The organism is Micromonospora carbonacea, from assembly GCF_014205165.1.
GTDB classification, from domain to species: domain Bacteria; phylum Actinomycetota; class Actinomycetes; order Mycobacteriales; family Micromonosporaceae; genus Micromonospora; species Micromonospora carbonacea.
In genome coordinates this window covers 5,454,312-5,511,982 of sequence record NZ_JACHMZ010000001.1, presented here as the reverse complement: position 1 = coordinate 5,511,982, position 57,671 = coordinate 5,454,312, and the positions used below count along the sequence as shown (strand labels likewise).

Below are 57,671 nucleotides of genomic sequence, written 5' to 3'. Positions count from 1 at the left end.
GGCGGCGTGGACGTCGCCGCCTCGCTCGGGCCGGTGATCCCGGCGAGCGTCGTCTGCCGGATCCTCGGCGTGCCGGCCGACGACCGCGACATGCTCATCGAACTGACCAATCACGCCTTCGGCGGCGCGGACGACACCTTCGACCGGATGTCGCCGGAGGCGGCCCACTCGGAGATGATCCTCTACCTCGCCGACCTGGTGGCCGACCGGCGGCGCAGCCCGGGCGACGACCTGATCAGCGCGCTGGCCGCCGACAGCCGCTTCGACCTGCGCGAGGTGCTCCTCAACTGCGACAACGTCCTCGTCGGCGGCAACGAGACCACCCGCCACGCGATCGCCGGCTGCTTCCACGCGCTCGCCACGTCGCCGGGGACCCTCGCCGGCCTGCGGGCCGACCCCGGCCTCGTCGGGCCGGTCGTCGAGGAGGTCATCCGGTGGACGTCGCCCGCGATGCACGTGCTGCGGGTCGCCACCGCCGACGTCGACCTGCCCGGCCAGCGGGTGTCGACCGGCGAGGCGGTCGTCGCGTGGCTGCCGGCGGCCAACCGCGACCCCCGCCACTTCGTCGCCCCCGACGAGTTCCGCCCCGGCCGCACCGCCAACCACCTGGGCTTCGGGTACGGCCCGCACCACTGCCTCGGCGCGGCACTGGCCCGGCTCGAACTGCGGGCGCTGCTGCTCGCCCTGGCCGAGTTCGCGGGGGCCGTGGCCGTGCTCGGGGAGCCCGTGCCGCTGCGCTCCAACCTGGTGCACGGCTATCGCCACCTTCAGGTGCGGCTGGAACCCGTCGGCCGTCCCGCCAACCACCGAGAGGCGCTGAGTTGAGTGACCGCGTTCAGGGACGGCCGGTTTCGGCGGCTGTACATCGGCGATGCCCTGTCGGGCTTCGGGGACACCGCGCTGCTGCTGGCCCTCGGCATCTGGGTCAAGGACCTCACCGGCAGCAACTCGGCGGCCGGCGTGGTCTTCCTGGCCATGGGCCTGCCGGTGCTGTTCGCCCCGCTGGCCGGGCGGCAGATCGACCGGGTACGCCGCAAGACGCTGCTGATGGTCACCAACGGCATCGCCGGGCTGGTGGTGCTGGCGCTGCTCGGGGTGCGCAGCGCCGAGGACACCTGGATCATCTACGCCGTCGCCATCGTGCACGGCTGTGTCGCCACGGTGCTCACGGCGGGGCGCAACGCCCTGCTCAAGGACCTGCTGCCCGACCGTGACCTGCCGTCGGCCAACGCGGCGTTCGGCACGCTGTTCGGGTTCACCCGCATCCTCGCGCCGCTGGTCGGCTCCGGCATCTACGCCGCGTTCGGCGGTCACCTGCTGGCGCTCATCGACGCGTTGACCTTCCTCGCCGCCATCACCGCGCTCGCGTCCGTACGCGTCGCCGAGTCGCCGCCGGAACCCACCGGCGAACGGTTCGGCACGGAGCTGCTCGCCGGCCTGCGGCACATCCGGTCGGTCCCGCTGCTGTCCCAGGTCACCCTGGTCAGCGCCGTCGCGTTCGGGTCGGTGGGATTCCTGGAGCCGATCATCTTCGTGGTGGTCGAGGACGGGCTGCACCGGCCGGCCGCGTTCTTCGGGGTGATCGTCAGCGTCCAGGGCATCGGCTCGATCGCCGCCGGCTTCACCGGCGCGTGGCTGCTGCGCCGCGTCGGCGAGGCCCGGGCCATCGGCGGGGCGCTGGTCGGCCTGGGGCTCGGCTGCGCCGCCCTGGCCGTCGGCGCGACCCCCGTCGTGCTGGGCGGGGCGATCGGGATCGGGCTCGCGGTCACCTGGTTCTCGATCGGCTGGAACACCCTGCTCCAGCGGCACACCCCCTCGCGGCTGCTGGGCCGGGTCTTCACCACGGCGGGCATGCTGGTGACGGTCCCGCAGACGGCGTGCATCGGGGTGGCCGCCGTCCTCATCGGCGTCGTGGACTACCGCGTCCTGCTGGCCGTCCTGTCGCTGGTGATCCTGCTGTCCGGGCTGCGGCTGCTGACCCGCCCGAAGCCGACGCCCGGGCCCGCCGACGCCCGGGCCGACCAGACCGAGCTGGAGGTCGCGCCGTGACCGCCGTCGAGACCTCGACCGCCCATCGGACGGTGCGGGTGCCCTTCGTGGGGCACCGCGCGGGCCGCTGGCCGATGCCCCACGGGCAGAGCAACGTCTTCGACTGGATGCCGCACGAGGGCACCGGCGCGGTGTTCGTCGTCCACGCCGACCTGCCCGCCGGCCACACCGTCGACGACGTGCTCGCAGCCGTCGGCGCGCTGGTGTCCCGCCACGAGGGGCTGCGGACGGTCTACGAGGTCGGCCCGGGCGTCGAGCGGGCCCAGGTGGTGTGCCGGTCCGGCGCGGTCGAGGTGACGCTGCTCGAACTCGGGCCGCAGGCGCGCGGGCGCACCTGGATCACCGATCCGCCCCGCCCGTTCGACCACGGCGTCGACTTCCCCGTCCGGATGGCGGTCGCCACCGACGCCGGGGTGCCCGTGCGGGCCGTCTTCGAGTTCTCCCACACGGCCGCGGACCTGGTGGGGGCGAACATCGTGCTGGACGAGCTCGTCGGTCTGGTCGCGTCGCCCGCCGACGCTGCGGCGGCCCCGCCGGCCTGGCAGCCTGCCGACCAGGCCGAGCACGAGCGGACCCCCGAGGCCCGGCGGCGGATGACGAGGACGCTCGACTACTGGCGCAGGCAGCTGGAGACCATGCCGCCCTGTCTCGTCTCCACCCCGGCCCGCCGGCAGGGGGAGCCGGAGCACCGGCTCGCGACGCTGCGCTCCACCCCCCTCGCCGCCGCGCTCGCCGAGATCGCCAGGCGGGCCCGGGTCACCCCGGCCAGCGTCCTCGTGGCCACCACGGCGACGCTGCTGTGCTGGTGGACCGACACCGACCGGGCGATGCTGGAGGCCCTCTACAGCAACCGGGCGCTGCCCCGCATGCAGAGCTTCGTCGGCAGCATCGCGCAGAGCGCGCTGGTCCCGTTCGCGCCGGCCCCCTCGTTCCACGAGACGCTGCGGCAGACGCACCTCAACATCTTCAACGCCTACCAGTACGCCTACTTCGACGCGACCGCCGTGGAGGAGCTGGTCCAGTCCATCGGCTCCCAGCGGGGCTGCCAACGGCACCGGGACCTCGTGATCAACGACATGAGCACCACCCGGGGCGGCGTCTTCGACGGGCGGGCCGGGGCGCCGGTGCGGGGCACCGAGGTGGAGAGCGGCCTGGCGACGCAGACCACCGGCCCGGTGCAGCTCGTCATCCTGCGTACCCGGCCCACCGTCGTGGTCGGCCTCACCCACGACGTACGGCACGTCACCACCGACGAGGCGGCGGAGCTGCTGTGGTCGATGGAGCGGATCCTGCTGACCGCCGCCGAGGGGGACATCGACTACGACCGGTTCGGCGACCTCGTCGGGCTCGACCGGGTCGAGCGCGGTGACACCTGGGTGGAGATCGACTCCGCCTGGATCGACCTCGCCCTCAGCGAGCGGGTGCTCCGGGAGGCGACCGGCGACCCGACCGCCAGGGTCGTGCTGCGGGACGGGCCCGTCGGCACCCGTTCGCTCGTCGGGTACGCCGCCCCGGCCGACCCGCGCGTCGACCCGCGCGACGTGCACCGGGCGATCATGGCGACGCTCGGCGGCCGGCACGGCGCGACCGCCCCCGACTCGTACGTCCTCTGCGCCCACCCGCCCCGCCGGCCCGAGGACCCGGCCGCCTGGCAGGCCCAGCCGTTCCGCGCGGCGGGCACGGGCAGGTAAGACCGGGCCGCCCGTCGAACCTTTGCCGCCCCGCGTCCGTACCACTGTGCGGGAGGTCGACACCATGGCCGTACGCCGCATGTTCGCCGCCGCCGCGGTCGCCGCCGCGACCGTGGCGCTCGCCGCGCCCCCGGCGTACGCCCACGGGGCCCCCACCGACCCGCTGAGCCGCGCCGCCGCGTGCCGGCCCGGCGGCCCCCACGCCGCGACCCCCGCCTGCCGGGCGGCCGTGTCGGCGGGCGCGGCGGTCCGCGAGTGGGACAACATCCGGGTGGCCCGCATCGACGGGCGGGACCGGCAGCGCATCCCCGACGGGGAGCTGTGCAGCGGCGGGCTGTCCGCCTACCGGGGGCTGGACCTGGCGCGCTCCGACTGGCCGGCGACCGAGCTGGCGGCGGGCGCGAAGTTCACCTTCCGCTACCGCACGACGATCCCGCACCGGGGCACGTTCCGGCTCTACTCGACCGTCAACGACTACGACCCGAAGCGGCGGCTGACCTGGGTCGACCTGGAGACGGAGCCGTTCCTCACGGCGACCGACCCGCCGATCCGCGACGGGTCGTACCAGATGACGGGCCGGCTGCCCGCGGGCCGCAGCGGGCGGCACCTCATCTACACGATCTGGCAGAACTCCGACACCCAGGACACCTACTACTCCTGCTCCGACGTCAGCTACCGCGAAGCTGCGGCCCCTCGCGGCGGCCCGGCGGCGGAGAAGCCGGCGACCACCGCCGCCGCGGGGGAGTCGGGGCCGGCCGACGCGCCCGAGGTGCTGGCCGCCGACGCGGGCACGCTGGGCGAGACCGTCGGGGGCGCGCCCGGGGTGCCGGTCGCGTCGGTGAGCCGGCTCGGCCCGGGCGGGTGGCCGGTCGCGGCCGGTGCGGCGGTCACGCTGGTCGTGCTGCTGGCCGCCCTGGTCGTACGCCTGCGCCGGCCCGCCGCCCCGCCACCCGGCCGCCCCTGCGGGGTACGCAACCACCGCGCCGGCCGCCGCCGCGTCTGGTGAGCCGCCTCACCCGGTCTCCGTTGCGCATCGGGTGGGGTCGAAGACCGGCTTGGCGATGGCATCCATCAGCCGCCTTGCCGGCGCGTAGGTCGGATCGACGTGTCGGCCGAGAACGATTGCGGCGACGCTGGCGGCACCCGTCACCTTCAGGGCGTAGGCCAACGACTGCACGCGCGCACCGGTCGTCCAGGTGTCCTCAAGGATCAGTGCGTGTATCGGCGAGGAGGACGGGGGAATGGCCGCGGTGAACCAGTCGGCGTGGAAGTCGTGGTCGTCCGGCCCGTAGCTCGGGTTGACCGTGCTCTCGATCCAGGGCAGGTGGAGCCGGCTGCCGACGAGGTCGGTGAGCGGGTGCACGCCCGGGCGGCGGGTGCTGGGGACGGTGATCACATGAGTTGGCGGTGCGCCGGTGCGGGCCGCCACACAGCCAAGATGGTCGCGCAGGAAGAGCAGCAGGACGGCGAGCAGGCTTCGTCGAGCCTGCTCGGAACGGGCCGTTCCCTTGTACGTCCTGAGGTTGTGATGGTGTTGCCAGGTGCGTGGCGAGTAGGAGATCGGTAGCACGAGGTCCGCGAGGATGCCGGCCGAGCGGCTCAGGTGGGACTGGCAGCGGAAGCAGAGCGGGTAACCCTCGCCTCGCACCCCACGGCAGGTGGGACAGATCCAGGGGTACGCCGGCAGTGGATTGCGCAGGTAGCCGCGCTGGACTTCGACGTACCGGTGAATGGTGCTCCAGCGCTGGTCAGCGGAGGGCGAAGTCAGGGAAGTTCTCCAGACCGGCTTCGGTGGGCTGATAGCTGAGGATGTCGTCGATGGCTTCCAGCAGCTGCGTGGTGCCGTGGACGACGTAGACGCCGGGATTCTCGGCAAACGCCCTGGCCCAGTCGCACCGCATGACCTGACTGGTCAGGACGACGGGGCGGCCGTGCTGGAGGGCGAGCCGGGCCTGGATCCGTGCTCCACTGGTCTCGCCCGCCTCGACGACGACAGTCGCGACCGCGTAGCCGCTCATCACGGCATTGCGCATGGGAAAGCTCTGCCGGCTGGGCGGGGCATCGGGCCAGAACTGGGAGATCAGCAGCCCGACGTCGGCGATGTGGTCCTGTAGGCGCCGATTGTCTGGCGGGTAGTACCGACGGATGCCGGTGCCGATGACGGCGACGGTGCGCCCCCCTGCCTCCAGCGCGGCGGAGTGAGCGGCCGTGTCGATGCCGCTGGCGAGCCCACTGACCACGGTCACCCCGCGCCCGGCGAGGGTGGTGGCGACGGCACGGGCGATCCGTAGCCCGTCCGCGCTTGCCCTGCGGCTGCCGACAACGGCCACCGCCCGGTCATGGAGGCGCAGGTCACCTCGACTGAACAGGAGCGGTGGCATCTCCCGGATGCCGAGCAGTTGGGCCGGGTAGGCGGCGTCGAAGAAGGCGTGGACGCCAATCCCGTCCGCCTGCCAGCCGGCGATTTCGGCGGCGGCGGCGTCGATCAGGTCGGCGGTCGAATCCGCGTCCGGAAAGAGGGTGTCGGAGTGGCCGACCGTGCGGTCGAGGACGGCTCTGGCGCTCCCGTTCTCCTGGATGTCCAGGGCCGTCTCCGACCAGTTCACCCGGGGGCGGCGAAGTAGGGCGACCAGTGCAGCCCGCTCGACCATCGCCGTGTCCATGCGGACGATCGTAGGCCCTGGCCTGCCCTCCTGGCTCGGCCCTCCCGACCGTTGTCGCTGGTGAGAATTCCCGACGGAGATCATCGACCGAACATATGTTCGAGCAGTGCTGAGGGTCAAGGCCGGGCTGCCGCACGCCACGTTGGCGTGGGTCATGAGTTGGACCGCTGCTCGGCGGGGACCAGGACGCCGCTGCCGGACCAGTTGATGTCCTCGCTGGCGAGGGACTTGTCCGGCTCGCCGTCCTCGTCCAGCGTGGAGTATCCGGCGTGGTAGCGGCCGAAGCCGTACTCGCCGGCCGCCAGGGTGGCCAGGGCCCAGGGCGGCAGCCCGGCGCGCAGCTTGTCCGGCGCGTGCAGGTCGACGGGCACCCGGACGACTCCGAGCAGGTCGTACCACTCGTCGGGCGTGCCCGCTTCGCGCACCCGGCAGAGCGAGAACGCGTGCCGCACCTCCGGCTCCGGAGCAAACCACCTGGCCTCGTTCAGCATGCAGCCTCCTCTTGCTCATCCATGCTCAGTGATCGTAGGTGAGGTTGCACTAGATTCTTCTTGCTATCAAGGGTGGTGATGAGAATACTGAGGGTGTTCTTCGAGGGAGAGGCAGAAGAAATGCCCGTCACGTCATCGAGTGCAACGCGACCGCGCGGATCGTCGGCCCCTGTGGAGCCGTCGCCGGTCGTGCAAGCCTGGGAACTGGGACTGCGGCTGCGTCAGCGCCGCGAGGAGATCGGCTTGACCGCAGCGGCAGCCGGTCGCGCCATCGGCATCATCCAGACGTACGTCTCGGGAGTGGAGGCGGGCAGGGTGAAACTCCCCGCTGCCCGGCTGGCCCGAATCATCGAGGTCTACGAGCTGGAGCCGGAGGAGGCGGCAGAGCTGGAGGAGTTGCGCATCGGCGCGACCCGGCGCGGTTGGTGGCACGAGTATTCCCAGCTCTTCCCGGCCGAGTTCATCCGCTTCCTCGGCTACGAGGCCGGGGCCGAGGAGATCCGCTTCTACGACAGCGAGCTGGTGCCCGGTCTGTTGCAGACCGAGGGGTACGCCCGAGCGGTCATCGCGGGCGGGACCACCACCATTCGACTCACCGAGGTGCAGCGGCGGGTGGCAGCCCGGATGGCCAGGCAGGCGCGACTACACACCGAGCCCCCCATCCGAGTGGCGGCGCTGCTCGGCGAGGGCGCGTTGCGCCAGCAGGTGGGCGGCCCGGCTGTGATGAGGGCACAGCTTGAGCACCTGGTCGAGATGGCGACCGAGCGGCCCGGGCAGATCGACATCCGCGTGCTGCCCTTCGCCGCCGGGGCGCACCCTGCGCTGGGTGGCTCCTTCCAGATCCTCTCGTTCCCGTCGCCCAGGCTGCCTGACCTGGTCTGGCAGGAGGTGCTTACGTCCATCGACATCATTGATCAATCCACGCTGGTGAACGACTACCAGGTGACCCTCGAGGAAGCCTGCGAGCGGGCGTTACGCTCCGAGGACTCGATTGAGCTGGTCCGCCAGATTGCCAAGGAGATGACGTGAGTCCGTCGTACAACTCCGGGGAGGGCTGGTTCAAGTCCTCCCGTAGCTCCAACAACGCCAACTGCGTCGAGGTGCGGTTCGTCGGCGGCGCGGTCGACGTCCGCGACACCAAGGACCGCACCGGCCCGACGCTCGCCTTCGACAGCCGCTCCTGGGCGAGCTTTGTCGCCGGGTTCAAGGCTGGCCCGGCGAGCTGACGAATCACCTTCTGCCCGCACCCTGAGCCGCCCTCCCTCCAGCCCTGGCACTCGTGTCCAGGTGTGGGAGAAGGGCAGGTGATTCCCAGGGCCCGCGAGCGCGCCTGCCGACGAGCAGCGAACCGCAGGGTGAATCTTGGAAGAATCCGGCCCCCAGAGGGGCCCTTTGCTTCCAAGATCTCCCCATTTCCGACCGCACCCCGCCCTCTCGGCTCGGGTGGTGACGCTCAGCCGAGGTGGCCGTCGATCTCGGCCAGCTCCTCGGCGGTGAAGTCCAGGTTGTCCAGGGCGGCGACGTTCGCCTCCAGTTGGGCGACGCTGCTCGCGCCGATGATCAGGCTGGTCATGCGCGGGTCGCGCAGCGCCCAGGCGAGCGCGAGCTGGGCCAGGGACTGCCCGCGCCGCTCCGCCACCCCGCCGAGCGCCCGGATGGTGGCCATCCTCTGCTCGTCGAGGTCGCTCTCGTTGAGGAAGACGCTGGTGCGCACCCGCGAGTCCTCGGGGATGCCGCCCAGGTAGCGGTCGGTGAGCAGCCCCTGGGCGAGCGGGCTGAACGCGATGCAGCCGGCCCCCACCCGCTCCAGCGTGTCCAGCAGGCCGTCGCGCTCGGTCCAGCGGTCGAGCATCGAGTACGACGGCTGGTTGATCAGCAGCGGCGTGCCGAGGTCCCGCAGGATCGCGGCGGCCCGCTCGGTCTTCTCCGAGTCGTAGTTGGAGATGCCGACGTAGAGGGCCTTGCCGGAGCGGACGATAGCGTCGAGCGCGCCCATCGTCTCCTCCAGCGGGGTGTCCGGGTCGAACCGGTGCGAGTAGAAGATGTCGACGTAGTCCAGCCCCATCCGGCGCAGCGACTGGTCCAGCGAGGCGATCAGGTACTTGCGGGAGCCCCACTCGCCGTACGGGCCGGGCCACATGTCGTAGCCGGCCTTGCTGGAGATCACCAGCTCGTCCCGGTAGGGCTTCAGGTCCGTGGCGAGCATCCGGCCGAAGTTCTCCTCCGCCGATCCGGGCGGGGGGCCGTAGTTGTTGGCCAGGTCGAAGTGGGTGATGCCGAGGTCGAAGGCGCGCCGGACGATGTCCCGCTGCCGCTCGTACGGCCGGTCCGGCCCGAAGTTGTGCCACAGCCCGAGCGACACGGCCGGCAGCCGCAGCCCGCTCCGCCCGCTGCGCCGGTAGGTCATCGTCTGGTAGCGCTCGTCCGAGGCAAGGTAGGTCACGTTCCCGACCCTATCGCCGCGCCGGCGGCCGGGACAGCGACAGCTCGTCGCCGCTGCCCCGGCCGTCGTGCGGCCGTCAGACGGCGATGCAGCTCAGGGCGGGTGCGGTGGCGGGGCCCGTGCCGATCAGCCCGAAGGTGGTGCTGGCCCCCGGGGCGATCCGGCCGTTCCAGTCGGCGTTGCCGATGGTGACCACGTTGTCGATGGTCGAGGAGATCGTGGCGCTCCAGATGTCGCGTACCCCCTGGCCGTCGGCGAGCGGCAGGCGCACCGCCCAGCGGGCCACCGGCGCGGTGCCGGTGCTGTGCACCGTCACCTCGGCGTGGAAGGCCCCCGGCCAGTCGCTGACCAGCCGCCACGTCGCCGCGCAGCGGATAGCGGTCGTCGGCGTGGGGCTCGGCGGATCGGTCGGGTGCGTCGGCGTGGGAGTCGGGGAGTCGGTCGGGTACGGCGGGCCCGTGGTCGGCGTGGGGGTCGGGTAGTCCGTCGGGTGCGGTGCGCCCGTGGTCGGCGTCGGCGTCGGCGTCGGGCGCGGGCTCGGCGTCGCGGGTGGTGTCGGGGCCGGCGTCCAGAGCGGCGCCGGGATGCCCAGGGCGGCGGCTCCGGGGGCGCCGGCCGTTTCCGCCGCCTCGGCGGCCGAGGCGAGGCCGGCGACGGGCACGAGCAGCAGCGCGCCGGCCAGCGCCAGCAGGCCGGTGCGGAGTCTGGGACGCGGACGGTTCATGGCAGCCTCCGGGACGGGAGCGGCAGGTGGTGGGTTGGGAGCGCTCCAACCATCGATGTGCGCCTATTGCCTTGTCAATCGGCGATCCGTCTCGTCACGCCGCACCCGACGTCCACCGCGCCCCGGGGGCAGGCCCGCCGTCGCCCCGGAGCCTCCGCCGTCGGTTAGGAAGGGGCCCTTCCCATACAGAATGCGTTAACAGGGGGCCCCTCCTTGCAACGAGGGCGCGCTAGCGTGGGTCGGGTGACTGAGCCCAACCAGGTTCTCCCGGTCCCGCCCGCCGACCTGCCCGCCACCCTCGGCGCGCTGCGGGAGGCCGGGCACCACTACCGCACGGTCAAGCAGGAACTCCGCGACAACCTCCTCGCCCGGCTGCGTGCCGGCGGGGACCGCTTCCCCGGCATCGTCGGCTACGACGACACGGTGCTGCCCGAGGTCGAGCGGGCGCTGCTCGCCGGACACGACATGGTGCTGCTCGGCGAGCGCGGCCAGGGCAAGACCCGGCTGATCCGCTCCCTGGTGGCGTTGCTCGACGAGTGGACCCCGGTCATCGCCGGCTCGGTGCTCAACGAGCACCCGATGCACCCGCTCACCCCCGCGTCCCGCGCCCTGGCCGCCGAGGCCGGCGACGACCTGCCGGTCGCCTGGCTGCACCGCAGCATGCGGTACGGCGAGAAGCTGGCCACCCCCGACACCAGCGTCGGCGACCTCATCGGCGACGTCGACCCGATCCGGATCGCCCAGGGGCGCACCCTCGGCGACCCGGAGACCATCCACTTCGGGTTGGTGCCGCGCACCAACCGGGGCATCTTCGCCGTCAACGAGCTGCCCGACCTGGCCGAGCGCATCCAGGTGGCGCTGCTCAACGTGCTGGAGGAGCGCGACATCCAGGTGCGCGGCTACCAGCTGCGGCTGCCGCTGGACCTGTTGCTGGTGGCCAGCGCCAACCCGGAGGACTACACCAACCGGGGCCGGATCATCACCCCGCTCAAGGACCGCTTCGGCGCGGAGATCCACACCCACTACCCGCTCGGCCTGGAGCTGGAGCTGGCCCTCATCCGGCAGGAGGCCGACCTGGTCGCCGAGGTGCCGCAGCACGTGCTGGAGGTGCTGGCCCGGTTCGCCCGCGCGGTGCGCGAGTCCCCGTCGGTCGACCAGCGCTCCGGCGTCTCGGCCCGGTTCGCGATCGCCGCCGCCGAGACCGTCGCCGCCGCCGCGCTGCGCCGCTCGGGCCTGCTCGCGGCCGGTGCCACCACCGACGGGGCACGCGAGGAGACGCCCGTCGCCCGGGTCGGCGACGCGGTGTCGGTGACCTCCACGCTGCGCGGCAAGGTCGAGTTCGAGAGCGGTGAGGACGGGCGGGAGGTCGAGATCCTCGCCCACCTGCTGCGTACCGCGACCGCCGACACGTTCCGGGCCCGGCTCGCCGGGCTGGACCTGTCCGGCTTCACCGCGCTGGTGGACGACGGCCGGGTCGTGGAGACCGGCGAACTGGTCGCCTCGGCCGAGCTGCTGCGCCAGGTCGGCACCGTGCCGGGGCTCGCCAAGGCCCTCGACCGGCTCGGGCTGGGCGACGCGCCGACGCCCGAGCAGGCGGCGGCCGGCGTCGAGTTCGTGCTGGAGGGGCTGCACCTGACCCGCCGGCTGGGCAAGGACGTCACCGATTCCGGGCGCACCGTCTACGGCGGCCGGGGCTGAGGTGGCCGGCAACCGGTTCCGGTACGGCCAGTGGCGCGGCGGCCCCGACCCGCTCGCCCCGCCGTACGACGTGCGGGCCGCCGTCGACTCGGTCGGCGCGGAGGTGCTGGCCGGCGGCAGCCTCCGCGAGGCGCTGCGCGACCTGCTGCGGCGCGGCCCGCAGGGGCGCGGCGGCCTCGACGACCTCGCCGCCCGGGCCCGGCGGCTGCGCCGCGAGGCGCTGCGCCGGGGCGACCTCGACGGGGCGGTGACCCGCGCCCGGGCGCTGCTCGACCAGGCCCTCGCCGCCGAACGGGACGAGCTGCGCGGGCGCGACGACGAGGCGGCCCGCTTCGCCGAGGCGGTGCTCGACAACCTGCCCCGGTCCACCGCCCGCGCCGTGCGGGAGCTGGCGGGCTACGAGTGGGCGAGCGACGAGGCCCGGCAGGCGTACCGGCGGATCCTCGACGGGCTGCGTGGCGACGTGCTGGAGCAGCGCTTCGCCGGCCTGCGCGACGCGGCGCGGGCCGCCGGCGACCCGCAGGTCCAGCGGCAGCTCGCGGAGATGATGCGCGACCTCAACGAGCTGCTGGCCCGGCACGCCCGGTCGGAGGACACCACCGACGCGTTCGCCGAGTTCATGCGCCGCCACGGCGAGTTCTTCCCGGAGCAGCCGAGGGACGTCGACGAGCTGGTCGACGTGCTGGCCCGGCGGGCGGCGGCCGGGGAGCGGCTGATGCGGTCGCTGTCGGACCGGCAGCGCGAGGAGCTGGCCGGGCTGATGCGCGAGTCCCTCGGCGAACGGCTGGCCGGCGAGCTGGCCGCGCTCGACGCGAACCTGCGGGCGCTGCGCCCCGACCTGCACCGGGGCGGCGGCGAGCGGGTGCGCGGCGACCAGCCGCTCGGCTACGGCGAGGCGGCCGGGGCGCTCGCCGAGATCGCCGAGCTGGACGAGTTGCTCGACGCCCTGGACCAGGAGCACCCCGGCGCGACCCTGGACGACGTGGACGTCGAGGCGGTGGCCCGCACGCTGGGCCGCGACGCCGCCGACGACGTGCGCCGGCTGCGGGAGCTGGAGCGGGAGCTGCGCCGGCAGGGCTGGGTGACCCGGGACGCCGACGGCTTGACGCTCAGCCCGAAGGCGCTGCGCCGGCTCGCCGGCACCGCGCTGCGCCAGGTCTTCGCCGACCTGACGGCCGGGCCGCGTGGCCAGCACGACCTGCGTACGGCGGGCGCGGCCGGCGAGGTCAGCGGGGCGTCACGGCAGTGGGAGTACGGCGACGAGCAGCCGATCGACGTGGTGCGCACCCTGCACCGGGCGGTCCGCCGGGCGGGGCCGTCGGTGCCGGTCCAGCTCGCCGCCGAGGACTTCGAGGTGGCGGAGACCGAACGCCGGGCCTCGGCGGCGGTGGCGCTGTGCGTGGACCTGTCGTACTCGATGATCTCGCAGGGGCGGTGGGGGCCGATGAAGCAGACGGCCCTGGCCCTGTCCCACCTGATGGCGACCAGGTTCCCCCAGGACGCCCTCCAGATCATCGGGTTCGGCCGGCAGGCCGCGCCGCTGACCCAGGCGGAGCTGGCGGCCGTCGAACCGGACCTGGAGCAGGGCACCAACCTCCAGCACGCGCTGCGGCTGGCGGGGCGGCACCTGCGCCGGCACCCGGGCGCGGAGCCGGTGGTCCTCGTGGTCACCGACGGCGAGCCCACCGCCCACCTCGACCCCGAGGACGGCGAGGCGTACTTCCACTGGCCGCCGCTGCCGGAGACGGTCGCGGCGACGATCCGGGAGGTGGACCGGCTGACCCGGGCCGGCGCGATGCTCAACCTGTTCATGCTCGGCGAGGATCCCGGCCTGCGCCGCTTCGTCGACGCGGTGGCCCGCCGGTCCCGGGGCCGGATGTTCACCCCCGACCTCGGCGACCTCGGCGAGTACGTGGTCAGCGACTACCTGCGCGCCCGCCGGGGCCGCCGCTGAACGCCCGCCGGCGGCCCGGTCCCGTCCGGGTGACCCGGGCGCGGTAGCGCCGCCCGGCCGGGCCGGCGCCGGGGTTGACTGGGACGGTGGGCAGCGAGGTTCTGCGGCGGGCGTACGACGAGGTGCTCGCCGAGGTGGCGGCCGGCGGATTCGGGCCGCCCGGCGACGGGGAGCTGAGCGCCGAGCAGATCGTGGCGCACCTGGTGGCCAGCGACGAGCTGATGATCGAGGCGACCGAGGCGGTGCTCGCCGGCTCCCCGGTCGCGTACTACGACCTGGACGCCATCCACCGCCCGCAGCTCGACGCCCTCGTCGCCGAGTACGCCGGCCCCGAGGCGCCCGGCCCCGGCCCGCCGACGTCGGGCGGCTCGGCGGTGCCGGGCGGGTCGGCGGCGCTGGGCGGGCTGGCCGGCCGGCTGCGGGAGACCAGCCGGCGGCTCTGCGCGCTCGTCGACCGGCTGGGTCCGGCGGCGCAGACGCCGGTCGAGACCAGGCTGCACGAGGACGTCGACCTGCGGGTCGACGAGACGCTGCCCTGGGCCCGCACCCTCGACCTGCACGCCCGGGTCCACCTGCCGAAGCACCTGGCCCAGCTGCGGGCCCTACGCCCGCAGTTCCACGCCCACCGCGCCTGACCCGGCGACGGCGACGGTGGCCAGGCCGCCGGTGGTGCGGTGGCCAGGTGGGCCGGCGGGCGGGGCCGAGAGGGAACCAGAGGGCCGGTCAGGCGCGGGCCCGGAAGGCCCTGCGGTACGCCGACGGGGAGACGCCGACCCGTCCGTGCAGTCGCTGCCGCAGCGCGGTGGCGGTGCCGAAGCCGGACCGGCGGGCCACCTGCTCGACGCTGAGGTCCGTCGTCTCCAGCAGCAGCCGGGCGTGGTCGGTGCGCTGCTGGAGCAGCCACTGGGCCGGGCTGAGCCCGGTCTCCGAGCGGAAGTGCCGGGTGAAGGTGCGCACGCTCATCCGGGCGTGCCCGGCCAGGTCGCGCAGGGCCACCGGCTCGTGCAGCCGCTGCCGGGCCCACTCTCGGGTGGCGGCGGTGCCGTGGGCCGGGTCCCGGGGCACCGGGCGCTCGATGTACTGGGCCTGCCCGCCGTCGCGCCACGGCGGCACCACGCAGCGCCGGGCCGCCCGGTTCGCCACGTCGCTGCCGTGGTCGGTGCGTACGACGTGCAGGCAGAGGTCGATCCCGGCGGCTACCCCGGCGGAGGTGAGCACGTCTCCGGAGTCGATGAAGAGCACCTCCGGGTCCAGTTCGATCGCGGGGTGCAGCCGGCGGAACAGGCCCGCGTACGCCCAGTGGGTGGTGGCCCGCCGGCCGTGGAGCAGGCCGGCGGCGGCGAGCACGAACGCGCCCGTGCAGATCGACATGACGCGGGCGCCCCGGGCGTGGGCGTCGCGCAGCGCCGCCGCGACGGCCGGCTCCACCGTGCCCTCGGTCATCGGCCCGCCGCCGTGCACCCCGGGCACGACCACCGTGTCGGCGGCGGCGACCAGCTCCAACCCGTGGTCGGGCAGCACCTGGAAGCCGGCGGTGCTGCGGACCGGGCGACCACCGGCCGTGCAGGTGTCCACCGCGTAGAGGGGGCCGCCGTCGGGGGTGCGGGCCGCGCCGAGGACCTGGGCGGGGGTGCCGAGGTCGAGGCCGACCACCCGGTCCACGGCGAGCACCGCGACCCGGTGCGGGACGAACGTCATGGCCCGATTATTGCGCACCATGGCGTTCCGGCCACTCGTCGCGGGGCGGCGGCGGCCCGAGACTCGGTGCGTGACCCGCATCCGTCGTCTCCACCCTGCCTGGGCCGTGGCGGCCGTCGCCTTCGTCGCGCTGGTCGGCGCGGCCGGCTTCCGCGCCACCCCGTCGGTGCTGCTGCACCCGCTGCACGCCGAGTTCGGCTGGCCGCTGGCCACCGTCTCCGCCGCCGTCTCGGTCAACCTGCTGCTCTACGGGCTCACCGCACCCTTCGCCGCCGCCCTGATGGACCGTTTCGGCATCCGTCGGGTGGTGACCGCCGCCCTGGTGCTGGTCGCCCTCGGCAGCGGGCTGACGGTCTTCATGACGGCGAGCTGGCAGCTCGTCCTCTGCTGGGGCGTGCTGGTCGGGCTGGGCACCGGGTCGATGGCGCTGGCCTTCGTGGCGACCGTCACCGGGCGCTGGTTCGTGGCGCGGCGGGGCCTGGTGACCGGGGTGCTGACCGCCGGCGGGGCCGCCGGCCAGCTCGTCTTCCTCCCGCTGGTCGCGGTGCTCGTGCGCGACCACGGCTGGCGCGCGGCGGCGCTCGTCGTGGCCGGGGCCGCGCTGGCGGTCGTACCCCTGGTGGGATGGCTGCTGCGGGAGCACCCGGCGGATCTCGGCGTGCCCGCCTACGGCGCGACGGAGGTGGTCGCGCCCGCGCCGCCGGCCGGCGGGGCCGGGGCGCGGGCCGTGTCCGTGCTGGCCGCCGCCGCGCGGACCCGGCCGTTCTGGCTGCTGGCCGGCGGCTTCGCGATCTGCGGCGCGACCACCAACGGGCTGGTCGGCACCCACTTCGTGCCGGCGGCGCACGACCACGGCATGGCCGAGACCACCGCCGCCGGGCTGCTCGCCCTGGTCGGGCTCTTCGACATCGTCGGCACGATCGCCTCCGGCTGGCTCACCGACCGGTTCGACGCGCGGCTGCTCCTCGGGGCGTACTACGCGCTGCGCGGCGCGTCGCTGCTGGTGCTGCCGAGCCTCTTCGCGGGCACCGCCGAACCGAGCATGCTGGTCTTCGTCGTGTTCTACGGCCTGGACTGGGTGGCCACCGTGCCGCCGACCGTGGCCCTGTGCCGGGAGTGGTTCGGCGCGTCCGGCGCGGTGGTCTTCGGCTGGGTCTTCGCCGCCCACCAGTTCGGCGCGGCGCTCGCCGCGACCGGGGCGGGGCTGGTCCGCGACCGGCTCGGCGACTACGCCGTCGCCTGGTACGTCGCGGGCGCGCTGTCGATCGGCGCGGCCGGGCTCTCCCTGCTGCTGGGTCGGCGTGGGGCGGCTCAGTCGACGACCGAGACGTCCTTCCAGAAGGCCACCCGGTCGCGGACCATCTCGGCGGCCGGCAGCGGATCCGGGTAGTACCAGACGGCGTCGGCGCTGGTCTGCCCGTCGTGCTCCAGGGAGTAGTAGGAGGCGGTGCCCTTCCACGGGCAGAACGTGTGCGTCCCCGAGTCGCGGAGCACGTCGTCGCGCAGGGCGGCGCGCGGGAAGTAGTGGTTGCCCTCGACCACCACCGTGTCGTCGCTGTCGGCGATCACCAGGTCGTTCCAGACGGCTTTCGGCATACGCCCCACGCTAGCGCGGGCGGACGCGGACCGGGTGCCCGCGCGGGCCTGTGACGTGGTAAAGGCCACCGTGGACGTCCCACCGGAACGATCGTTCGCGCGTACAGTGATCTCATGCGCGCGGGTCGTGTGGATCATGGTGTTGACCACGACGGAGCGGTGGACCTGCTGCGGCGGTCCTACGCCGCGGTGCCTGCCGGCGAGACCGTCCGACTGGCCAAACGCACCTCCAACCTGTTCCGCCCGAGATCCGCCCCGAGCGCCCCCGGCCTGGACGTCAGCGGCCTCGGCGGGGTGATCGACGTCGACCCGGTCACCCGCACCGCCGAGGTGCAGGGCATGTGCACCTACGAGCGGCTGGTCGCCGCGACCCTGCCGCACGGGCTGATGCCGCTGGTGGTGCCGCAGCTGCGCACCATCACCCTGGGCGGCGCGGTCACCGGGCTCGGCATCGAGTCCACCTCGTTCCGCCACGGCCTGCCGCACGAGTCCGTCTTGGAGCTGGACGTCCTCACCGGCGCGGGCGAGATCGTCACCGCCCGGCCCGACGGGGAGCACGCCGACCTCTTCGCGGCCTTCCCCAACTCGCTGGGCAGCCTCGGCTACGCCACCCGGCTGCGCATCGAGCTCGCCCCGGTCCGCACGTACGTGGCCCTGCGCAACGTCCGCTTCACCGACCTCGACGCGCTGACCGCGGCGATCGGCGAGGTGACCGCCACCGGCTCCTGGGCCGGCGAGCCGGTCGACGCGATGGACGGGGTGATGTTCAGCCCCGGCGAGGCGTACCTCGTGCTGGCGACCTTCACCGACGACGCGCCGCAGGTGAGCGACTACACCGGCCAGGGCATCTACTATCGTTCGCTGCCCCGGCGCACCCGCGACTGGCTGACCACCCACGACTACCTGTGGCGCTGGGACACCGACTGGTTCTGGTGCTCGGCGGCGTTCGGCGCGCAGCACCCGGTCGTGCGGAGGCTCTGGCCGGCACGGTTGCGGCGCAGCGACGTCTACCACCGGCTCGTCCGGCTGGAACACCGGCACCAGGTGGCGGCCCGCATCGACCGGCTGCGCGGCCAGCCGGCCCGCGAGCGGGTGGTGCAGGACGTGGAGATCCCCCTGGAGGGCACCGCCGGCTTCCTGCGCTGGTTCGCCCGCGAGGTGCGGATGTCCCCGGTCTGGCTCTGCCCGCTGCGGCTGCGCGAGCCCGCCGGCCCCGGCTCCGCGCGGGCCTGGCCGCTATATCCGCTGCGGCCCGGCCAGAACTACGTCAACATCGGCTTCTGGGGGACCGTGCCGATCACCGGGGGCGCCGCCGACGGCGACGTCAACCGGCTGGTCGAGCGCGCGGTGTCCGACGCGGGCGGCCACAAGTCGCTCTACTCGGACGCGTACTACGACCGCGAGGCGTTCGACCGGCTCTACGGCGGGGACACCTGGCGCGCGGTGAAGGACCGTTACGACCCGGACCACCGGCTCACCGGACTTTACGAGAAGGCGGTAGCGCGAAAATGAGCCTGATTGACCGAGAACAGGGGGCGGCCGACGTCCCGTCCGTCCCGCCGGCCGGGGGCCGGCGCGCGACCCCGACCGTGGCCGACGTGGTCCGTGCCGTCACGGCCGGGGCCCTGCCGGTCCGGATCACGGGGTACGACGGCAGCGCCGTCGGCCCGGCCGACGCCGACATCACCCTGGCCGTCCGCTCCGAGCGGGGCCTGTCCTACCTGCTGACCGCCCCGGGCGACCTGGGCATGGCGCGGGCCTACGTCAGCGGCGACCTGGAGCTGGGCGGCGTGCACCCCGGCGACCCGTACGAGGCGCTGCGGGTGCTCAAGGACGAGCTGAAGTTGCGCGCGCCGTCGCTGGCCGAGGGGCTGGCCCTGGTGCGCGGGCTGGGCTGGGAGCGGCTGCTGCCCCCGCCGCCCCCGCCGCAGGAGGCCGCGCCGCGCTGGAAGCGGGTGGTCAACGGGCTGCGGCACTCCCGCGTCCGGGACAGCACCGCCATCTCCCACCACTACGACGTGTCGAACGCCTTCTACGAGCTGGTGCTCGGGCCCTCGATGACGTACACGTGCGCGGTGTACCGCAGCCCCGACGACACGCTGGAGCAGGCCCAGGCGGCGAAGTACGACCTGGTCGCCGGCAAGCTCGGGCTGAAGCCGGGGATGCGGCTGCTCGACGTCGGCTGCGGCTGGGGCGGCATGGTCCGGCACGCGGCCCGGGAATACGGCGTGAAGGCGCTGGGCGTGACCCTGTCCCGGGCGCAGGCGCAGTGGGCGCAGGCGGCCATCGAGCGGGAGGGGCTGTCGGAGCTGGCCGAGGTGCGGCACCTGGACTACCGGGACGCCCCGCGCGAGCAGTTCGACGTGATCTCCTCGATCGGCCTGACCGAGCACATCGGGGTGCGCAACTACCCGGCCTACTTCCGGGCGCTCGGCGGCCGGCTGCGCCCCGGCGGGCGGCTGCTCAACCACTGCATCACCCGGGCCGACAACCGGGCCCCGCACCGCTCCGGCGCGTTCATCGACAGGTACGTCTTCCCCGACGGGGAGCTGGCCGGTCCGGGCCGGCTGATCAGCGAGATCCACGACGCGGGGCTGGAGGTGCACCACGAGGAGAACCTGCGCCAGCACTACGCGCTGACCCTCGCCGGCTGGTGCCGCAACCTGGTCGAGCACTGGGACGAGTGCGTGGCCGAGGTCGGCCAGGGCACCGCCCGGGTGTGGGGGCTCTACATGGCGGGGTCGCGGCTGGCGTTCGAGCGCAACGAGATCCAGCTCCACCAGGTGCTGGCCACCCGCAACGGCCCGCGCGGGGTCAACGGCTACCCGCTGCGGCCGGACTGGTCGGCCTGACCGGCGAGCGCCGACGAGAGGGGACGGCCGCGCGGCCGTCCCCCCTCGTGGATCTGCCGCGCGTGGACGGATCCTGAGGTATCGGCAGGTGCAGAAGCGGGCGAGAGTGGGTACTGCGGGGCGATGTTCTTCATATTCGGGCTCCGCACCAAGGTCGACCGGTCGGGCGTGACGCAGCAGGTGTGCCGAAACTGCGGCAACCACGCCGCCCAGGTGATCAGTCGCCGGTCGACGAAGTTCACCCTCTTCTTCGTCCCGCTGATCCCGATCCGCACCCGCCACGTCCAGCAGTGCACCTTCTGCGGCGCCCAGTACGACATCTCCGCCGCCGAGGCCGCGCGCCTCCCGGTCGGCTGATCCGCCGATGGCCCGTTTCCTCTGCTGGCTGATCGGCTGCCGTCCCCTGACCGGCGGCCACCCCGTGACCGAGCCGGGGCTCGTGACCGACCTCCGGCCCGGGACCGTGCCCGGGGCCCCCGTGCCGGAGGTGCCCGCTCCCACCGCCTCCCGTCCGCCCTGCACCCCGGGTCGCCGGCCCCGCCGCCGCGCCCGCCGCCCGCTGGCCGGCACCGCCCTGCCCCGCTCGCCCTGGAACCGCTCCGCCGACCGCTGACCCCTGACCGGGCCGCCGACCGCTGATCCGACCGGCAACCGCCGCCGGTTGACCGCTGGCCGCCGCCTGCCCGACGACGGCCCGGGCAGCCCTCGCCCGCCCGCCCGCGTACCGCCCAGCCCGACCGCCTCCGGCCTGCGGCGATGCGCTGTGATCTCCGCCCCGAACCCGGTGCCGCCCCGCCCGCGCCACCTAGGCTGGGGCCGCCGCGAAGAACGGGGAGAAGCGTGCGCAACCATCCGGCCGTCGTGCTGGTCGCCGTCCTGCTGTCCACCATGTCGTTGCCGATCTCGCTGACCGGCGCGTCGGTCGCGTTGCCCGACATCGGCCGCGACCTCGACGCCGGGCTGGCCGGCGTGCAGTGGGTGGTGAACGGCTACAACGCCACCTTCGCCAGCTTCATGCTCGCCACCGGCGCGCTCGCCGACCTGCTCGGCCGCCGCCGCGTCTACGCCACCGGCCTGGCGGTCTTCGCCGTCGCCGGGCTGGCCGGCGCGTTCGTCGACGACATCGTGCTGCTCAACGCGGCCCGGGTGCTCGCCGGCATCGGCGCGGCCGCCGCCGCGACCAGCGCCGCCGCCCTGCTGGCCGGCGCGTTCCAGGGGGCGGGGCAGGCCCGCGCGTTCAGCCTGTTCGGCACGGCCATCGGCGCGGGCCTCGCGTTCGGCCCGTCGATCGCGGGGCTGCTGATCGAGGCGTTCGGCTGGCGGGCCGTGTTCGTCGTCCCCGCGCTTGTCGCCTGCGCGGTCCTCGGCCTCGTGCCGCTGCTGCCGGAGTCCCGCCAGCCGCACGCCGGGCGGGTCGACTGGCCCGGCACCGTGTCGTTCACGGCCGCGCTGCTGCTGCTCATCTTCGGCTTCGTGCAGGGCCCCGAGTTCGGCTGGTCCGCCCCGGTGATCGTGGCGGCCTTCGGCGCGGCGGTCGCCCTGCTGGTGCTCTTCGTGCGGGTGGAGCGCCGCCGCGCCGCGCCGATGTTCGACCTGGCCCTGCTGGCGAACCCCCGCTTCGTCGGCGTCTGCCTGGCGGCGGCCACGATCGTCGCGGTGCTGGTGCCGCTGCTGGTCTACCTGCCGTCCTACCTGACCACCGTCGTCGGGCTGAGCCCCGGGGCGGCCGGCGGCACGCTGATCCTGCTCACCGCGCCGACCCTGGCGCTGCCCCTGCTCAGCGGCGCGCTGACCCGGCTGGTGCCGGCCCCGGCGGTCATCGTGTGCTCCGTGGCGCTGGTCGCGGTCGGGGCGGCCTGGGCCACCGTCATCGCCCCGGGCAGCGGCACCGCGTCGCTGGCCGGGCCGCTGCTGACGATCGGCGTGGGCATCGGCCTGTCGATCGGGCTGCTGGACGCGATCGCGATCGGCAGCGTCGAGCCGGGGCGGGCGGCCACCGGCGCCGGAATGATCAACACCGCCCGGCTGGCCAGCGAGACGATCGCCATCGCGGTGGTCGGGGCGGTGCTGGCCAGCACCACCGCCGGCCGGCTCGCCGACCCGGGCTTCACCTCGGGGCTGCGTACGGTGCTCTGGGCGATGGCCGGGGCGGCGCTGGCCGCCACGGTCGCGGTGGCCGTGCTGGTCCGTCGCGGCGCGGCCCGCGCCGAACGCGCGCGGACCGCCTAAGGTGGCGTGTCGTGACGAGCACCGCGCGGCGACTGGCCGAGATCCGGGGCGGCGGGCCGCCGCGCCGGCACAACGCCCGGACGATCGCCGCGCTGACCGGCAACCCCGGCTGTGACCGCCGGGCCGTGCTGGACAGCGCGGGGGCCGACAAGCCGGGGCTGGCGGAGCGGGTCGGGTTCCCGGCCCGGTTCGGGCAGTCCCGCTTCGCGATCACCCGGGGCAACGCGTTCGAGGCGCAGGTCAAGGCCGACGGCGGGGCCGAGCTGCTGCGGCTGGTCGCCGAGCGGCTCGGCGTGGACCCGACCGGCCCGGCCACCTGGACCGACCTGGGCGCGGAGGACCACGGCGAGCGGCCCGACGCCGCCGGCCAGCCCGGCCGGGCCGCGCGGTCCCGCGCCGCGCTGGCCGCCGCCGCGCCGGCCGGCGTCGACGACCCGGCGGCCCTGTTCGACCACCCGCTGCTCGGCCTCGACGTCGCCGGCCAGCGGGTGCACCTGGAACCGGACCTGGTGGCGGCCCGTCTCGCCGGCCGGTTCCACGTCGTGGAGATCAAGTCGTTTCCGGTGATCGACGGGCAGGCCGACCCGGGCAAGGTGGCCGCCGCCGCGATCCAGTCCGCCGTCTACGTGCTCGCGCTGCGCGAGCTGCTCGCCGCCGAGGGGCACGACGCGGGGCTGGTCTCCTCCGACGTGGTGCTCGTCTGCCCGCGCGACTTCGCCAACCGGCCCGTCGCCAGCCTGGTCGACGTGCGCAAGCAACTGCTGGTGCTGCGCCGCCAGCTCGACCGGATGGCCCGCGTCGACGACCTGTTGGCCCGGCTGCCCGCCGACTTCACCGCCGACCCGTCGACCGACCCGGAGCGGCTGCGCCGGTCGCTGGCGTCGGTGCCGGCCCGCTACGCCCCCGACTGCCTCGCGGCCTGCGAGCTGGCGTACTTCTGCCGCGCCGAGACCCGCGCCGAGACGGCCGCGCTGGGCCGGCCCGTCCGCGAGGCGCTCGGCGGGGTCGCGACGGTGGCCGAGGTCCTCGCGCTGGCCGCCGGCTCCGACCCCGGCGCGCCCGAGCAGGCGGAGGCCGCCGCGCTGCTGCGGGCCGCGGCCCGGCTGCGCGCCGACGCCCTGGCCGGTCAGCCCGCATGAGTACGCTGCGCGCGCTCGCGAAGGCCCAGGCGCTCGCGGCCGGGGTGGCGCAGCCGGTGGCCACCGTCCGGCACCTGCACCTGTCGGACCGGCCGCTGGTGCTGGTGCCGCTGACGATGGCGGGCGAGGCGAACGCCCCCCTCGCGGCGCTGGTCGGCGACGCCCCCGACGCGGCGCGGCTGCTGATCGTGCCGCAGCCGCGCAACCGCGACCAGCGGTTCGCGTTCGCCGCCGAGCTGGCCGGGATCGTGCTGCCCTACCTGGACTCGTTCCGGGGCGACACGGAGGCGGTCGCGGTCGACCGGGGGCGGGACGTGCGGCACCGGTACGTCGACGCGCCGCAGCTCGTCGTGCCGAACCCGGCCGGGGTGACGTTCCTGCGGCTGTTCGGCCGTTCCACCCGGTTCCGCCGCACCGACGGCGACTATCCGGTGCACCCCGCCGTGCCGCTGCTCGGGCGCTGGCTGACGTTCTTCGCCGAGCGCGCCGAGCACCCCGGCTCGTCGGCGCTGCTGGCGCTGACCGACGCGCTGACCCTGCACTGGGCCACCGGGCAGAGCGCGGTGGAGGACCAGCACCTGCCGGCGGTGCTGGGCTGGCTCGACCCGCCGCCGGGGCTCACCGGCGCGCAGGCGGCGGCCCGCGCCGAGGACCCGGCGCGCTGCCCGCCCGCCGGCCCGGCCACCGACCCGGAGTTCGACAACCGGGTGCTCGCCCCGGCCATCGCCGCCTACGCCGACGCGGCCGACGACGAGGCGGCGCGGCGGGCCGCGTACGCGGAGCTGGAGCTGGCGTTGCGCGGCCAGCTCGCGCCCACCTGGGAGCTGGTGTGGCGCGGCCTGGGGCTGCTCGCCGCCCTGCCGCCGGGGGCGCGGGTGGCGGGGCGCTGGGCCGGCGACCGGGACGCCTTCACCGGCCACGCGGAGCACGTCGACGCCGGCGGCGGGCCGCAGCCGCGCCGCGACGGTGCGGTGGCGGCGGCCGTGCGGCTGCACCGGCTGGAGCGGGCCGCGGCCTCGTACGCGGTGCAGCGCGCCTACGACGACCCGCTGGTGATGGCCGAGCACCGGCTCACCGGGGAGGCGTTCGTCGGGGACGTGACGCTCGCCGACCCGGCGCGGGTCGACGACACCGGCAAGCGCCCGGTGCTGCGCCCCCGCATCCAGGTGGTCACCACCGAGCCGGTGGCGGTGCCGGTCGGCGCGACGCTCCACTCGCCGGCCCGGCCCGGACAGAAGGCGCGGGTGGTCTTCCTGACCCCGGCGGCCGACGGCAAGACCGAGGTGGTGCTGGAGCTCTCCGGCGGGATGGGCCGGGGGCTGACCGCCCCGCCGGGCTCGGTGCCGGAGGTGGGGGAGCGGCTCTGCCTCACCACCCTGTCGGACGGCTTCCTGCCGGCGGGGTCGTTCCCCGCCCCGGAGGAGACCCCGTGGACGCACGGCGGCCCGCCGGCCGCCCCCGTCGTCTCCGCTCCCGCCCCCGGCCCGCTGGCCGGGCCGGCGGACGGCGACCCGGCGGAGGAGTGGGCCTGAGCCGTCGCTCCGATCCGGGGCACGCCACCGTCCTCTGTGCACCGGCCTGGCGGCCCGCCCGGCGGCTGGCTACGCTTTCGTGGTTCGCCGTCAATCACCGGTCCTCGCCGTCGAGGGTGCGCGCAGGAGAGAGAGCCGGACGACACTGTGCTGCCCCACGACGCACGTCCCGCCTGCGCGGCTCCCGCCCGGGCGGTTCGGCCCGGCCGGGTCGGCCTCGCCGTGGCCGCGGCGATCCTGCTCGTCGAGCTGACCTGGCTGATCGCCGCCCTGCCCGGCGCGGCCCTGGCCAGCGACCTCACCGCGATCGCCGTGGCGGGCTGGGCCGCGCACGCCTGCGTCCGGGCCGCCCGCCGGCACCCGGCGTCGCTGCGCCGCTTCTGGCTGCTGCTCGCGGTCACCATGGGCCTCGCCGCCCTCGGCCGCACGGTGTGGACGGTGCAGCGGCTCGGCGACGACGCCCTGCCCCACACGATGCTCATCGGCGTGCTGTTCACCCTCGGCATCGGCACCGGCACCGCCGCGCTGCTCTGCTGCGCCGCCGCGCCCCGCAACGCCGTCGGCCGGGCCCGCACCGTGCTCGACGGCGTGATCGTCGGGCTCGCCCTCATCCCGATCGGCTGGGTGGTGGTGTTCCGGGACGTCGCCGACGCCGACCTGGCCGACCCGCTGCGCACCTTCGGGCTGCTCTATCCGATGCTCGACCTGATGCAGCTCACCGTCCTCGTCGCGGTGGCCGGCACGACCCGCCCGATGTGGCGGCCGCTCGCCGCGATCGGGGCGAGCCTGGGCACCCGGGCGCTCGCCGACGCCGCGTACGTCTCCCTGTTCGCCCACGGCAGCTACGCCCCCGGCCATCCGATCGACGTGTGCTGGCCGCTGAGCTACCTGCTGATCGGCGTCGCCGCCCACTACCCGCCGCCGCCGGCCTGGGACCCCTCCGAGGAGGCCGCCGAGCAGCCGCTGCCGCCGTGGTGGCGCGTCGCCCTGCCGTACCTGCCGGTGGGTGGCGCGATCGTGGCGGTGGTGCTGGCCCGCCAGCCCACCGGGCAGACCCCGCACCTGGTCTTCGTCGGCATGATGGCCCTGCTCGGGGTGCTCGCGCTGCGGCAGGGGCTGGCCGCCAACGAGAACCTGCGGCTCGTCGCCCGGCTGCGCCGGCTCGCCTACACCGACCAGCTCACCGGCCTGCCGAACCGGTTGACCTTCACCCGCCGGCTGCGCCGGGCGCTGCGCGACGGGCCCCCGGTCGCCGTCCTGCTGCTCGACCTCGACGGCTTCAAGCAGGTCAACGACCGGTTCGGGCACGTCACCGGCGACGACCTGCTGACCAGCATCGCCGGCCGGATGAAGGCGGCCGTGGCCGGCGACGGCACCGTCGCCCGGCTCGGCGGCGACGAGTTCGCCGTCCTCGTCGACGGCGACCGGCAGGTCCGCCCGGAGCACCTGGCCGAACGGCTGCTCGACGCCCTGCAACCCTCGCCCGGCGAGGAGGAGGCCGGCGTGCACCCCTCGGCCAGCATCGGCATCGCCGAGTACGGCCCGCAGCACGCCTCCCACACCGACCTGCTCCGCGACGCCGACATCGCCATGTACGCGGCCAAGGCGGCCGGAAAGTCCGCGTACCGCACGTGCACGGCCGCGCTGCGGGAGGCGGCGGTGGGCCGCGCCGAGCTGATCGCCGACCTGCGCCGCGCCGTCGACGAGGAACAGCTGCACCTGGAATACCAGCCGATCGTCGACCTGGCCACCGGCGAGGTGCGCAGCGCGGAGGCGCTGGTGCGCTGGCGGCACCCCCGGCTGGGGCTGCTCACCCCCGCCCGGTTCCTGCCGCTGGCCGAGGAGACCGGGCTGATCCTGCCGATCGACCGCTGGGTGATCCACGAGGCGTGCCGGGCCGCCGCCACCTGGCGGGACCGCAACCCGGACGCCACCGTCGCGGTCAACATCGCCGCCGCGCACCTGCGGCGGCCCGACCTCATCGCCACCGTCACCTCGGCCACCGCCGGCGCCGGCCTCGCCCCCCGCGCGCTCACCCTGGAGCTGACCGAGTCGGCCCTGATCGAGGGCAGCGACGCGGTGCTGGACCGGCTGCGCCAGCTCCGCGAGCTGGGCATCCGCATCGCCATCGACGACTTCGGCACCGGCTACTCGTCGCTGAGCTACCTGCACCGCATCCCCGCCACCGAGCTGAAGATCGACCGGTCGTTCGTGGCCCGGCTCGGCGAGGACTCCCGCGCGTACGCCACGGTGGAGATGGTGACCCGGCTCGCCGACGCGTTCGACCTGACCGTGGTGGCCGAAGGGGTGGAGACCGACCGGCAGCACGAGGCGGTCACCGCGATCGGCTGCGTGCACGGCCAGGGTTGGCGGTACGGCCGCCCCACCGGCCTCGCCGGCCTGCGGGCCGCCCTCACCCCGGCGGCCCGCAACTGAGCCTGACCCGGGCCTGACCCGAGCTGACCCGAGCTGACCCGGGCCTGACCCCGTCTGGCATCCGCTCGGCGATCGCTTCGGCCGTCGTCCGGCGTGTGCCGTCGTCCGGCGTGTGCCGTCGTCCGGCGTGTGCCGTCGTCCGGCGCGTGCCGGCGGCCGGTCGATGGCGGCCCGGCCTCGTTCCCTCGGCCCGCGCGCTTCTTTTCTTCCTCCCCCTCCGGCTCCGTCCCCTATGGTGCTTTCGGGCCCCTAGCGAGCTGAGTCATCTACGACATCACGGCATGGACGAACGGCCTCCCGAGCCCGGCACCCGGCGCTCCCGAGCGTGCGGGACTCGGCGCTCCCGATTACCCGGCACCCGGCATCCGGCATCCGGCATTCGGCCCTTCCGAGCGCCCGGTACCCGGCTCCCGGGTCCGCTCCCCGGCGCTTCCGGGCGCTTTCCGGGGTGCCCCGAGGCGCTCCCGGCCGGCGATCCGTCCGGGTACCCCGCTCTGAGTCATCCACGACATCAGCTCCCTAGGGCGCGCGACGACCATCCCGCCCCCGGCCCGGCACCGGCGGGCAGGCCCGCCGTCCGTAGGCCCGCCGTCCGCAGGTCACAACAGCAGGTCGAGCAGCAGCACGCCCGCGAAGCCGACCACCGAGATGATCGTCTCCAGCACCGACCAGCTCTTGATGGTCTGCCCGACGGTCAGCCCGAAGTACTCCTTCACCAGCCAGAAGCCGGCGTCGTTCACGTGCGAGAAGAACAGCGACCCGCAGCCGATCGCCAGGGCCAGCAGGGCGACCCCTGGCCGGTCCATCGTCGCGGCGAGCGGGGCGACGATGCCCGCGGCGGTGATCGTGGCCACCGTCGCCGAGCCCGTCGCGACCCGGATGCCGACGGCGACCAGCCAGCCCAGCAGCAGCGGCGACAGGCTGGCGTCCTTCGCGGCGTCGGCGACCAGGTTGCCCACCCCGGCGTCCACCAGCACCTGCTTGAACCCGCCGCCGGCCGCGACGATCAGCAGGATGCCCGCGATCGGCGGCAGCGATCCGCCGAGCACCGACGAGACCTGTTTACGACTGAATCCGGCCTGGAAGCCGAGGGTGAACATGGCCACGATCACCCCGGCCAGCAGCGCCACCATCGGGGTGCCGACGATGTCGAGGACCCGGCGGCCCGGCGTGTCCTCGGCCAGGGCCAGTTCGCCGATGGCGCGCAGCAGCATCAGCACCACCGGCAGCAGCACCGTGATCACCGCCGGCCAGAACTTCGGGGCCCGCCGGGCGGTCTCGGTGCCGGAGTCGTCCACCGGCGCACCGGGCCGGCCGGTGCCCGGGTTGACCAGGTCGTCCTCGGTGAGCAGCTCGCCGTCCACATCGGCCTGCCGCCGCCCGGCCGCCCCGGGCCCGGCCGCCCCCTGCTCCGCTCCGCCGACGGCGGCCGGCGCGCGGGTCGGCAGGAGCGCCTCGGGGATGGTCGCCGGCACGTACCGGGAGATCATGTTGCCGAAGACCGGCCCGGCGACGATCACCGTCGGGACGGCGATCAGCAGGCCCAGCCCCAGCGTGAGGCCCAGGTCGGCGTCGAGCGACGAGATCGCCACCAGCGGCCCGGGATGCGGCGGCACCAGGCCGTGCAGCACCGACAGCCCGGCCAGCGCCGGGATGCCGACCTTCATCAGCGACATGCCGGTGCGCTTCGCGACCAGCAGCACGATCGGCACCAGCAGCACCACGCCGACCTCGAAGAACAGCGGCAGGCCGATCAGGGCGGCCACCCCGGCCATCGCCCACGGCAGGGCCTGGCCGGAGACCCGGTCGACGATGCGGGTGACGATGCCGTCCGCCCCGCCGGACTCGGCGAGCAGGCCGCCGATCATCGCCCCCAGGGCGATCAGCAGCCCCACCCCGCCGACGGTGGAGCCGACGCCGCCGCTGAACGAGGTGACGATCGCCTCGGCCCCCACCCCGGCGACGACGCCGAGCACGCCCGCGCCGAGGATCAGCGCCAGGAACGGATGCACCTTGCCCCAGGCGATCAGGACCACCACCGCGGCGATGCCCAGCAGGGCCGCGACGATCAGTTGGGCGTCACCGGCGTCGGTGAGGGGTTCCGCCGGTGCGGCGAGGAGTGTGACCACGGGTATCACGACCTTCGGACGGTGTCCGTGCCGACGGCGGCACGGGCGATCACATGGGTGGGGCGGTGGGTGGCGGCTCCGGCGGGAGGTTCGGGGCCAGCCGCCGCAGCGACGTGAACGTCGGGACGAGCGCCTCGTAGAGCTCCGCGTGCACGGGGAGCAGGGCGGCGTACGTGGCGGCGGCGGCCGGGTCGGGGCGTACCGTCTCGTCGATGCGGACCAGGTCGGCGGCGACGTCGACCGACGCGATCAGGCCGAGGGCCTGCATGCCCAGCAGCGCCGCGCCGAAGCTCGACCCCTCGTGTCCGGCGGGGAAACGCACCGGCATGCCGAGGGCGTCGGCGAGCATCTGCCGCCACAGCGGGCTGCGGGCGAACCCGCCGCTGGCCCGCACCTCCCGCACCTCGTTGCCGGCGGACCGCACGGACGCCAGCACCAGGGCGAGCTGCTGGCAGACCCCCTCCAGCGCCGCCCGGACCAGGTGCTCGCGGCGGTGGCCGTGGGTCAGCCCGACGTACGCGCCGCGGGGCAGCGCGCTCCAGTGCGGCGCGCGCTCGCTGAGCAGGTACGGCAGCATGACCAGCCCGCCGGAGCCGACGGGGGCGCGGGCGGCCAGGGCGAGCAGCTCCTCCTCGGAGTCCTCGCCCAACTCGGGGGCGAGCGCGTCACCGGCCCACTGGAGGACGATCCCGCCGTTGTTGATCGCGCCACCGACGACCCAGCGGTCCTCGGTCAGCGCATAGCAGAACACCCCGCCGAGCGGGTCCACGGCGGGGCGCTCGACCATCACCCGCATCGCCCCGCTGGTGCCGATCGAGCAGGCCACCACGCCCGGCCGCACCGCGCCGAGCCCCAGGTTGGCCAGCGGGCCGTCCCCGGCGCCGACCACGACCGGGGTGTCCGCCGGCAGGCCGGTGGCGGCGGCGTACTCGGCGGTGAGCCCCGGCAGGACCGTGGTGGTCGCCACGAGCTGCGGCAACTGCTCCTCGGTGATCCCCGCGATGCGCAGCGCCTCGGCGTCCCAGGCGCGGGTCTGGATGTCCATCAGGCCGCTGGCGGACGCGACCGAGTGGTCGGTGACCAACGCGCCGCACAGCCGCAGCAGCACGTGGTCCTTGATGCCGACCCAGTGCGCGACCCGCCCGAACAGCTTCGGCTCCTGCTCGGCGAACCAGACGAGCTTCGGCAGCGGCGCCATCGGGTGCACGGGGGTGCCGGTGCGCCGGTGCAGCGCCAGCCCCGACCGGGCGGGGCGCAACCGTCGGTGTCGTACGCGACGCTCTTCGTGCTGGTGGTGCCGATGTCGACCCCGATCACCACGCGCGGGCGCTGGTCCGGGTCGGCCACGGTTCCTCCTCGGCGTCGGCGGCGCCGGCACGCGTGCCCGCGCCGGGCTGCGGAAGGCGTTACCCAGTGATCAACCTCCGCACACGGGTCCCGGCGGGGAACGTGAATCGACGTGCTGCCATCCCCCTGCTGTGCCTATTGGTCCACCGATCGGGTGATTAGCGTGTTTCGACGGGTCCGTCGGCTCCGTCGGTGCCGTTGATCCGGGTGACACCCCGGTTGGTGGCTCGCGCGGCGAAGGAGTCGGCGTGGCGAAGACTGATTCGACGGGTTCCACAGGGAGTTCGCCGGGTTTTACCCGGCGGCAGTCGACCGGTGCCACCTGGCGGTACCGGTGGGCGCACCGGCAGAACGAGCGGCGGCAGCGGACGTACCGCGACGCCGAGCGGGCCTGGCGGCGACGCGACGACGAGCTGCGGCGGCTGCGCGCGGCGGCGGCCGACTTCGGCCGCCAGGCCAACGCCGGAGCCGGGCTGCCCCTGGAGCTCGCCCCCGGCGAGCGGGTGTTCTGGGCGCTGCCCGCCGTGCAACTGGTCGAGCTGCGGCACACCGCCGTGCTCCCCGCCCCCGACCTGTGCGTCGACCCCGGCCGGTCCGCGCTGCACCACCGCCGCCCCGACGGGGTCAAGGTCACCGACGCCGGCCTCGCCGTGCTCACCGACCGCCGCCTCGTCCTGCTCGGCGGGCGGGGCCGGCGCGACTGGACGTACGGGAGGATGACCGGCCTGGCCCACGACCCGGCGGCGCCGATCACGCTGATCCAGGTCCTCGACCGGCGGCGCACCTCCGGCCTGCTGCTGCCCGCCGACGCCGCCGCCGAGTTCCGGTTCACCCTCACCCTGGCCTTCGCCGAGGCCATCGAGCAGCGGGGCGCGGTGCTGGCCCAGCTCGACGAGCTGATCGCCGAGCACGACCAGACCCGGCCGTTCCGCCCCGCCATCGCCACCCCCGCGCAGGCCCGGATCACCTCCCTCGTGCCGGGCGGCCGGCGTACCGTCGCGGTGGCCGCCGCCGCGGCGCTGCTGGTGCCGGCGGTGCTGTTCGAGTCGGACCCGCCGGTGCGGCCCGGCTCGGACGTCGCCGCCGCCGCCACGGCCGCGCCGCCCACCGCCGGGCCGACCGGGCTCCCCACCGCCCGCGCCGCCGCGGCGTCCGCGTCGAAGCCGCGGCACGGCACCGTGTCGTCCGCCGCCGCGTCTTCCCCCGCCCCACCGGCCGCGACGCGCGACCGGCTCTGCGGCGCACCGGCCAACCCCTTCGGGTACGACTACTGCGGCGGCTCCCGCATCCGCCGGCCCGACGTGCGGGTGTGCGACTACTTCGACTGCGGCCAGGACTTCTGGGCCGGGACGGGGTACCTGGTGCAGTGCCGCGACGGCGCGCTCACCCTCACCGGGGGCCGGGCCGACGTGTGCGCCGCCCACGACGGGCTCCGCCGCACCGTCTGGTCCTGACTCCTCCGTTCGGTCAGGTGGCGCGCGTGTCGCACCATCGTCGGCATGCTCAACCTCAAGCGGGACCGCCACCGCAAGAAGAAGCGGCGCGGCGTCGACTCCTGCACCGACTGCGACTGCGACGGCCCGGACTGCTGCGACTTCGGGCTGTTCTCGTTCCTGCTCACCCTCGGCTCGGTGGCCGCCGGGGCGACCCGCGCGCCGGTCGTCGACCGGGCCGGCCGGGCCGCGATCCTCGGCTACCGCCGGTGGCTGTCGCACCGCTGGCCGGGCCAGTGCCGCTACACCCCGACGTGCAGCGCGTACGGGCTGGCCGCCGTCGAGCGGCACGGCCTGGCCGTGGGCGGGCGGATGGCCGCCGAGCGGCTTCGCCGCTGCAAGCCGCACGTGCCCCGGGGCACCCACGACCCGGTGCGCTGACCGCTTCTTCCCGGACCGTGGGCACCCGCCGACCGTTTCTACGCTCCCGCTATGACACCGAAGCCAACCCCCGGCCGGCTCGGCCGCGTCGGCGGTGCCCGGCCCGCGGGTGGTGCACCAGTTCGGCTACCCACGGGCCAGCTCGGACGAGGCCCGCCAGGGCCTGCCCGAATACACCGGTGAGCGCCTCGCCTACTGCACGGGCCCGGCGGTGGAGCAGCAGGCGACCGAGGACTGGCCGGAGCCCCCCGGCCAGTGGGGCACCGAGTGCGTGATGGGCGGCGGCTCCAGCGGCGGCCCGCGGTTCGCGAACTTCGACCGCCACACCGGGCTCGGCGTCGTGGTCGGCGACAACTCCCACGGCTGGCTCCCCGGGAAGCGCTACCTGGTGGGCCCGCAGTTCACCAGGGAGATCACCCGCCCGCCGTTCCACCGGGCGCAGCACAGCTGAGCCAACCAGCCGGGTGGCGGCCGAGGCGTACGAGGCAACCCGGATCGCCTTCGAGCTGGACCAGGACCGAAGGTCCCGCCGGACGGTGACCGAACCCCCTGCCGAGACTCCCCGCACCAGAGCAGGCTGAGGGGAGACCGACCAGCGGGGAGGCGTCATGGCCACGCAGCAACGCACTCGACCGGTGGCGCGGGCCGTCGACTCGTACCGGCTGCTCGCCGCCGCCCTCACCGCCCTGGCCGCCACGATGGCGACCAGCTCGCTGCTCGGGCCGCTCGGGGCGGGCCTGATGCGCTACCGCACCTCCCCGACCACCCTGCACCAACTGGTCGGCGGCGACGCCGCCGCGCTGTTCGTGGTGACACCGCTGGCCGTGGCCGCCGCCGTGCTCGCGGGCCGCCGGCACCCTGTCGCGCCGCCGCTGGCCGCCGGCATCGCCGGGTACGCCCTCTACACGTACGCGCAGGTCGTCATCGGCCAGGAGTACCTGCGCCTGCCGGGCAACGTGGAACGGTTCTTCCCGCTGCTGCTGGCCGCGTTCCTGCTCGCCGAGGCGACGCTGGTGCTCGCCTGGCGGGCGCTGTCGCCGCACCCGCCCGCCCCGTCGCGCCAGCTTGCCCGCGCCGCCGGCGGGACGCTGCTCGGGGCGGCGGCTTTCCTGCTGCTCGGGCTGCACCTGCCGACCATGGTGACCGCCTGGACCGACCCGGCCTCCATGATCGAGTACGCCTCCAGCCCCACCCCGTTCTGGACGGTCAAGCTGATGGACCTCGGCATCGTCGTCCCGGCCGCCGTGGCCGTCGGCCTCGGCGTGCTGCGCGGGGCGGCGTGGGCGCGGCGGATGGCGTACCCGCTGCTCACCTGGCTGACCTGCCTGGGCGCGTCGGTGACCGCGATGGCCGTGGTGATGCTGGCCGACGGCGACCCGGATGCGTCGCCGATGCTGGCGGCCGGGTTCGCGGCGGTCACGGTCACGCTCGCCGGACTGACGGTGGCGTTCGGCCGGCCGCTGGCGGCGCGCCGTAGGCCGACCGCCAGCGCCCTGTGCTACTGCGCCCCGGACATCCCCCGGGACCTCGTCGCACCGCAAGCGGGCGGGGCAGCGCCCCTGCCGTCGACCAGCGCCTCACCCGGGCGGGCACGCTCGCTCAGCGCCTGACGTCTGTCGGCAGGTCAGGCGGCGATCGCGCGGGCCGCCGCGTACAGGTCGGCCGGTAACGGGTGCGCCAACTCCCAGACGATGCGCATCGGCCGGTCCCCGGTGTGCCGCCGGTACGCCATCGGCCCGGCGTACAGGTAGGCCGGCGCGCCGAGGTCCCGGTCCGGCACCCGCGTCTCCCGCACGAACAGGTGCACCGTCGAGCCGCGCGAGGCGTGGTGGACGTAGCGCTGCCCGGTCGCCGACGCCGCCGACGTGGTGCTCTGCGACTCCCACTGGAACAGCCGGTCGGTGACGGCCCGGTCCGCGTACATGGTGGTGGGGGAGTAGTGCCGCTCCGACTTGACCAGGGTGACGAAGAACAGGTCCGCCCGCTCGGACTCCAGCCACTTCACCCCCTCCCGCAGCGACCCAGGGTTCGGCATCCCGAACGCGGCGCACGCCTCGTTGCGGCTGTAGCGGGCGTGCACCCGCAGCGCGCCGACGGGCACGGTGACCCGGTGGATGCGGTCCCGCAGCGCCCCGGCGAGCTGCCGCAGCTCGGCGCAGCGCGCCGGCTCCGCCCACAGCCGGGCGAGCCGCGCGTCCCGGTCGCTCAACGGTGCCTGCGGACCCCACAGGTCGAAGTGCAGCATGTCCCACAGCCGTCCCGGCTCGGGTCGCTCACCGGCGGCGACCCCGGCCAACAGGTCCAGCCGGTCGGCGTCGTCCAGGTGCAGCATCCGCCCGATGGCCCGCCCCAACTCGCGGTCGTCCGGGCCGGGGGCCGGGGTGTCCAGCCCGGCGAGCCGCCGCAGCCCGGTCCACCCGCCGACCGCCGCCGAGCGGTAGACGTCCTCGACGTCGAGGCCGGTCTCCCGCAGGAAGCCGGCGAGGTCGACGTCCCCGAGCTGCCGCAGCTCGGCCACCAGGCCCCTCCTCGACGTGGGCAGGGCGCTTCTGAGGTTGGCCAGCACCACTTCCTTCGCCACCCGGTCCAGCTCGACGTGGCAGCCGCTGGGCAGCATGGGAAAGTCCTGCTCGACCGCGTCCCGGACCGCCCGCCGGCTGACCCCGGTCAGGGCCCGCCAGCGCAGGTCGAACCGGAAGTTGGCGTGCTGCCCGCCGATGAAGTCCAGCACCGTGAGGCAGGGCTTGTCGTCGTCCAGGCGCAGGCCCCGGCCGAGCTGCTGGAGGAAGACCGTCGCGCTCTCGGTGGGCCGCAGCATCAGGATCGTGTCGACCATCGGCAGGTCGACGCCCTCGTTGAACAGGTCGACGGTGAACAGCACCCGCAGCTTCCCGGCCCGGAAGTCGCGCAGCAGCCCGTGCTGCGCCGACCGGTCCAGCCGGGACGTCACCGCCGCCGACGGGACACCGTGCCGGGTGAACCAGTCCGCCATGAACTCGGCGTGCCCGATGCTCACGCAGAACCCGAGCGCCCGCATCCGCCCCACGTCCACGGTGTCGCGTACGGCTCGTACGATGAGCCGCGCCCGCGCGTCGTCGCCGGTGTAGATCGCGCCCAGCTCGCCCGGGTCGTACCCCTGGCCGCGCCGCCACCGCAGGTGCGACAGGTCCACCTCGTCGTGCACCCCGAAATACTGGAACGGGGCCAGCAACTGCCGCTCCAGCGCCTCCCACAGGTGCAGCTCCACGGCGGCGCGGCCGTCGAACCACCGCCGCACGTCGCCGCCGTCGGCCCGGTCGGGGGTCGCCGTCAGCCCCAGCAGTACGCGCGGACGCAGCCGCTCCAGCAGCCGCGCGTACGTCGGCGCCTCCGCGTGGTGGAACTCGTCGACGATCACCATGTCGTACGCCCCGGGGTCGATCTCGCGGCGGTGCAGCGACTGGATCGAGGCGAAGACGTGCGTCCAGTTCCTCGGCTCGCTCCCGCCGACCAGCAGCTCGCCGAAGCTCCCGTCGCCCACCACCTGCCGGAACGTCGACAGGCTCTGCCGCAGGATCTGCTCCTGGTGCGCGACGAACAGCAGCGAGTCGACGGTCTTGTTCCTGTTTAGCCGCCGGTAGTCCAGCGCCGCCACCACCGTCTTGCCGGTCCCGGTCGCCATCACCACCAGGTTGCGGTGCCGGCCGTGCACCTGCCGCTCCGCGTCCAGGTCGGCCAGGATCTCCGCCTGGTACGGGTACGGCCGCACGTCCAGGTTCGCGATCTGCGTCGGCGATCCCTCCCGCCGTTCCCCGCTGAGCGCGGCGCGCAGCCGCTCGCCGTCCCGCCCGGCGTCGTACGCCTCGAACGCCGGATCGTTCCAGTAGTCCTCGAAAGTGGCGGCGAACGTGTCGATGACGTGCGGCTGCTCCACGTCGGAGATGCGGACGTTCCACTCCACCCCGTCGACCAGCGCCGCCTTCGACAGGTTGCTCGACCCGACGTACGCCGTGGTCAGGCCGTTGCCCCGGCGGAACAGCCACGCCTTCGCGTGCAGCCGGGTCGTCCTGGTCTCGTAGGAGACCTTGACCTCGGCGCCCAGCTCGGCGAGCCGGTCCAGCGCCCGCTGGTCGGTCGCACCGAGGTAGGTGGTGGTGATGACGCGCAGCGTCCCGCCCCGGCCGATCAGCTCGCGGACGGCCGGCTCGACGATGCGCAGCCCGTGCCACTTGATGAACGCGCACAGCAGGTCGACCCGCTGTGCCGACGCCATCTCGTGGGTGACCTCGTGACCGATGCGCGGCTGGTGGCGGCCGTTGACCAGCAGCGCGCCGGTGGAGAGCGGGGTGGTGGGGCGGGCCGGGAAGGTCGGCTGCGCGGGCGGGGTGGGCGGGGCGGCGATGGCGTGCAGCAGGTTGCGGGCGTCGGCCACCTGGTCGTCGGGGCCGGCCGCGTCCGGGTCGAGGTCGGTGACGGCCTGCGCGATCCGGTTGGCGAGGTCGACCTGGCGGCGCAGCCTGTCGTCGCCGCCGGGTACGGCTTGCAGGGCGCGGCTGATCAGGGCGGCGAGGTGCCGGGTGAGGAGCTGGTGGGCATCGGCCGGGTCGAGCGGCTGGCGTTGGACGAGCGCGGCATCGAGGCGGTGGAGCTGCCCGGCGAGCTGGTGGGTGATCAGGTGCTCGTAGACGCCGAAACCATGATCGCTCACCCGTGCACGGTACCTGCGAGGCCGCTCAGCTGCTTCAGTTGACTTTGCCGCGCTACTGTCGCCTGTACGACAATCGGCTTCTTCGATTCCGTGCCTGGTGGATAGTAGCCCGGATGTTGCCATTGAACCCTCTCCGGCGAGGGAGGCTGAGTTGATCTGAGTTACGTATGCCGCTCTGGCCGATCTTGACATCTGCTGGACGGTGGCCGCCCGCTTGGATCGCGGTCTTCCTTGCGTGGCTCGATAACTTTGTTGATCGACCAACTCGGGTGTGACCCGGTCGTCCGGAGTGGTGTCGAATCCGCCGAAGGGGTGAACTCCCAGAGGCTGATCGGCTCGCGGATGAGAGCGTCGCGTCCGGGTGAGCTTCGGGTAGTGTTCCAGGGGCCGCGCAGTCGCGCTCAGTTCTCGATCGTTCTGCCTGCGCGCCCTGCTGACTTCGCGCCATCGAACCCATCGCTATTTCCACGATTTACTTTGGGCGGGCGGGCGTGAGATGGATTTCGTGGGAGAGCGTGTGAGGAGGGACCATGGGGCAACGAAAGGCCCTGGTTGTCGGAATAAACGACTACTCCGGTCGGTGGTCGCCCCTGAGTTGCTGTCTGAACGATGCATCGCAGGTGGCGGGTCTGCTCGAAATGGAGGAATACGGGTTCGAGGTAACGGTGCTCACGGACGCGGAGGCGACACGAGGACGCATCTTGAGATGGGCGGCGGAAGCCAGGTCGTCGATGCCCGAGTCGTTGTTGTTCTACTTCTCGGGCCATGGAACGGTAACCGATCTGGGGGCGTTCCTGGTGACCTTCGACAATGCCGAGTATGACGAGGGCATAGAGATCCAGAAAGTCATACGTCTGCTAGCCGGCGAGTCTGATTCTAGGCATGACACCCTAGTCTTCCTTGACTGCTGCCACTCTGGGGCTGGGATTCGGCCCGACGGTACCGTGGAGATGCGCCGGCCCATGCTGAACGACGACATAAGAACCGCAGTCAACGTGGACCGTGGGGTTGCCGTCATCGGTGCGGCATTGAGCAGTCAGCAGGCTTGGGAGGAGCAGAACTTCGGGCACGGCATCTTCACCTACTACCTTCTTCAAGGGCTGTACGGAGAGGCGGCCGATCACGATGGCTGCGTCACCGTTCACAGTCTTTACGAGGTTATTTCTCGAAACATGGGGCAGCGCGGAGGCTCCCGCGAGCAACAGAAGCCGGTCTTCGGTGGTCATATCCCAGGCCGACTGGTCCTGGCAGCTGGGTTGACTCCTAATCTCCCGCCCCCACCTCCAGAGCAGGATTACCTGCTGATCGAGCGCGAGGCCCAGAGCTTTCTCGACCAGTTCCTTCGCTTCAAGATGGGTTATGACTCCGAAGGCTGGCGACGAGAGGGGTACGATCTCGCTTGCCGTCGGCTGGAGAGCATCTACGAGTGGTTCGAGAGAAAAGCCGTCATGCCGGGGGTGGCGAGCCGGTTGGCCTTCCGTAGATGCCGTGAGACGTTGAATCGGTATCGTACCGAGTTGGCGCTGGTGGAGAGCGGGATGGTGATCAAGGAGGGAATCCTCGAGCGCCAGTTGGGCTCAGGTGGGTTCGGTTCGGTTTGGCAAGTGAGGGACCCGGAAACGGGCAAGTCCGTCGCGTACAAGATTTATCACGCGCAGGAGATGGACAATCCTGAAAAGATCCAGCGCTTCGCTACGGGTTACGAAGCGATGACGCTGCTGAAGCACAACTCGATCGTCAAGGTTCATCGCTTCAGCACGTGCCCCATTGGCTTTGTGATGGATTACATCGAAGGGCAGAACATTCGGGATCTGAAGCCGCATTCATTCCTTGAGCCCGACGAGCTGATCGATCTTCTGATTGGCGTGGCGAACGCCGTCGTCCACGCACATCAAAACAGCGTGATTCACCGCGACATCAAGCCGGAAAACATCGTGTGTCTTACCGGCCCCGACGGCCGGCAGCACCCCTATCTGACGGACTTCGACCTGGCCTGGTTCACCACCCGCACCCAGAACGCTACCAAGAGTGGCCTCGGGGTTATCTACTACGCTGCGCCAGAACAGTACTCCGCATTCGATCCGAAGATCGTGTCGGCGAAGACCCCGGCCCTGGATGTATTTTCCTTCGGCCAGCTCATGTATTTCTGCTTCATGGGTAGGGACCCCGACCCCGTGCGACTGGGTGGCAATCTTGCCGAAATCCAGCGAAAGTTCCACTCAAGTGTCTCGGGCGAGGTCGTGCGGCAGATTGGTGCGCTGTACAAGGACGCCACCGAGTGGGCCTCTGCGGAGCGCATTCAGAGCTTCGAGGAGGTCATCGGCCGACTCTTGTTGATCAAGGATGAGTTGTCGCACACCCACAGTGATAAGACGCTGGAAAGGGCGACTTTCCTCGCTGAACTGATCTATAAGCTGACCAACGATCCTCGAGTGCCCTCGAAGCCCGCCTTCACCAGTCTGACGGGGAACTGGGAGGTGTCCTTCTCGTGGAGCGAGAAGCTGTTCCGGCAGGCCATGCACCCTTCGCTCACCGTGCAGTTCCACCCCAACGGTAAAATTGGGTTCGAGAACATGGCCAACGAGAAGATGCGCAGAATTCTCAACGAACGGGTCGACGCTGCGCTGGCACCGCACAAGCCTTACGCCTTGCGCCACAAGGGGCGGAAGGGTGCCTTCGAGGTGTACGTCGAGTACACCCCCGTCGTCGTTGCGCGATCAGGCCTCGAGCCGATCAGGCTGACCATCCGCTCCGTTCTGGCGGCGCTGGAACGAAGCTGACGCCATGGCTCTGGGCGACCGCCCGGGACAGGTGTCGTGAGCGGGGCCTGCCAGCCCTCTACAGTCGACATTTTCATCGACGTGGACGGCGAGAGGGTTTGGGATGCGCATCGGCATCAACACGTGGGCGTGGGCGGCCCCGCTGACCGACCGGGCGCTCGCCCGGCTGGCACCCAGGATCAGGGCGTGGGGCTTCGACGCCATCGAGTTGACCGTCCAGGCGCCCGGCGACTGGGATCCCGGGTCGGCGGCAGACCTGCTCGCCGGGCTGGAGCTGGCCCCCGCCGTCTGCGCGGGTCTGCTGCCCGAGCACGACCTGCTCGCCGACGACGCGGAGGTGCTGCGGCGTACGGAAGAGTTCGTCCGGCACTGCGTGCGGGTCGCGGGGCGGGTGGGCGCGGCCGTGGTGGCGGGCCCGCTCTACGCCCCGGCCGGCCGGCGGTGGCTGCTCGACGCGGACGCCCGGCGGGCCGCCACCGCCCGCCTCGTGGCGCGGCTGCGGCCGCTGGCCGACGAGGCGGCCGGGCAGGGCGTGACGATCGCCCTCGAACCGCTCAACCGGTTCGAGACGAGCCTGCTCAACACCGTCGGGCAGGCACTGGAGGTGGTGGACGGCGTCCCCGGACTGGGCCTGGCGCTGGACACCTTCCACCTGAACATCGAGGAACGCGACCTGCCGGCCGCGATCCGGCTGGCCGGCGACCACCTCGCGCACGTCCAGGTGTGCGGCAACGACCGGGGGACGCCCGGCGGCGACCACCTCGACTGGCCGGGGATGTTCGACGCCCTGTGCGACATCGGCTACGGCGGCCAGGTGAACATCGAGTCGTTCACCGCCGAGGCATTGGCCGTGCCGATGTCCGTGTGGCGGCCCCTCGCCGCCGACCCCGACGCCCTCGCCGTCGAGGGGCTGGCGTTCCTGCGCGGCCTGACCGGGCGTGATCTGCCGTAGACCTTGGAAGGGCATCCGGCGTGGCACCAGGGAAATCCGCTACAGATGATGGTGACATGTATAGGGTTTCCTCGTGGAGCCGGCAGGGCAGTCAGGGGGCGGGGACGGGTCACTAGCCCGTCTTCCGGCCACCTTCAGCTACTCAGAGGCTCTTGCCGCTGGCGTCTCCGAATGGCGGCTGTACCGGCTGCGCGATCAAGGGCTCATCGAGGCCCTCGGGCGGGGCCTGTACCGACGTCGTGACGCCGAGACAGCGGACCTCGACCTCGTCGAGGCTGCCCGCCGTGCGCCAGCGGCCACGCTCTGCCTGACCACCGCCCTGGCCCGGCACGGCCTCACCGACGAGATTCCCGCGCGCATCGATGTCGCGCTGCCGCGCGGGCGGCATCGGCCGCTCGTCGTCGCTCCGGTCGCCTGGCACTGGTTCGATCCCACCACGTTCCAGATCGGGCGTACGGAGCTGCCGCTCGATCCTGATACGTCGATCGGGCTCTACAGCCCCGAACGCAGCATCATCGACGCCGTCCGCCTTCGGCACCGAGAGGGACCCGATCTGGCGTACGGGGCGCTCAGGCGGTGGTTGGGGCGAAGAGGCGCATCGCCGTCAAGGTTGTTGGGGATGGCGCGGAGCTTTCCCAGGGCGGAGCGACCACTTCGAGAGGCGCTGGAGATCCTGTTGTGACCGTACGTCCGACGCGGGCCACTGTTGCCGGCCGCGCCTACCTCGACCTCCAGAACCTCGCCCGCCGCACCGGCCGGCCGACCGACGAGCTGCACCAGATCTACGGGTTGGAGGGATTCCTCGCCCGGCTGGCTCAATCCGAGTATGCGCACAGGCTCGTCCTCAAGGGCGGGGTGCTGCTGGCTGCCTACTCCACCCGACGCCCCACCCGAGACGTGGATCTCCAAGGCCGATGGATCTCGAACGACAGCGGCCAGGTGCTCGACATCGTCCGACATGTCGCGGCCGTGGAACTTGACGACGGTCTTGTGCTCGATGCGGGGGCCGCGACGGCCGAAACGATCCGGGACGACGACACCTACGCCGGAGTGCGGGTCGGTCTTTCCGGAAGCCTCTCTGCGGCGCGGCTGACCTTCCACGTCGATGTCAACGTTGGCGACCCGATCTGGCCAGAACCGCGATCGATCAGGCTGCCGCGCCTACTTGACGGGGAGATCATACTCACGGGTTACCCGTTGGCCATGGTGTATGCGGAGAAGCTGGTGACGGCGTTGCAGCGCGGCGGGGCGAACACCCGCTGGCGTGACTTTGCCGATGTCTACCTGCTCTCAAGTCGCCATGATATCGACGGTGATGAACTAGCGACGGCCATACGGCAGGTTGCGGAATACCGGCAGGTGGTGCGTGAGCCGCTGAGCAAGGCCCTTGACGGATATGCGGCGCTCGCGCAGCCGCGGTGGGCTTCGTGGCGGCGTAAGCATCGCCTGGACAGCCAGCTTCCCCAGGAATTCGACGTGGTGTTGCGACGTGCGTCCGCGCTCGCCGACCCCGCGTTGGCCGAGCGTGCGCGGGGCCGGCGCTGGATTGCCGCGACCTCGGGTTGGGCGATGTGACGCCGGGGCCGGCGAAGGCCAGCCGGGTAGAGTGCGGACGCGCTGGATGGGAGGTGGGCAGTGACCGTCGGGCTGGAGGTGCCGCCGTCCGTCGAGGCGGAGCGGGTCGTCACGGCGGTGCTGGCCGACCTGCGTTCCGGTGACCACCGGGGCGTCGTCGTCGACTCGCCGCCCGGCGCCGGCAAGTCGACCCTCGTCGTCCGCGCCGCCGTCGAGCTGGCCGCCGCCGGGGAGCCGCTGATCATCGTCGCGCAGACCAACGAGCAGGTCGACGACCTCATCGACCGGCTCGCCCGCAAGGCCCCCGGGCTGCGCATCGGCCGGCTCTCCGCCACGGAATACCGGCCGACCGACCGGGTGAAGGACCACCCGACGGTCAAGGTGGCCGCGAAGGTCGCCGACCTCGGCGGGCCGGCCGTCGTCATCGGCACGGCCGCCAAGTGGGCCATGGTCACCGAGGGCTGCTGGCCGTGGGCGATCGTCGACGAGGCGTACCAGATGCGGTCCGACGCGTTGTTGCGCGTGGCCGGCAGGTTCGAGCGGGCCCTGTTCGTGGGGGATCCCGGGCAGCTCGACCCGTTCTCCACGGTCGAGACGGTGCGCTGGACGGGCCTGACCTGGGATCCGATGCAGTCGGCGGTGGCGGTGCTGCTGCGGCACAACCCGCAGTTGCCGGTGCACCGGCTGCCGGTGTCGTGGCGGCTGCCGGCGTCGGCGGCCCCGGTGGTCGCTGCGGCGTTCTATCCGTTCACCGGGTTCCGGGCGGGCACCGGCCGTGCCGACCGGGTGCTCGCGTTCACCGACGCCGGGCCGGGGGACGCCGTCGACGCGGCGGTGGAGCTGGCGGCGTCGACGGGCTGGGCGCTGTACGAGCTGCCGCAGCGGCACGCCCCGCGTACCGACTCCGAGGCCGCCGCCGCGTGCGCCGCGCTGGCGCTGCGGGTGCTGGCGCGCGGCGCGGTCGCCGTCTCCGAGCACGCGCCGGCCGGCGCGCCGGTCACCGCCGACCGGATCGCCGTGGGGGCCGCGCACCGCGACCAGGTCGCCGCCATCCGCGCGCACCTGGGCGCGGCCGGTGCGGGCGTCACGGTGGACACCGCCAACCGGCTCCAGGGCCGCGAGTACGACGTGACGATCGTGCTGCACCCGCTGTCGGGCCGGCGGGACGCGACCGCCTTCCACCTGGAGTCGGGGCGGCTGTGCGTGCTGACGTCCCGGCACCGGCACGCGTGCGTGGTGGTGGCGCGGGCGGGCATCGCGGAGCTGCTCGACGCCCACCCGTCGACCGAGCCGGTGCACCTCGACGTGCCGGTGCGGTTCCCCGACGGCTGGCAGGCCAACCAGGCGATCCTCGACCACCTGCACCACCCGCGCCGGCCCTGACCGGCCGCCGGCCGCCGGTGGCCGTGACCGGTCAGGTCGTGCCCGACCCGGGGGCCAGCGCCCACGCCGCGACGCCGGCCAGGGCGAGCAGCGCTGCCACGAGCAGGCACCACACGAGCACCCGGGACGGCGGGCCGCTGCGCTGCCCCGGGTCGGGGCCGGGTGGGCCGGCGGCCGGCGGCCGGTGGGGGTGCGCGGCGTCGCTGCCCGGGCCGGGGGTCGCCGGGGGGCGCACCGGCCACCTGCCCACGGCGGGGGCCGGTGCGGCGGGCGCGACGGGGCTCTCCTCGAGGTGCGCCTGCATGGCGCGCGCCGCCAGCCGGAGGCACCACAGGCCCCGGTCGGGTCGCAGGTCCTCGAAGGTCGTGCAGGTCAGCGCCTGGGCGATGAGGGAGAGGCGGGCCTGCCTGCGCCAGGTCGCCGGCCCCGCGAGCGGCTGGGCGTACGCGGTGCCGACCTCGTCGGCGATCCGGACGAGTTCCGCGACGGGCCCGACCAGCGCGCCCGGTCGCCCCCGCTGCGGGTGGACCAGGTAGTCGATCAGCGCCTCGGACCCGTCGTGGTCGAGGCTCGGGACGTACCGGAGCACGGTGGCCAGCAGCAGGGCGGCGACGTCGCGGGTCAGCGGGGCCTCCGCGTCGACGGCGCTCAACCCGACCAGCGAGAACCGCTCGGGGTACGGCCGGCCGTCGGCCCCGCAGGGCACGAGCACGTTGCCGCCGTGCAGGTCGCCGTGGGCGAAGCCGGCGTGGAAGCGGACCGGTCGGCGGTGGTGGGGCGATGCCGGGTCGACGGTCCGCAGCGGGTTCGGCAGGGGCCGCGAGTCGATGACCAGCGACTCGGCGTCACTGCGGAAGCCGAAGATGCCCAGCGCGTGATGGATCTTCTCCCACGCGCCGGCGGCCCGCAGCTCCCGTTCGAGGTAGGGGCCGAGGGTGGTCTCGCGGTGCGGCGGGCCGGCGCGTCCGGGGGCCGGTGCGGCGCTGTTCCACTCGTGCAGCACCGCCTCCAGCACGGCCCGGAACGCGGCGAGCAGGTCCTCGCCGTCGAGTTCGTCGAGGCCCCGCATCCGGGCGTCGTCGTCGGTGGTCTCCTGGAACATCAGCCGGCGGCCGTCGCGCAGGTCGATGGGCGGGAAGATCTGCTCGGCGAGGTGCTGCCGGGCGAAGTCGCCCAGGGCGGCCCGCGGCCGTTGCTGGCCGCGCACCTCCCGCTGCCGCGAGCGGGCCGGCAGAACCTTGACGAAGACCTTCCGGGTGGGCTCCCGGCCCGGCGGCGCAGGCTCGGTGAGCCTCGCGACGAAGAGTGTGCCGCCTCCGTAGCCCCGGTCGAGGCGCGTCTGCGGCGGGACGCTGATCTCCCGGTCGCACTGCTGCCCGAAGTCCTCCAGCGCCGCCCTGAGCGTGGGGTCGGGTACGTAAGGTTCGAGGGGTTCGCCCATGTCCGCCGTCGGGCCCTTCACGAGGGAAAGTGAATGTGGACGATCGGGATTGCGTCGTCCAAGAAGGGTGTCGCGCGCGGAGTAGAAGCTACCTCAGGGCGGGGCGAATCAGGGGGATACGCGCAGCGGCCCGACAACCTACTTGAAGGTTGTTCCGGCCGGGTTCAGCCGGCGTACTGGTCGCCGAACTCGCGGACGCCGTCGACGTCGAGGGTGATCCGGCTGTTGTCTGCCCAGACGCCGGTGGCGGCCCGCCAGCTCGGGTCGTCCCGCTCGTCGACGGCGGTCCAGTTCTGCCGGTGGAAGCGGAGCTGGATGGGCCCGCTCGACTCGCCGGGGGCGAGGGTCCCGCCGGTGAAGGTGAGCCGGACGTGGCCGGGGACGGGCGTGCCCGGCACCGGGTACCGCGTCGCGGTGGGGACGGGCGTGGGGCTGCTGCCCGGCGGCGGGGGCGGCGGCGCGGGCGGCAGGTAGAAGAACAGCTGCCGCTGGACCCGGTCGCAGCCCAGCGCCGCCCAGTCGCACTCCGTCACGAGGGACGTGTTGCCGCCCTCGAAGGTCAGGTGGTAGTCCATCCGCACGGTGCGTAGGTCGAGCGGCTGCGCGCCGGTGTTGACGACCTGCGCGACGAAGTGGACCTGGTTGTCCGTGGGCGCCCAGTCGAGGTTGAGGTAGCTGACCTTCGCCCGGCCGTACGCGGTGCGCAGGTCGGTGGTCGCCGACGTGTCGGAGTATCCGCCGATGGTGTGGGCCTGGATGGCCACCTGGTATTCGGTGCCCGGCGGCAGGGCGGCCAACGTGATCGAGGGCGTCTGCGTGCTGCCCAGCCCCCGGTACGTGTTGGGGCCCAGCGGCACCAGCACCTCGTACGTGATGGGTTCGGTGCCGCCCGGCTCGCCCACCCACGTCGACGGCGTCCAGGCGAGGGTGAGCTGGTGCGGCTCGTTGGCCACGACGACCGGCGCGCCGGGCGTGGTGAGGGCCGGGCCGTCGGCGGCGCGGGCGGCGGTGACGGCGAGCAGGCTCAGCAGGCCGGCGACGGCGGCTGCGGCGGTTACGCGGCGGGCACGCATGACCGGCATCCTATTGGTAGATGATCGTCGATGGATATGGCCGACCGGCCCGACGCGGCCGACCGACCGGCCAGGGGCGGCGGAGCCGCGGGCGCCCTGACGGTCACCGGCTGGTCGCCCTCGGTCAACGGGGTGAACCGTCGATGGTCACCGTCCGTACCCATCGCCGTGGAGACGACGGAGCTGCGTGCGGGGCCGACGGTCGGGGTGGCGGAGACGATCCGGGCGGTGAGCGCCGACCTCGGCCCGTCCTGGGCGGCGACCGCCGCCGCCGTCGACCGGGCCGCCACCACCTTCCTGGACACCGTGAGTGACCGCCTCCCCGGGCTGCTGGCCGAGCGGGACCAGGTCGTGGTCTTCGCCACGCTCGGCCGGCTGGCCGGCGGCGTCGACGACCCGGCCGGGCGGGCCGCCGCGCTGGCCGTGCTGGCCCGGGCCCACCGGGGCGTCGGCCTGCTGCCGCAGCACGCCGACGTGCTCGGCGACGCCCTGCTCGCCGCCGTCGCCCGGGAGAACCGGGCCCGCTGGACGGCCGCCCTCGCCGCCGGCTGGGAGCGCGGGCTGCGCCGGGCGGTCACCGCCGTGCGCCGGGCCGCCGCCCGGGTCGGCGACGGGCCAGCGTGGTGGCGGGCCGAGGTGGTCGCCCACGACCGGGCCGCCGACGGCGTGGCCGTGCTCACCGTGCGCCCGCGCCGGCCGCTGCCGTACCGGCCGGGGCAGGCGGTGCCCGTGTGCGACCCGCGCCGGCCCGGGGCCTGGCGGTGGTACTCCCCGGCGAACGCGCCCCGCCCCGACGGCACCGTCGAGCTGCACGTGCGCGCCGTCGCCGCCGGCACCGTCTCGGGCGCGCTCGTCGACGGGGTACGCCCCGGCGGGCCGCTGCTGCTCGGCCCGCCGTGCGGGATCAGCCTGCTGCTCGACCCGAGCCCCTGGCACGACCTGCTGCTCGTCGCCGCCGGCACCGGCCTGGCGCCACTGCGCGCCCTCGTCGAGCAGCTCGCCGCCGCCCCGGACGGCCGGCGGGTGACCCTGGTCGCCGGGGCGCGCACCCCGGCCGACCTCTACGACCGGGCCACCCTCGCCGAGCTGGAGGCCGCCCACGGGTGGCTGACGGTGGTGCCCGCGTACTCCCACGACCCGGCGGCCGGCCCCGCCGAGCGGGGCGACGCGCTCACCGTGGCCCTGCGCCATTACGCGGGCGACCAGGAGGTGCACCTGTGCGGGCCGCCGCAGATGGTGGCCGGCGCGCGGCTGCGACTGCTCGCCGCCGGGGTGCCCGCCGACCGGGTCCACCTGCCGGACGCCTTCGACCGCTGACGGCCCGGACGCGCCGGCGGCGGCGGGCCTGCCGTGGCAGCCCGCCGCCGGGGTCGGCCGCTCAGCCGGGCACGTGGTCGTCAACCGGGCACGTGGTCGTCAGTCGGGCAACCAGTCGAAGGTGTCGGGGTGCGGGCCCTGCCGGCCCGCCTCGCCCCGGTCGAGGCCGGTGATCCGCTCCATCGTCGCGTCGTCCAGCGCGAAGTCGAAGATCTGGAAGTTCTCCGCCATCCGCTTCGGGTCGATCGACTTGGGGAAGACGATGTCGCCGCGCTGCACGTGCCAGCGCAGCACCACCTGGGGCACGGTGCGCCCGATCTCCTCGGCGATGTCGACGAGGTTCGGGTCGTCGAGCACCGCGCCCTGGGCGATCGGCGACCACGCCTCGGTGAGGATGCTGTGCGCGTGGCCGTACGCGCGCACGTCCTCGTTGCCGAGGTAGGGGTGCACCTCGATCTGGTTGACCGCCGGCACCACGTCGGCCTCGGCGGCCAGCCGCTCCAGGTGCGGCACCTGGAAGTTCGACACGCCGATCGAGCGGGCCCGGCCGTCGCGCCGGAACTCCTCCAGGACCTTCCAGGTGGAGACGAAGTCGCCGTCGTAGCGGGTCGGCAGCGGCCAGTGGATCAGGAACAGGTCGATGTGGTCCATCTTCAGCGCGGCGAGGGTGGCGTCGAACGCGCGGCGGGCGTCGTCGGGGCGGTGGAAGCTGTTGTTCAGCTTGCTGGTGACGAAGACCTCGTCCCGGGCCAGGCCGGAGGCGCGCACCGCCTGGCCCACCTCGGCCTCGTTGCCGTACATCTCGGCGGTGTCGATGTGCCGGTAGCCGATCTCCAGGGCCCGGCCGACGGCCTCGGCGGTCTCCTCCGGGGGGATCAGATAGACGCCGAAGCCGAGCTGGGGGATGGTGTTGCCGTCGTTGAGCGCGATGTCGGGAACCGTGTTCGCCATGTCGGCAGTCTCTCCCATCGTCAGGGGCCCGGGCGCGCGGAGGCTGCGCGGCCGGGCCGTGCCACCCGGTTGTCCTACCCCGCCCCGGTCGCTTCCGCACGGCCGGGGCGGGGTGATCCGCGACAACCGGGTGGCCCCGGGCGGGGTCAGCCCCAGATGGCGGTGGCCCACTCCGGGTGGTCGACGAACGGGTTGCGGTTGCCCTGCCAGCGATCGTAGATGACCTGGTTGCGGCGCTTCTCGAAGGCGTCCGGCGGGTCGGCCAGGTTCCAGGCGAGCAGCACCGACAGCTTCCCGTGGTACGGGGACGTGCCGTTGGACACCGAGTTGTTGATCTCCAGATTCGGCCAGCCGTCGTCGCCCTCGTAGCGGATCGCCATATACATGATCATCCGGGCGACGTCGCCCTTGACCGCGTTGCGCGGCTCGAACGAGTCGGCGTCGGAGTAGCAGCCGGTGCACTCGGACACCCCGCTGCCCCCGGTGTCGAAGTCCTTGTTGCCGCGCGTCGAGTTGACCGAGACGTCCTCGGGGCGCAGGTGGTGCACGTCGGTGCCGGGGCCGGTGGCGGTGCCGAAGTCGCCGTGCGACTTGGCCCAGACGTGCTCGCGGTTCCAGTCGTTGGCGTCGCCGCCGTTGCTGGTCTTGCTCTGCGAGCGGCCGCTGTAGAGCAGCAGCACGTTGTTGGCGTTGGCCGGGTCCTGGTCGGTGTCCTTCAACGCCTCCCACACCTGGTCGTAGTTGAGCTTCGTCTGCGTCCTGATGATGGCGTGCAGGGAGCTGCGCAGCGCGGTGCCGGTCTTGCCCATCGCGCTGGCGTAGTACGTCGAGTCGTACGGGCCGCCGCCGCCGGTCGGGCTGGGCGACGGGTTGGGCGACGCGGTGGCCGACGGCGTCGGCGACGGGCTCGGGGTGCCGCCGCCGAGGCTCATCGCGGTGGGGTTCTTCAGCCCGCCGTGGCTGAAGTACGCGGTCAGCGCCCCGGTGGCGGTGACCTGCCTGCCGCGTAGCCCCGGGTTGGTCAGCAGCCCGAAGGTGCTGCGGTACGCGGCAGTCACCTGGACGTAGAGCATCCTGCCCGTGCCGGTCTCGGCGGCGCTGTCGGCGATGGCGATCGCCGTGTCCGCCGTGTAGCCGGAGGTGATCACCGTGTTCGTCGCCGTCGGCTGCCCGACGACGTACCCGGTGACGGTGGCCGTGCGCCCGTCCTGGGCGGCCAGCGCCTGTGCCACGGTCAGCGTGGTCGCCGCCGACGCGGAGGTGCTCGCCACGACGGGCGCCACCATCGTGACGGCCAGTGCGAACGCCGTGATCAGCCGCCCGGATCGCGAGCGGGTGACGCTCTTTGTATTCATGGTCGACGATGCTATCGGCGCTGGTGTGAACATCGGGAGAGCGCCGGGAAACTTTACGGGGGTGAAACCGCTGCCCACGGTCGCGTGCCTGGGGCCCGCCGCACCTCAGGGCACCTCGCGGCGCAGCGTCGGGACCAGCCCGGCCGCGCGCACTTGATCGACTCCATGTCGGCGACATCGCGTGATCATCCGCCCCGGATATCGCCACCTGACCGCCATGGCCTTGGTGTCGCCCCTGATACCCTCAAACTTGGTTGTTTCACGGATGAGTGTCTTGGGGGTGCGGGGTGCACGGATTCGTCGGCAGGCAGCGGGAGCTCACCGCGCTCGACGGGATGTTGGGACGGGTCAGCCGAGGCGGTCGCGCGGGTCGGCCCGGCCGGGCACTGCTGATGCGGGGGCGTCGCCGGGTCGGCAAGTCGCGCCTGGTGGAGGAGTTCGTCGAACGTGCCAGCGTCCCTCACCTGTTCTTCACCGCCTCGGCTCAACCCACTGTCGCCGCAGACCTAGCCCTTTTCGTCGAGGCCGCCCGAGCATCTTCCCTGCCCGGCGCAGGTCTGTTCACCGCGCAACAACCCGCCACCTGGGACGCCGCCCTCACTCTCCTGGCGGCAGCTCTGCCCGCCGACCGACCCGCTGTGGTCGTCCTGGACGAGATGCCCTACCTGATCGCGACGGACCCGGGCTTTGAGGGGACGTTGCAGAAGGTGTTCGACCGGGAGTTCTCCCGGCGGCCGGTCCTGCTGATCTGCGTCGGCTCCGACCTCGCGATGATGGAGGCGCTCAACGACTACGGCCGGCCGTTCCACCAGCGGGCAACCGAGATGGTCGTGCCACCGCTGAATCCGGCGGACGTCGCCGAGATGCTCGATCTGCCGGCGCCGGAGGCGTTCGACGCCTATCTCGTCTCCGGCGGCCTGCCGCTGATCCTGGACGAATGGCCCCCAGGGGCCTCTCCGACGGAGTACCTCGCCGACGCCGTCGTCGACCCGACGTCCGCGTTGCTGGTGAGCGCGGAACGAGCCCTGGCCGCCGAGTTTCCGCCCCAGTCCCAGGCGAATCTGGTGCTCCGGGCGATCGGCTCCGGTGAGCGGACCTTCTCGTTGATCGCCCGGGCGGCGGGCGACCTTCCGCAGGCCTCCCTGACCCGCGCGCTCCGGCTGCTCACGGGCAAGCGGATCGTCGAGGCACTCGTTCCGCTGTCGACCCAGCCGTCGCGGGAGACCCGGTACGTCGTCGCCGAACCGTACCTGCGGTTCTGGCTGTCCTTCCTCGGGCCCTACCTGCCCGAGATCGAACGGGGGCGGGGCGACCTGACGCTGGCCCGGATCACCACCTCCTGGACATCCTGGCGGGGGCGGGCGATCGAACCCGCCGTCCGGGAGGCGTTGCGCCGGCTGCCCGCCGACCGGCTGCCGGAGGGAACATCGGCCATCGGCGGGTTCTGGACCAGGACAAACAACCCCGAGATCGACCTCGTCGGCGCGGACCGGGAGCCGGTGGCCCGGCGAGTGACCTTCGTGGGCTCGATCAAGTGGCTGGAGCGGCGTGCGTTCGACGGTCACGACCTCGGGCGGCTGCTGCTGCACCGGTCGCTGCTGCCCGGCGCGGACGAGCGGACGGAACTGGTCGCGGTGTCGCGCGCCGGTGTCGACGTGGACGGGGTGCGGGCGCTGTCGGCGGAGGATCTCCTGACCGCCTACCGCGATTGAACTCATCGCCCCCGCGCGCCGTACCACTGCGCGAGGATGTGGTGCGGCGGGTCGGCCGCACCGCTGCCGAGCTGCGGGAGGCCTGCCGTGCGAGTTGGTGAGCAGTCGACGGATCCCATCGACCAAGTGCTGGGTGAGGTGCCGGTCCCGGCGTCCCTGACACCCGAGGACGTCCGGCTCGCGGTCCGGGCGGTGGTGGTGCACGCCGCCGAGGAGTGGCCGTCGGGGGCGTTGTGCCGCAACGACGGGGCGTCGTACCCCTGCCGGCTGCACCGCTGGGGTCGGCGGGTGCTGGAGGCCCACGGCCTCAACGGGCGGCAGATCGACGCCCTGATCAGGCACGGAAACCCGTTCGTGCACGTGCCGTTTCCGTTCACGGCGACCGGTCCGTCGCGCGCCGACCGGCCCGCCGCCCACCCGGCGGTCACACAGTCCGGGCGGGGCGCGACGCCCCCGGGCCGGGCGGGCAACCCGGCGGGGCGCGCGCCCATGCCGCCGGGCCGGGTCTCCGCCTCCGGCGGGCGGGTGCCGCTGCCGCCGGGGCGCACGCCGCTGCCGCCGGGGCGCATGCCGATACCGCCGGGGCGGGTGCCGACGCCCCCGGGTCGGGTCTCCGCGTCCGGCGGGCGGGTGCCGACGCCCCCGGGGCGGGTGCCCCCTGCGCCTGGGCGGGTCTCCGTGCCTACCGGGCGTCCCGTAGCCCGGCCCGGCCTGCCCAGCCGGCCGGTGCCGCCCAACGCCGCCGCGCCGCCCTGGCCTCGGGCGAGCTGACCGGGAACGTTGCGTCGGCCCGGTCGTGGGGGTTGCATCTCGCGACCGGGCCGACGCTGTGCGGGCAAGGCCCTGCTCGATCACGGATCGAGTGGTCTCGCGGGGCGCAGGAGGCCACTCGATCCGTGATCGAGCGCGATCTTGCGCCGCGACGACGGGACGGGGCGAGCTCGCAGCCGGCCCGTGCGGAGGGTGATCCCCGAGGTGGCGGCGGCTGGCGGTAACGTCAGCGGGGGCTCGGGGAGGTGGCTGGTGGCGCGCGGTGGTGTCTTCTGTGTCGAGGGGCAGTGGCACCGTGACCTCAACGAGCGCGGGTCGGTCCTGCCGACCCTGGAGCTCCTCGAACGGCTGGGCAAGATCCGGTTCATCCACAAGGACGCGGCGACCCGCGACGAGCTGTTCTACTTTCTCGACCGCTGGCTGCTCAAGCAGTACGCCGACTACCGGGTGGGCTTCTTCGCCATGCACGGCGAGCCGAGCCGCCTCTGCCTCACCGACTGGGACTCGGTCGACCTCTCCGACGTCGCCGAACGGATGGCCGGCCGCTGCGACGGCCGCCGCCTCTACTTCGGCAGCTGCTCGGTGCTGCGGGCGTCCGACGCCGTGCTGCGCGACTTCCTCGACGAGACCGGCGCGGCCCTGATCTGCGGGTTCACCCGGGAGGTCGACTGGGTGGAGTCGGCGGCGTTCGAGACCGTGCTGCTCGACGTGCTGGCCAACGGGCAGCGGCACAACGCCGCCGAGCTGCGGATGGGCTCGGCGCACTGGGCGCCGCTGGCGGCGTACCTGGGCTTCCGGATGATCTACGCCAACGGCCGGGCGTGGCGGCCCACCGTGCGGCCCCGGGTGCCCGCCCAGCCCACGGCGGGGCGGAACACCGCCCGGCCCCGCTGACGGCGCTGCTGGTAGAAACGGGTATGGCACGCAGCATCGCGAGCAACACCCGGGTCGACCGGGCCGCCCTGCTCGACTTCATCCGTCCCCGGCACCGGGTCCTGCTGATGACCACCCGCTCCGACGGCCGCCCCCAGTCCTCCCCGGTGGCGTGCGGGGTGGACCCCGAGGGCCGGCTGGTGATCTCCACCTATCCGGAGCGGGCCAAGGCGCGCAACATCCGGCGGGACGCCCGCGTCTCGGCCTGCGTGCTCTCCGACGACTGGGACGGGCCCTGGGTGCAGGTGGACGGCACCGCCGAGGTGCTCGACCTGCCCGAGGCGCTGGAGCCCCTGGTGGCATACTTCCGCAGCATCTCGGGCGAGCACCCAGACTGGGACGAGTACCGGGCGGCGATGGTCCGGCAGGGCAAGTCGCTGATCCGGGTCACCATCGACGATTGGGGACCGATCGCCACCGGCGGCTTCCCGGCCCGCCTCGCCGACTGAGCAGCCGCGCCGACTGAGCCACGCGCGCCCTGACTGTGCCCACGGGGCCCGGCTGTCACGCGCGGTCTGACTGTGCCCACGCGGCGGCTGAGCACGCGCGACCTGGTCGGGCAGGGCGGGACCGGGCACACCCCGCCCCGGCTCAGTAGCCGGCGGTGAAGCGCATGTTCTCGAAGCGCGGGTTTTCGATCTCGTCGACGACGGCGACGGCCAGGTCCTCGTAGCTCAGCGCCGCGCGCCCCCGCTCGTCGGTCACCGGCTCGTCGAGGCCGGTGCGGTAGTGGCCGGTGCGCTCCCCGGGGTGGAACTCCAGCGGCGGCGGGGAGACGTACGTCCAGGTGACCCCGTCGGCCGCCGAGCGGTACCAGGCCAGGGCGTCGGCCTGGCCCAGGGCAGGCTCCCGGTATTCCTCCGGGAAGTCCGGCTCCTCCAGGTACGGGGTGCCGCGGGGCGTCAGCAGGGTCGCCCCGCCGCCGACGTGGATGATCCGGGGCGGGTTCGGCACGTCCCGCAGCACGGTGACGAGGTTCTCGGCCGCGTCGCGCCACAGCGCCCGGCCCTCGTCGCCGCCGACGGCGACGACCATGACGTCGGCGGCCGGGGCCAGCTCCCGCACGCTGTGCGCCGAGGTGACGTCCCCGGTGACCAGGTCGACCCCGGCCGGCAGGTAGCCGGTCGCCTCGGGGCGGCGTACGGCTGCGGTCACCCGGTGGCCCCGCGCGACCGCCTCGGCGGTGATCCGCGACCCCGCCGTGCCCCCGGCGCCGAACACCACGACGTTGCTCATGGCCCCAGGCTAGGAGCCGGCCGGGCGCGGCGGCGGCGTTCCGGCGATCCCGGCCGCGCTTCCTCGGCGTCGCCGACGAGGCGCCCCGGATACCGCCGGCGAGGCCGCCCCCGATACCACCGCGCGGCCGTGCCCGACGCGCCGGCGGCGGGACCACCGGCCGGCTCAGTCGACCAGGGCTGAGTAGACGAGCTGGCGCAGCTGGGGTCGCAGCGGGTGGGTGCTCGACGGCATGAGCTGGGTGAACAGCAGCGCGGTGACCTCCTCCACCGGGTCGACCCAGAACGCGGTGCTGGCCATCCCGCCCCAGTAGTATTCGCCGGCGCTGCTCGGCACCCGGGACGGGACCGGGTCCTGCACCACGGCGAAGCCGAGGCCGAAGCCGATGCCGTCGAGCACCGTCTCGGCGAAGCCGGTCGGGGAGTATGAGGCCAGGTCGCGGCCGTCGGGCAGGTGGTTGCGGGTCATGAAGCGCACCGTGCGGGGCCCGAGCAGGCGCACGCCGTCCAGCTCCCCGCCGCGCAGCAGGAGCTGGGTGAACCGGTGGTAGTCGGCGGCGGTGGAGACCAGCCCGCCGCCCCCGGAGAGGAAGTCGGGCGCGGCAAGCGCGAGCCGGCCGAGCGCGTCGGCGCGGATGGCCTGCCCGGTCGCGGGGTGCGGGAAGTAGAGCGCGGCGAGCCGCTTGGCGTCGGCCTCCTCGACCCACCAGCCGGTGTCGGTCATGCCCAGCGGCCGGAAGATCCGGGCGGCGAGGAACTCGTCGAGCCGCTGCCCGGAGACGACCTCGATCAGCCGGCCGAGCACGTCGGTGGAGACCCCGTAGTTCCAGCCGGTGCCGGGCTGGAACAGCAGCGGCAGCCGGGCGAGCCCCTGGCTGGCGGCGGCCAGGTCGGCGCCGGTGGGCACGCCGAGGTCGAAGCCGGCCGCCCGGTAGAGGCCGTCGACGACGGAGACCTGGGCGAAGCCGTACGTCAGGCCGGACATGTGGGTCAGCAGGTGCCAGATCCGGATGGGCTCGACCGCCGGCACCGTGTACGGCTTGGTCACCGGCCCCTTGTCGTAGACCCGGACGTCGGCGAACTCGGGCAGCCAGCGGCCGATCGGGTCGGTGAGCTCGAAGCGGCCCTCCTCCCACAGCATCATCGCGGCGACGGAGGTGATCGGCTTGGTCATCGAGTAGATGCGCCAGATGGTGTCCGGCTCGACCGGCAGCCCGGCCTCCCGGTCGCGCATCCCGTAGGTGCTGGCGTGGGCGACCTCGCCCCGGCGGGTGACGACGATCTGCCAGCCGGCGAGCCGGCCGTCGTCGACGTACCTGCCGAAGTGCTCGTCGATCCGCGCCAGCCGCGCGGGGTCGAAGCCGATGCGGTCGGGGTCGGTGCGGGGGGCCAGGCTCACCCACCGAACCTACTAGCCGGTACGCGCCGCGCGGAAGACGTCGGTGGCCGCCGTTAGGCTGGCCGGGTGCCGGAGCCCACCGAGGACGCGACCTTCCGCCACGACGACTGGTATGCCGAGGACCTGGCCGACCGGCACTTCGTGCGCTGCGAGTTCTTCCACGTCGACCTGACCGAGGCGGTCAGCCGCGGCGCGGTCTTCACGGAGTGCGTCTTCGGCAACGTGGCGTTCAACGCCTCCCGGCACGTCGACTCGGCCTTCACCCGCTGCGTGTTCAAGCGGTGCAACCTGTTCGAGGCCGAGTTCACCGGCTGCAAGCTGGTCGGCAGCAGCTTCGACCAGTGTGACCTGCGGCCGTTGCGGGTCGACGGCGGCGACTGGTCGTTCGTGGCGCTGCCCGCCGCCGACCTGCGCGGGGTGCGCCTGACCGACGTCCGGATGCGCGAGGCGGACCTGACCGGCGCCGATCTGACCGGCGCCACGGTCACCGGCGTCGACCTCTCCGGGGCCCAGCTGCACGGCTCCTGTCTCGTGCGCGCCGACCTGCGGGGCAGCGACCTGTCGGCGCTGGATCCGACGACGGTGCGGCGGGCCGGGGCGCTGGTCGACGCCGGGCAGGCGGTGCTGCTGGCGCAGGCCCTCGGCTTCCAGGTGGGCTGATCGACGACTCAATCGGGGCCCGCCCCGGTTCGTGGACTTCGCCGCTTTCGCGCTTAACGTGACCTCCAGTACGCTCAGCGCAGCCGGCGGCGCCACCACCGCCTCGGCGCGTCGCGGTGCGCCCTGCCTGTCTCGCCGCGACGTCGGCGCCCGCCCGGCTGACCCCCGCCGACGTTCCCGCGCCCGTCCGGTGACCCGGCGCCGTGGCGCAGCCCGCCCCGGTCGCTGGGGAGCCGGTCGCGCGCCGGTTCCTACCGGACGGTAACGAAGTGGAAACGCCCGGCGGGACACCCCTGGCGTCCGGCCGGGGGTGGTGCCAACGTGATACGGCTCACGCCGGTGCGCGGCGGTCGCCGGGACCGGGACACCGGGTGGGGAGTGGAGGCCAGGTGGCGCAGGAAGACCTCACGCGGGACGTCGATCCTGGTGGGCGGGGGGTGTCCGGCCCGCTGCGCCGGGCCGGGGAGCCGGTCGACGGCCGGACGCGTTCGGAGCAGCGCCGGCTGGCCCGGGCCCGGCAGCGCCGGCGGTGGGCGGTGGAGGGCCTGGTGGTCGTCGCCTGCCTCGTCGCCCTCGGGGTGTATGCCGCCGCCCCGGACGGCCCGGCCGCCGGGCCGGACGACGAGGCGGTGCTGCCGGCCCCGGCGGGCCGGCCCAGCGGCGGGTTCCCGGTGGCGGACCGGCCGGGCTCGCCCGCCGACGCGGCCACGCCCGGCCTGCGCCCCCGGCAGCGGACCCCGACCGCCCCGCCGCCGTCGCCGTCGCCGTCGAGCCCGGTGGCGCCGCAGCCGGCGGCGGTCCACCTCGACGTCGCCCAGGCCGACGTGCCGGCCGCCGTCGACCTGACCGCGGCGGGCACCCGGGACTGGGTCCACTGGGGACTGCGCGGCCCCGGCTCGACG

The 57,671-nt window shown here is 73.8% G+C and carries 50 protein-coding genes (2 of these 50 cut by a window edge); 34 read left to right on the top strand and 16 right to left on the bottom strand.

Annotated elements, in window-relative coordinates:
- The 4 genes from HDA31_RS23085 to HDA31_RS23070 form a co-directional block, all read left to right on the top strand.
- Positions 1-825, top strand: the 3' portion of a protein-coding gene (locus HDA31_RS23085; RefSeq protein WP_178063607.1) for a cytochrome P450. Its footprint begins 378 nt before the window's first position; only the last 825 of its 1,203 coding nucleotides appear in the window; its start codon lies beyond the left edge, outside the window; its stop codon occupies positions 823-825.
- Positions 826-2,049, top strand: a complete 1,224-nt coding sequence (locus tag HDA31_RS23080; RefSeq protein ID WP_178063608.1) for an MFS transporter — start codon at positions 826-828, stop codon at positions 2,047-2,049.
- Positions 2,046-3,740, top strand: a complete 1,695-nt coding sequence (locus HDA31_RS23075) for a condensation domain-containing protein (protein ID WP_178063609.1) — start codon at positions 2,046-2,048, stop codon at positions 3,738-3,740. The genes HDA31_RS23080 and HDA31_RS23075 overlap by 4 nt, the downstream gene beginning before the upstream one ends.
- 64 nt (positions 3,741-3,804) lie before the next feature.
- Complete coding sequence (locus HDA31_RS23070) at positions 3,805-4,746, top strand: lytic polysaccharide monooxygenase auxiliary activity family 9 protein (protein ID WP_178063610.1); 942 nt, start codon at positions 3,805-3,807, stop codon at positions 4,744-4,746.
- A gap of 6 nt (positions 4,747-4,752) precedes the next feature.
- On the opposite strand, the gene HDA31_RS23065 is transcribed toward HDA31_RS23070, so the two are convergent.
- The 3 genes from HDA31_RS23065 to HDA31_RS23055 all read right to left on the bottom strand — a co-directional run bounded on the left by HDA31_RS23065 (position 4,753) and on the right by HDA31_RS23055 (position 6,894).
- On the bottom strand, positions 4,753-5,310 hold the full coding sequence (locus HDA31_RS23065) for a hypothetical protein (protein ID WP_311774371.1): 558 nt from the start codon (positions 5,308-5,310) through the stop codon (positions 4,753-4,755).
- A 178-nt stretch (positions 5,311-5,488) separates the two neighbouring features.
- Complete coding sequence (locus HDA31_RS23060) at positions 5,489-6,403, bottom strand: DNA-processing protein DprA (protein WP_178063612.1); 915 nt, start codon at positions 6,401-6,403, stop codon at positions 5,489-5,491.
- Between the two features lie 152 nt (positions 6,404-6,555).
- Entirely contained in the window at positions 6,556-6,894 is a 339-nt protein-coding gene (locus HDA31_RS23055; RefSeq protein ID WP_178063613.1) for a hypothetical protein, read from the bottom strand.
- 93 nt (positions 6,895-6,987) lie between these two features.
- On the opposite strand from HDA31_RS23055, the gene HDA31_RS23050 reads away from it, so the two are divergent.
- The gene (locus HDA31_RS23050) at positions 6,988-7,923 is read left to right on the top strand and encodes a DUF5753 domain-containing protein (protein WP_219825007.1); all 936 of its coding nucleotides are present in this window, start codon (positions 6,988-6,990) and stop codon (positions 7,921-7,923) included.
- Positions 7,920-8,120: a DUF397 domain-containing protein gene (locus HDA31_RS23045; RefSeq protein ID WP_178063614.1), complete on the top strand. Its 201-nt coding sequence runs from the start codon at positions 7,920-7,922 to the stop codon at positions 8,118-8,120. The genes HDA31_RS23050 and HDA31_RS23045 overlap by 4 nt, the downstream gene beginning before the upstream one ends.
- A gap of 227 nt (positions 8,121-8,347) precedes the next feature.
- On the opposite strand, the gene mgrA is transcribed toward HDA31_RS23045, so the two are convergent.
- Both mgrA and HDA31_RS23035 read right to left on the bottom strand, forming a co-directional pair.
- On the bottom strand, positions 8,348-9,337 hold the full coding sequence (gene mgrA / locus HDA31_RS23040) for an L-glyceraldehyde 3-phosphate reductase (RefSeq protein WP_178063615.1): 990 nt from the start codon (positions 9,335-9,337) through the stop codon (positions 8,348-8,350).
- Between the two features lie 76 nt (positions 9,338-9,413).
- Positions 9,414-10,061, bottom strand: a complete 648-nt coding sequence (locus tag HDA31_RS23035) for a cellulose binding domain-containing protein (protein WP_178063616.1) — start codon at positions 10,059-10,061, stop codon at positions 9,414-9,416.
- A 234-nt stretch (positions 10,062-10,295) separates the two neighbouring features.
- Here HDA31_RS23035 and HDA31_RS23030 point away from each other — a divergent pair, with 234 nt between their 5' ends.
- The 3 genes from HDA31_RS23030 (at position 10,296) to HDA31_RS23020 (ending at position 14,348) form a co-directional block, all read left to right on the top strand.
- Positions 10,296-11,759 carry a magnesium chelatase ATPase subunit I gene (locus HDA31_RS23030; RefSeq protein ID WP_178063617.1) on the top strand — a complete coding sequence of 488 codons (1,464 nt, stop codon included), beginning with the start codon at positions 10,296-10,298 and terminating at the stop codon, positions 11,757-11,759.
- 1 nt (position 11,760) lies between these two features.
- On the top strand, positions 11,761-13,713 hold the full coding sequence (locus HDA31_RS23025) for a VWA domain-containing protein (protein WP_074473560.1): 1,953 nt from the start codon (positions 11,761-11,763) through the stop codon (positions 13,711-13,713).
- 86 nt (positions 13,714-13,799) lie between these two features.
- Positions 13,800-14,348, top strand: coding sequence for a hypothetical protein (locus HDA31_RS23020; protein WP_178063618.1), 549 nt, complete (start codon positions 13,800-13,802; stop codon positions 14,346-14,348).
- 88 nt (positions 14,349-14,436) lie between these two features.
- Here HDA31_RS23020 and HDA31_RS23015 read toward each other — a convergent pair whose 3' ends face one another.
- On the bottom strand, positions 14,437-15,411 hold the full coding sequence (locus tag HDA31_RS23015) for a GlxA family transcriptional regulator (protein ID WP_246384448.1): 975 nt from the start codon (positions 15,409-15,411) through the stop codon (positions 14,437-14,439).
- A gap of 70 nt (positions 15,412-15,481) precedes the next feature.
- Here HDA31_RS23015 and HDA31_RS23010 point away from each other — a divergent pair, with 70 nt between their 5' ends.
- Positions 15,482-16,801, top strand: coding sequence for an MFS transporter (locus tag HDA31_RS23010; RefSeq protein ID WP_246384449.1), 1,320 nt, complete (start codon positions 15,482-15,484; stop codon positions 16,799-16,801).
- Here HDA31_RS23010 and HDA31_RS23005 read toward each other — a convergent pair.
- Positions 16,723-17,007 carry a DUF427 domain-containing protein gene (locus HDA31_RS23005; RefSeq protein WP_178063621.1) on the bottom strand — a complete coding sequence of 95 codons (285 nt, stop codon included), beginning with the start codon at positions 17,005-17,007 and terminating at the stop codon, positions 16,723-16,725. The genes HDA31_RS23010 and HDA31_RS23005 overlap by 79 nt on opposite strands.
- Before the next feature lie 114 nt (positions 17,008-17,121).
- Between HDA31_RS23005 and HDA31_RS23000 the strand changes: the two genes are divergently transcribed.
- The 8 genes from HDA31_RS23000 to HDA31_RS22965 all read left to right on the top strand — a co-directional run bounded on the left by HDA31_RS23000 (position 17,122) and on the right by HDA31_RS22965 (position 27,195).
- Positions 17,122-18,519 carry an FAD-binding oxidoreductase gene (locus HDA31_RS23000; RefSeq protein ID WP_074473564.1) on the top strand — a complete coding sequence of 466 codons (1,398 nt, stop codon included), beginning with the start codon at positions 17,122-17,124 and terminating at the stop codon, positions 18,517-18,519.
- Positions 18,516-19,859 carry a class I SAM-dependent methyltransferase gene (locus HDA31_RS22995; RefSeq protein WP_178063622.1) on the top strand — a complete coding sequence of 448 codons (1,344 nt, stop codon included), beginning with the start codon at positions 18,516-18,518 and terminating at the stop codon, positions 19,857-19,859. The genes HDA31_RS23000 and HDA31_RS22995 overlap by 4 nt, the downstream gene beginning before the upstream one ends.
- A gap of 123 nt (positions 19,860-19,982) precedes the next feature.
- On the top strand, positions 19,983-20,216 hold the full coding sequence (locus HDA31_RS22990; RefSeq protein WP_074473568.1) for a zinc-ribbon domain-containing protein: 234 nt from the start codon (positions 19,983-19,985) through the stop codon (positions 20,214-20,216).
- 7 nt (positions 20,217-20,223) lie between these two features.
- Positions 20,224-20,472, top strand: a complete 249-nt coding sequence (locus HDA31_RS22985) for a hypothetical protein (protein ID WP_178063623.1) — start codon at positions 20,224-20,226, stop codon at positions 20,470-20,472.
- A 275-nt stretch (positions 20,473-20,747) separates the two neighbouring features.
- Entirely contained in the window at positions 20,748-22,088 is a 1,341-nt protein-coding gene (locus HDA31_RS22980; RefSeq protein ID WP_260422514.1) for an MFS transporter, read from the top strand.
- 11 nt (positions 22,089-22,099) lie between these two features.
- Entirely contained in the window at positions 22,100-23,227 is a 1,128-nt protein-coding gene (locus tag HDA31_RS22975; protein ID WP_178063625.1) for a hypothetical protein, read from the top strand.
- Positions 23,224-24,759: a hypothetical protein gene (locus HDA31_RS22970; RefSeq protein WP_178063626.1), complete on the top strand. Its 1,536-nt coding sequence runs from the start codon at positions 23,224-23,226 to the stop codon at positions 24,757-24,759. Before HDA31_RS22975 ends, HDA31_RS22970 begins: the two co-directional genes overlap by 4 nt.
- 222 nt (positions 24,760-24,981) lie before the next feature.
- Entirely contained in the window at positions 24,982-27,195 is a 2,214-nt protein-coding gene (locus tag HDA31_RS22965) for a putative bifunctional diguanylate cyclase/phosphodiesterase (protein ID WP_246384450.1), read from the top strand.
- A gap of 599 nt (positions 27,196-27,794) precedes the next feature.
- Here the strand turns inward: HDA31_RS22965 and HDA31_RS22960 are convergent.
- Both HDA31_RS22960 and HDA31_RS22955 read right to left on the bottom strand, forming a co-directional pair.
- Entirely contained in the window at positions 27,795-29,324 is a 1,530-nt protein-coding gene (locus HDA31_RS22960) for a GntT/GntP/DsdX family permease (RefSeq protein WP_178063627.1), read from the bottom strand.
- A 49-nt stretch (positions 29,325-29,373) separates the two neighbouring features.
- Entirely contained in the window at positions 29,374-30,582 is a 1,209-nt protein-coding gene (locus tag HDA31_RS22955) for a gluconokinase (RefSeq protein WP_246384451.1), read from the bottom strand.
- Positions 30,583-30,919: 337 nt separating this feature from the next.
- On the opposite strand from HDA31_RS22955, the gene HDA31_RS22950 reads away from it, so the two are divergent.
- The 4 genes from HDA31_RS22950 to HDA31_RS22935 all read left to right on the top strand — a co-directional run bounded on the left by HDA31_RS22950 (position 30,920) and on the right by HDA31_RS22935 (position 34,155).
- Complete coding sequence (locus HDA31_RS22950) at positions 30,920-32,125, top strand: hypothetical protein (protein WP_178063628.1); 1,206 nt, start codon at positions 30,920-30,922, stop codon at positions 32,123-32,125.
- Positions 32,126-32,170: 45 nt separating this feature from the next.
- Positions 32,171-32,545, top strand: coding sequence for a membrane protein insertion efficiency factor YidD (yidD, locus tag HDA31_RS22945; RefSeq protein WP_077936442.1), 375 nt, complete (start codon positions 32,171-32,173; stop codon positions 32,543-32,545).
- A gap of 109 nt (positions 32,546-32,654) precedes the next feature.
- On the top strand, positions 32,655-32,996 hold the full coding sequence (locus HDA31_RS22940; RefSeq protein ID WP_178063629.1) for a trypsin-like serine peptidase: 342 nt from the start codon (positions 32,655-32,657) through the stop codon (positions 32,994-32,996).
- Between the two features lie 157 nt (positions 32,997-33,153).
- Entirely contained in the window at positions 33,154-34,155 is a 1,002-nt protein-coding gene (locus HDA31_RS22935) for a hypothetical protein (protein ID WP_178063630.1), read from the top strand.
- A gap of 14 nt (positions 34,156-34,169) precedes the next feature.
- Here HDA31_RS22935 and HDA31_RS22930 read toward each other — a convergent pair whose 3' ends face one another.
- A complete protein-coding gene (locus tag HDA31_RS22930) occupies positions 34,170-37,232 on the bottom strand; it encodes a DEAD/DEAH box helicase (RefSeq protein ID WP_246384452.1) in 3,063 nt (1,020 codons plus the stop codon).
- Between the two features lie 530 nt (positions 37,233-37,762).
- On the opposite strand from HDA31_RS22930, the gene HDA31_RS22925 reads away from it, so the two are divergent.
- The 5 genes from HDA31_RS22925 (at position 37,763) to HDA31_RS22905 (ending at position 43,922) form a co-directional block, all read left to right on the top strand.
- Positions 37,763-40,012, top strand: a complete 2,250-nt coding sequence (locus HDA31_RS22925) for a protein kinase domain-containing protein (protein WP_178063632.1) — start codon at positions 37,763-37,765, stop codon at positions 40,010-40,012.
- A gap of 103 nt (positions 40,013-40,115) precedes the next feature.
- The gene (locus HDA31_RS22920) at positions 40,116-40,964 is read left to right on the top strand and encodes a sugar phosphate isomerase/epimerase family protein (RefSeq protein WP_178063633.1); all 849 of its coding nucleotides are present in this window, start codon (positions 40,116-40,118) and stop codon (positions 40,962-40,964) included.
- A gap of 73 nt (positions 40,965-41,037) precedes the next feature.
- Positions 41,038-41,646, top strand: a complete 609-nt coding sequence (locus tag HDA31_RS22915; RefSeq protein WP_178063634.1) for a type IV toxin-antitoxin system AbiEi family antitoxin domain-containing protein — start codon at positions 41,038-41,040, stop codon at positions 41,644-41,646.
- Complete coding sequence (locus HDA31_RS22910; protein WP_178063635.1) at positions 41,643-42,539, top strand: nucleotidyl transferase AbiEii/AbiGii toxin family protein; 897 nt, start codon at positions 41,643-41,645, stop codon at positions 42,537-42,539. The genes HDA31_RS22915 and HDA31_RS22910 overlap by 4 nt, the downstream gene beginning before the upstream one ends.
- A gap of 60 nt (positions 42,540-42,599) precedes the next feature.
- On the top strand, positions 42,600-43,922 hold the full coding sequence (locus HDA31_RS22905; RefSeq protein ID WP_178063636.1) for an AAA domain-containing protein: 1,323 nt from the start codon (positions 42,600-42,602) through the stop codon (positions 43,920-43,922).
- Positions 43,923-43,953: 31 nt separating this feature from the next.
- On the opposite strand, the gene HDA31_RS22900 is transcribed toward HDA31_RS22905, so the two are convergent.
- Positions 43,954-45,384: a hypothetical protein gene (locus tag HDA31_RS22900; RefSeq protein WP_178063637.1), complete on the bottom strand. Its 1,431-nt coding sequence runs from the start codon at positions 45,382-45,384 to the stop codon at positions 43,954-43,956.
- 143 nt (positions 45,385-45,527) lie between these two features.
- Positions 45,528-46,436 carry a cellulose binding domain-containing protein gene (locus HDA31_RS22895; RefSeq protein WP_221486663.1) on the bottom strand — a complete coding sequence of 303 codons (909 nt, stop codon included), beginning with the start codon at positions 46,434-46,436 and terminating at the stop codon, positions 45,528-45,530.
- A gap of 30 nt (positions 46,437-46,466) precedes the next feature.
- On the opposite strand from HDA31_RS22895, the gene HDA31_RS22890 reads away from it, so the two are divergent.
- Entirely contained in the window at positions 46,467-47,753 is a 1,287-nt protein-coding gene (locus tag HDA31_RS22890; protein ID WP_246384453.1) for an FAD-binding oxidoreductase, read from the top strand.
- 99 nt (positions 47,754-47,852) lie between these two features.
- On the opposite strand, the gene HDA31_RS22885 is transcribed toward HDA31_RS22890, so the two are convergent.
- Together HDA31_RS22885 and HDA31_RS22880 are read right to left on the bottom strand one after the other, a co-directional pair.
- The gene (locus HDA31_RS22885; protein WP_178063638.1) at positions 47,853-48,704 is read right to left on the bottom strand and encodes an aldo/keto reductase; all 852 of its coding nucleotides are present in this window, start codon (positions 48,702-48,704) and stop codon (positions 47,853-47,855) included.
- A 146-nt stretch (positions 48,705-48,850) separates the two neighbouring features.
- Entirely contained in the window at positions 48,851-50,059 is a 1,209-nt protein-coding gene (locus tag HDA31_RS22880; protein WP_178063639.1) for an endonuclease, read from the bottom strand.
- Positions 50,060-50,346: 287 nt separating this feature from the next.
- Between HDA31_RS22880 and HDA31_RS33155 the strand changes: the two genes are divergently transcribed.
- From HDA31_RS33155 to HDA31_RS22860, 4 genes are all read left to right on the top strand, one after another.
- Positions 50,347-51,771 (top strand): ATP-binding protein, encoded by a 1,425-nt coding sequence (locus tag HDA31_RS33155; protein ID WP_178063640.1) that lies wholly within the window; start codon positions 50,347-50,349, stop codon positions 51,769-51,771.
- Positions 51,772-51,858: 87 nt separating this feature from the next.
- Positions 51,859-52,542, top strand: a complete 684-nt coding sequence (locus HDA31_RS22870) for a ribosomal eL19 family protein (protein WP_178063641.1) — start codon at positions 51,859-51,861, stop codon at positions 52,540-52,542.
- A 252-nt stretch (positions 52,543-52,794) separates the two neighbouring features.
- A complete protein-coding gene (locus HDA31_RS22865) occupies positions 52,795-53,436 on the top strand; it encodes a DUF6642 family protein (RefSeq protein ID WP_178063642.1) in 642 nt (213 codons plus the stop codon).
- A gap of 23 nt (positions 53,437-53,459) precedes the next feature.
- A complete protein-coding gene (locus HDA31_RS22860) occupies positions 53,460-53,924 on the top strand; it encodes a PPOX class F420-dependent oxidoreductase (RefSeq protein ID WP_074473609.1) in 465 nt (154 codons plus the stop codon).
- Positions 53,925-54,066: 142 nt separating this feature from the next.
- Here the strand turns inward: HDA31_RS22860 and HDA31_RS22855 are convergent, their stop codons facing one another.
- Together HDA31_RS22855 and HDA31_RS22850 are read right to left on the bottom strand one after the other, a co-directional pair.
- Positions 54,067-54,711: an NAD(P)-dependent oxidoreductase gene (locus tag HDA31_RS22855; RefSeq protein WP_178063643.1), complete on the bottom strand. Its 645-nt coding sequence runs from the start codon at positions 54,709-54,711 to the stop codon at positions 54,067-54,069.
- Positions 54,712-54,876: 165 nt separating this feature from the next.
- Positions 54,877-56,103 carry a serine hydrolase domain-containing protein gene (locus tag HDA31_RS22850; RefSeq protein ID WP_221487673.1) on the bottom strand — a complete coding sequence of 409 codons (1,227 nt, stop codon included), beginning with the start codon at positions 56,101-56,103 and terminating at the stop codon, positions 54,877-54,879.
- Between the two features lie 72 nt (positions 56,104-56,175).
- Between HDA31_RS22850 and HDA31_RS22845 the strand changes: the two genes are divergently transcribed.
- Both HDA31_RS22845 and HDA31_RS22840 read left to right on the top strand, forming a co-directional pair.
- Positions 56,176-56,769, top strand: coding sequence for a pentapeptide repeat-containing protein (locus HDA31_RS22845; protein ID WP_178063645.1), 594 nt, complete (start codon positions 56,176-56,178; stop codon positions 56,767-56,769).
- A gap of 389 nt (positions 56,770-57,158) precedes the next feature.
- Positions 57,159-57,671, top strand: the 5' portion of a protein-coding gene (locus HDA31_RS22840; RefSeq protein WP_246384455.1) for a hypothetical protein. It continues 435 nt past the right edge of the window; 513 of the gene's 948 nt are visible here — the first part of the coding sequence; it begins with the start codon at positions 57,159-57,161; its stop codon lies beyond the right edge, outside the window.

What these genes read in the sequence shown, in the direction of transcription:
- HDA31_RS22925 (WP_178063632.1), top strand. Translation starts at nt 37,763, where the DNA reads ATGGGGCAACGAAAGGCCCTGGTTGTCGGAATAAACGACTACTCCGGT.
- HDA31_RS23035 (WP_178063616.1), bottom strand. Translation starts at nt 10,061, where the DNA reads ATGAACCGTCCGCGTCCCAGACTCCGCACCGGCCTGCTGGCGCTGGCC.
- HDA31_RS23060 (WP_178063612.1), bottom strand. Translation starts at nt 6,403, where the DNA reads ATGGACACGGCGATGGTCGAGCGGGCTGCACTGGTCGCCCTACTTCGC.
- HDA31_RS22860 (WP_074473609.1), top strand. Translation starts at nt 53,460, where the DNA reads ATGGCACGCAGCATCGCGAGCAACACCCGGGTCGACCGGGCCGCCCTG.
- HDA31_RS22995 (WP_178063622.1), top strand. Translation starts at nt 18,516, where the DNA reads ATGAGCCTGATTGACCGAGAACAGGGGGCGGCCGACGTCCCGTCCGTC.
- HDA31_RS22895 (WP_221486663.1), bottom strand. Translation starts at nt 46,436, where the DNA reads ATGCGTGCCCGCCGCGTAACCGCCGCAGCCGCCGTCGCCGGCCTGCTG.
- HDA31_RS23015 (WP_246384448.1), bottom strand. Translation starts at nt 15,411, where the DNA reads ATGACGTTCGTCCCGCACCGGGTCGCGGTGCTCGCCGTGGACCGGGTG.
- HDA31_RS22920 (WP_178063633.1), top strand. Translation starts at nt 40,116, where the DNA reads ATGCGCATCGGCATCAACACGTGGGCGTGGGCGGCCCCGCTGACCGAC.
- yidD (WP_077936442.1), top strand. Translation starts at nt 32,171, where the DNA reads ATGCTCAACCTCAAGCGGGACCGCCACCGCAAGAAGAAGCGGCGCGGC.
- HDA31_RS22885 (WP_178063638.1), bottom strand. Translation starts at nt 48,704, where the DNA reads ATGGCGAACACGGTTCCCGACATCGCGCTCAACGACGGCAACACCATC.
- HDA31_RS22990 (WP_074473568.1), top strand. Translation starts at nt 19,983, where the DNA reads ATGTTCTTCATATTCGGGCTCCGCACCAAGGTCGACCGGTCGGGCGTG.
- HDA31_RS23055 (WP_178063613.1), bottom strand. Translation starts at nt 6,894, where the DNA reads ATGCTGAACGAGGCCAGGTGGTTTGCTCCGGAGCCGGAGGTGCGGCAC.
- HDA31_RS23070 (WP_178063610.1), top strand. Translation starts at nt 3,805, where the DNA reads ATGGCCGTACGCCGCATGTTCGCCGCCGCCGCGGTCGCCGCCGCGACC.
- HDA31_RS22890 (WP_246384453.1), top strand. Translation starts at nt 46,467, where the DNA reads ATGGATATGGCCGACCGGCCCGACGCGGCCGACCGACCGGCCAGGGGC.
- HDA31_RS22980 (WP_260422514.1), top strand. Translation starts at nt 20,748, where the DNA reads ATGTCGTTGCCGATCTCGCTGACCGGCGCGTCGGTCGCGTTGCCCGAC.
- HDA31_RS22985 (WP_178063623.1), top strand. Translation starts at nt 20,224, where the DNA reads ATGGCCCGTTTCCTCTGCTGGCTGATCGGCTGCCGTCCCCTGACCGGC.
- HDA31_RS22855 (WP_178063643.1), bottom strand. Translation starts at nt 54,711, where the DNA reads ATGAGCAACGTCGTGGTGTTCGGCGCCGGGGGCACGGCGGGGTCGCGG.
- HDA31_RS22935 (WP_178063630.1), top strand. Translation starts at nt 33,154, where the DNA reads ATGGCCACGCAGCAACGCACTCGACCGGTGGCGCGGGCCGTCGACTCG.
- HDA31_RS23000 (WP_074473564.1), top strand. Translation starts at nt 17,122, where the DNA reads ATGCGCGCGGGTCGTGTGGATCATGGTGTTGACCACGACGGAGCGGTG.
- HDA31_RS23005 (WP_178063621.1), bottom strand. Translation starts at nt 17,007, where the DNA reads ATGCCGAAAGCCGTCTGGAACGACCTGGTGATCGCCGACAGCGACGAC.
- HDA31_RS22880 (WP_178063639.1), bottom strand. Translation starts at nt 50,059, where the DNA reads ATGAATACAAAGAGCGTCACCCGCTCGCGATCCGGGCGGCTGATCACG.
- HDA31_RS22970 (WP_178063626.1), top strand. Translation starts at nt 23,224, where the DNA reads ATGAGTACGCTGCGCGCGCTCGCGAAGGCCCAGGCGCTCGCGGCCGGG.